Below are 57,671 nucleotides of genomic sequence, written 5' to 3'. Positions count from 1 at the left end.
TATCACGGTCGGTATCTTTCAGCATGGCCACTACCGACTCGGTCGGGCTGTGGCCATAGGTCATGGACATCGAAGAAATCGCGGTATCAACGTTATCAATGCCCGCTTCCACCGCCTTGAGAATTGTTGAGGTGGAAAGCCCCGTCGTCGCGTGACACTGCATATGAATCGGAATCGACAATTCCTGCTTAAGACGCGTTACCAGGTCAAACGCTGTATACGGCGTCAACAGCCCCGCCATATCCTTGATAGCCAGAGAGTCTGCACCCATATCTGCAATGGTCTTGGCCAGATCCACCCAGCTATCCAGGGTATGTACCGGGCTTACCGTATATGAAATGGTGCCCTGAGCGTGCCCTTCGACATTACGCACAGCCTTGATCGCATGCTCAAGGTTGCGTGGGTCGTTCATCGCATCAAATACGCGGAACACATCGACACCGTTAATCTTGGCGCGCTCGACAAAGCGATCCACAACGTCGTCTGCATAATGGCGATAACCCAGGATATTCTGCCCCCGCAACAGCATTTGCTGTGGCGTGTTGGGCATTGCTTCTTTCAAGGCCCGAATACGCTCCCAGGGGTCTTCGCCCAGATAACGGATACAGGCATCAAAAGTAGCGCCGCCCCAGGATTCCAGCGACCAGAAACCTACCTGATCAAGCTTTTCTGCAATCGGTAGCATGTCATCCAGGCGCATCCGCGTGGCAAAAAGCGACTGGTGGGCGTCGCGCAGCACTACATCAGTAATACCCAAAGGGCGCTTCGTCTCTTTCATGACGTTTTCTCGCATTGACAAGTGAATCGTTAGAAATGGATCGTAAAAAAGGCGCCAAACAAGCCGTTGCTGCATCCGCTCGCCCTGACACAGGAGCGCTTTTTCTGGCGCTACACCTTGTAGGTAATTTACGTAGCTTAGCAAACAAACAGTGCCTGGGTGTTTCTAGAGGCCCTTATGACGACGATAACGGTGAACAGCAGCGCTGATGACCGCCATTACCTCATCATCCTGGCCAACAGGGGCGGAACTGGCCTTTGGCGTATTCTGTGTGGGTGAGTTGACGGCTACAGGCTGGAAGCGCCTGATAACGATCGACATCAGCGTTACAGTAATTACCAGAATGGTAAGAAAAACAAATACAAACCCCATACCCAGCCCCATAAGGACAAGGCCTTCCGTCAATAAGTCACTATCTTGCATCAGAGTCACTCCTCGTCTCAAGCCTCGCAGACCAGCAAAAAGAGGTGAAGCCATGAATGGCGCAATAAAAATGGTACACTAAACTGCCACACTCAGAATTGAATGCAATGGCGCCATAGTGGAAGTCAACGTTGTTAATTTACTACATAAAGGCAAGATAGGCCTAGCGCCAATGGAAGGGGTCATTGATGCTCTGACCCGCGACCTCCTGACCCGTGAAGCTGGCTTTGACTGGACGGTCACCGAGTTTGTCCGCGTTATCGATGCTCGCCTGCCTCCTCGCGTGTTCTATAAGCACTGCCCTGAGCTTCTGCATTCATTAAAGCAGTTGCCAGTAGCAACGCCTAGTGGCGTCCCAGTGCATTTGCAGCTGCTCGGTTCAGACCCGGCCACCCTGGCTGCCAATGCGCGCCGGGCGCTTGAACTGGGTGCGTTAAGCATTGACCTTAACTTCGGCTGCCCTGCCAAGCTTGTCAACCGCCATGATGGTGGTGCGGCGCTACTACGTAACCCTGAACGGGTTTTCAATGCTGTTCACGCGGTTGCCACAGCACTGGATGGCGAAATCCCCGTGACGGCCAAGATACGCCTGGGGTTTTCCAACCGTCTTCAAGCCGTTGCCTGCGCCCAGGCCGTGCAGGCCGGAGGTGCTTCCCAGCTTGTGGTTCATGGCCGCACACGGGATGAAGGCTATCGCCCGCCTGCCCACTGGGAATGGATTGGCCGAATACGCCACCATATCGACATTCCGGTCGTAGCCAACGGCGATATATGGACGCTGGAAGACTACTGGAAAGCCCGCACTCTATCAGGCTGCTGTGATGTCATGCTTGGCCGTGCCGCCCTTGCCGACCCCTGGCTGGCACCACGCATCCGGCATTGGCAAGCCACCGGCCAGCGCCTACCTGAAACCACCTGGCGCATGCGCGCCGAGGTGCTGAAAACCTATGCTCACCTGCAGTGCCAGAAACTGCCTGAACGGGTGGTGACCTCACTGGTTAAGCAATGGCTGGCCCAGATGCGCCAGGGCAACGCTGAGGCAAACGTCGAGTTTCAGCGCCTCAAACGCATCACCCGACTCGATGATCTATTACACAACCTTGTTGTCACTGAAACGCCTGAAACAAGCTATGCATAAAACACTCAAACCTGAAAACCACGCATAAAAAAAGCGCCCTACCGCCAATAGACGGGAGGGCGCTACACGATCGCAGGATCGGTCGCGAGCGACAGCCGATCCAGCTAAAGGAAAACGTTGACCCAGCGATACGCACCAAAATGGCATCGCGAACGGGCAGGAAACACTTCGGCAGTACATTTAACAGGTAAGCTGACCAAAAAAACCCGCTCTCAATTGAGAACGGGTTTGGTATCTGGCGCGCCCGGGAGGATTCGAACCTCCGACCCTCTGATTCGTAGTCAGATACTCTATCCAGCTGAGCTACGGGCGCTTAACAAAATGTGCTGATACTTAACGACTACAACAGTCCAGAATTACTAGCGTAAATGGCGCGCCCGGGAGGATTCGAACCTCCGACCCTCTGATTCGTAGTCAGATACTCTATCCAGCTGAGCTACGGGCGCACATCTGTCTAACCTGAACTGTGCCATGTGGCGGAGAGAGAGGGATTCGAACCCTCGATAGGGCTATAAACCCTATACTCCCTTAGCAGGGGAGCGCCTTCAGCCACTCGGCCACCTCTCCTCAACGGCACGGCGCGAATATTACCGATTTTCCTGCGCCTTGTCCAGACTTATGACAATTTTTTCAGTTTTCATACGAGAGTGGACGCTAACTTCGTCACTGGCAGGGACACTTGTGCCTTAACCCAGGAAGGCACTTGACGTGTATTCCATACGAACCGCCCACTCCTTTTTTAAAACACTGCTGAATAACAGCGTTTCACAACCGCATGTCACAACCACTTCCAACCCTGCGAACAAATCATCATCGATTTATTCATCGCTCACGTCAGCTGAACGTTCACGCTGGATGCGCTGGTATATTTCTTCACGATGGACAGAAACATCCTTCGGTGCATTCACACCGATTCGCACCTGATTACCTTTGACACCCAGTACAGTGACTGTAATGTCATCACCAATCATAAGGGTTTCGCCGACTCGGCGAGTCAAAATGAGCATGGCTGATCTCCTTCTCAGACGTTTTTGTATGCAACGGGATATCCACCAGCGAAATACGAAACCCTCTACGGGCATGACACGTTATTTCACTTTTGGTACAACAAATATAACACATCAAACCCGCAATGAAAGAAAGCTCATTACCTTGCAGCAACGAGCTTCCTGTCAGCTGGCAAATCAGACGGCTCGAATTACTCGGATTCGATATCAGATTTGCTCAAACCAAAGGCGTCGTGAAGCGCCTGAACCGCCAGCTCCATATGCTTTTCGTCGATCACAACAGAGATCTTGATTTCTGACGTTGAGACCATGCGAATGTTGACGTTTTCATCGGCCAACACGCGGAACATCTTGGAAGCAACCCCAGCATGTGAACGCATGCCTACCCCGACCAGTGACACCTTGGCAATATTGTCATCGCCACGCAGCTCACCGCCGCCCAGATCAGGCATTACCGTCTCTTCCAGGATACGCTTGGTCGCCTTGTAGTCGCCCTTGGCAACGGTAAAGGTGAAGTCAGTGTAATCGCCTGCAGGCGCTACGTTCTGGACGATCATATCAACTTCAATATTCGCGTCAGCAATCGGCCCCAGAATGCGTGAGGCAACACCCGGCACATCCGGCGTATTCAAAAGCGTCAGCTTGGCTTCATTCTTGGTAAAAGCGATACCGGAGATCAGCGGTTCTTCCATGGAGTCCTCGTCTTGGTCAGAGTCTGCAACAATAAGCGTACCGGGGCCGTCTTCAAAGCTCGACAGCACCCGTAGTGGAACATTGTATTTACCGGCGAATTCCACCGCCCGGATCTGCAATACCTTGGAACCCAGGCTTGCCAGTTCGAGCATTTCTTCCACCGTGATCTTTTCCAGGCGCTGAGCCTTGGAACACACGCGCGGGTCGGTGGTATAAACGCCGTCAACATCGGTATAGATCTGGCATTCATCGGCATTCAACGCAGCTGCCAACGCCACCCCAGTGGTATCGGAACCACCGCGGCCAAGCGTGGTGATGTTGCCTTCCTCATCGACCCCCTGGAAACCGGCCACCACTACCACCTTGCCATCATCCAGATCTTCGCGTAGATCATCGGTCTCAATGCGCTGGATGCGCGCCTTGGTATAGGCTTTATCGGTATGGATACCCACCTGCGCCCCGGTGTGCGAAGTAGCCGGCACCCCCAGGCTCTGCAAGGCCATGGCGAGCAGAGAAATGGTGACCTGCTCGCCGGTCGAGAGCAGCATATCCATTTCGCGCGGTGAAGGGTCATTGTTAAGTGCCGTTGCCATATCGGTCAGACGGTTAGTCTCACCGCTCATGGCTGATACCACCACCACCACCTGATGCCCTTGGTCACGAAACCCTTTTACCTTTTCCGCCACGGCCTTGATGCGCTCGACAGAGCCCACCGAGGTACCGCCAAACTTCTGAACGTAAAGTGCCATATAGGAGTTTTCCTGTTGCGTTCGGAAATGAAATATGAAGTGTTAAAAAGCTTTTATAGCCATAACTATAAAGGCCGGTAACATGAATGTCACCGGCCTCTTATTAATCCAGCTTATTTGCAAGCCAACTGGAAACACTCTTCAAGGCCTCAGGCAAGGCATCCGGCTGGCTACCACCCGCCTGCGCCATATCAGCACGACCGCCGCCTTTACCCCCTACCTGGGAGGCAACGTGATTGACCAGATCACCCGCCTTGATATTGCCCGTCAGATCCTGGGTTACGCCGACAATCAGGCTGACTTTTGAGGCCTGCCTGTCAGCCACACCGAGTACGATAACGCCTGAACCCAGCTTGTTTTTAAGCTGATCCATCACGTTGCGCAATTCCTTGCCAGCCACGTTTTCCAGCTGGGTCGCTATCAATTTAACGCCCTTGATATCCTGCGCCTGTGCCAGCATATCGCTGCCTGCCGCACTGGCCAGTTTGGCGTTTAGCTGCTCAAGCTGTTTTTCCAGCTGACGGTTGCGCTCAAGCAGGGCGTCAACCCGCGCTTCCACCTGCTCCGGTTTGACCTTGAGACGCTCCCCTACATGCTGAACGCGCGCCTCCTGCTGATAGAAATATTCCAGTGCATTTTCGCCGGTGATCGCTTCGATACGCCGCACACCCGAGGCAATACCGGCTTCTGATACCACATGGCAACAACCAATATCGCCGCTGCGCGCCACATGGGTGCCGCCACACAGTTCAATTGAGAAATCATCGGCGCCAATGGTGAGCACGCGTACGTTATCCGCATATTTGGCTTCAAACAGCGCGGCGGCGCCTTTGGCCTTGGCTTCGTCCAAGGTCATCTGTTCGGTTTTGGTCGGTGCGTTGGCCAATATCTGCTCATTCACCAGCCGCTCGACTTCCTTGAGCTGCTCCGTCGTCATTGGCTCAAAGTGGCTGAAGTCAAAGCGTAGGCGCTCGGCGGTCACCAGCGAGCCTTTCTGCTGAACGTGGTCACCCAGCACCATGCGCAATGCCTTGTGCAACAGGTGAGTGGCCGAGTGATTACGCACCGTCGCAGCCCGCAGCGAAGCATCCACCTGAGGATGAACCCGACTGCCTACATTAAGCGTGCCTTCCAGCATGACGCCGTGATGCAGGTGATGGCCGCTCTGCTTCTGGGTATCCGTCACCTGAAAACGCCCATCGGCAAAGTGCAGATAGCCGGTATCGCCCACCTGACCGCCCGACTCGCCATAGAAAGGTGTGCGCTCAAGCACGACAATCCCTTTTTGCCCTGCTTCAAGAGCCGCCAGCTCGTTACCCTGATGGTCAACAAGCGCCGTCACCTGGGTGTCGTCTTCCAGCTGATCATAGCCACTGAAGGTGGTTTCACCCTCCAGCTCCAGCGTGGCGCTATAATCGGCACCAAACTGGCTGGCGGCACGGGCGCGCTCACGCTGGGCGTTGAGCTCGCGTTGGAAACCATCTTCATCCAGGGTGACATCCCGCTCACGGCAGACATCAGCGGTCAGGTCGTAGGGGAAACCATAGGTGTCATACAGTTTGAATACGGTCGCGCCGGGCAGCACCTTGCCATCAAGCTCATCAAGAGCGGTTTCCAATAGCCCCATGCCATGATCCAGCGTGCGTGCAAACTGCTCCTCTTCCTTGAGCAGAATACGCGCAATCTGCGCCTTGGCCTCGCGCAGCTCTGGGTAGGCATCGCCCATTTCTGCGTCCAGAGCTTCCACCAGAGTATGGAAAAACGGCTCGTTTGCCCCCAGCTTGTGGCCATGACGCACCGCGCGACGAATAATCCGCCGCAACACATAGCCCCGACCTTCGTTAGAAGGCAAGACGCCATCGGTAATCAGAAACGCACAGGAGCGAATGTGATCGGCAATCACGCGCAGCGATGGTGTCGAGATATCCGCATGACCCGTTGCCTGTGCCGCTGCCTTGAGCAGGTTCTGGAAGAGATCAATCTCGTAGTTGGAGTGAACGCCTTGCAATACCGCCGCCACACGCTCGAGCCCCATTCCGGTGTCTATCGACGGCTTGGGAAGCGGGTTCATATTGCCTCCCGCATCGCGGTCGAACTGCATGAATACCAGATTCCAGATCTCGATATAGCGATCGCCGTCTTCTTCCGGGCTTCCCGGTGGGCCACCCCAGACCTCAGGCCCATGATCATAGAAAATCTCTGAGCTTGGCCCGCAAGGGCCGGTATCGCCCATTTGCCAGAAGTTATCTTCATCCAGCTTGGAAAAGCGTTCAGGATCAATGCCTATCTCGTCCTTCCAGATTTTTTCTGCTTCGTCATCACTGATATGGACGGTTACCCAGAGCTTTTCCTTCGGCAGCCCTAATGTCTGGGTCAGAAAGTTCCAGGCAAAGCTGATGGCGTCACGCTTGAAGTAGTCGCCAAAGCTGAAGTTACCGAGCATCTCGAAAAACGTATGATGGCGCGCAGTATAGCCGACGTTATCCAGATCGTTATGCTTACCGCCAGCCCGCACACAGCGCTGCGCCGAGACGGCGCGCACATAGGGGCGCGGGTCACGCCCCAGGAAGACATCCTTGAACGGCACCATGCCAGCGTTAGTAAACAGCAAGGTCGGGTCGTTGTCCGGCACCAGTGAACTGGAGGCTACTGGGGTGTGTCCGTGGTGTTCAAAATAATCAAGAAAGGCCTGTCTGATTGCTGCGCTTTTCATAGGGTATCCGTTAACGAGATGGCGTGATGCCCCAGGGCGCTTTAACCGCTACCCAACGGGGTCGCAAAAACGTCATTATAGCGTAGTTGTCAAATGACTAAAGCAGCAGCGAGTAGGAAGGCATTGAAAAACCCCTTAAACAGGGTTTGCGAAGGAGTTTTCAAAAAGATAAGCGGAAGATATTACAAACGTATCACAGGCAGGATAGCGCATAGCGGATCTGTTCAAAGTCAAAGCCACGCCCCAACAGAAAACGCTCGCGCTTGGCACGCTCCTTGGGCGTTTGACCGGGCGAGTCAAAACGCCTTACCAGCACGTCACGGGCCAGCTCAAACCAGTCAATGGCTTCCTGCTCAACCACATCATCCAACGCTGCACGGATAATCTCGCCATCAACCCCGCGCTGGCGAAGATCATTTTCAATGCGCCGCCAGCCTTGGCCGCGCAGTACGCGTGTGCGTATGAAGCTGGCCGCAAAACGCGCGTCTGACTGCCAGCCTTTTTCGGCCAGCTCGTCCAGGCAAACGTCGATTTCGTCTGCAGGCACCTGCTTGGCCTGCAGACGTGTTGCCAGCTCGGCGCGCGAGTACTCGCGCCGAGCCAACAGAGCGATGGCCATTTCACGCGGTGAAGGCGGTTCTTTGCCCCATGCCATAAATTACAGCAAATCGCCGCTATCGGGCTCAAAAGCCGTGTCATCAGTGGCAGCCGCTGCCTTTGCACCTTTTTTACTGCTGACTTTTTCTTTCTCGGGCTTTTCTTCCTTGTCCTTAGGCTCAGGCGGTGCCAGCAACTGGCCACGGATCTGGCTTTCAATTTCTTCCATGATATCCGGGTGGTCTTCCAGATACTGGGCGGAATTAGCCTTGCCCTGGCCAATTTTCTTGCCTTTGTAGCTGTACCAGGCACCGGCTTTATCGACCAGGTTGCACTGCACGCCCAGATCAATCACCTCACCAGCATGATAAATACCCTTGCCATAGAGAATCTGGAACTCAGCCTGCTTGAACGGCGGCGCCACCTTGTTCTTCACCACTTTGACGCGAGTTTCATTACCGGTCACTTCATCGCCTGACTTGACCGAGCCGGTACGCCGAATATCCAGACGGACGCTGGCATAGAACTTCAGCGCATTACCGCCGGTAGTTGTTTCGGGTGAACCAAACATGACGCCGATTTTCATACGAATCTGGTTAATAAACACCACCAGGCAATTGGCGTTCTTGATGTTGCCGGTAATCTTGCGCAGCGCCTGGGACATCAAACGGGCCTGCAAACCGACGTGGGAATCCCCCATCTCGCCTTCAATTTCAGCCCGTGGTGTCAGAGCCGCTACCGAGTCGATGACAATCACATCGACGCCGCCGGAACGAACCAGCATATCGGTAATTTCCAGCGCCTGTTCACCGGTATCCGGCTGAGACACCAGAAGATCATCAAGATTGACGCCCAGTTTTTCTGCATAGCTAGGGTCTAGAGCGTGCTCGGCATCCACAAAGGCGCATACCTTGCCCTGCTTTTGCGCCTGGGCAATAACCGACAGCGTCAGCGTGGTTTTACCGGATGATTCCGGGCCGAATATTTCGCAGACACGGCCAAACGGCAGACCGCCGATGCCCAGTGCGATATCCAGCCCCAAGGAGCCTGTGGACACGGACGGCATCACCACGCGGGGCGTATCACCCAGACGCATAACAGTGCCTTTACCGAATTGGCGGTCAATCTGGCTGAGCGCTGCGTTAAGCGCCTTGGTGCGGTTTTCGTCCTGAGCCATTTAAAAACTCCTCATAAAGATGCTGTATAACTAGCCAGTAGTATGCCAAAGTTTACACCATAAACAAATGCTCTGGCGCGTATTATTCACTGCTCACCGCTCACTGATCGACATGATCAAGGTGGCCATGGCTTGGCGAACCGTCTGTTCACGTACCGCGTGGCGGTCGCCGGGGAAATGCAGACATTCTGCCTGCTGGGCCTGCTGGTTACCCCATGCCAGCCAAACGGTGCCCACGGGCTTTTCCGGGCTACCGCCGTCCGGGCCTGCCACGCCGCTCACGGCCACGGCAAGGTCAGCACCGCTTTCCTTACAGGCCCCGGCCACCATGGACCTGACCACGGCCTCGCTGACCGCGCCTTCATTGGCAAGTACCGAGCTCTCTACCCCCAAAAGACGGGTTTTCGCCGCATTGGAATAGGTCACATAGCCAGTGGCAAAATAGGCGGAACTGCCCGGCACTGCAGTAATGGCACTGGCAATACCGCCACCGGTACAGGATTCTGCCGTGGCAATCTCAAGCTGATGCTGCTGGCAGAGTTTACCCAACCGCTGCGCCAACAGGGTCAGATCGAGATTTTTCAGGCTTTCAACGCTTGGCTCCATGCTCACTCCTTCATGTCGGTGATGACTTCAGCGTAGAATAGCGGCTTTTGCGTGGCTAAAGAATGGTTGCCTGCCCAAGCGCTGCCCATTCAAGCGTAGAACCTAATTCACGGAACCACGCGCAAGCCATTATACAGCTTGCGCCCTGCTTATTTCAGGACGCTCATGGCCAATACCAGCCCGGCAAACACGCCGATGATTGCTCAATACCTGAATATTAAACGCGAACACCCCGAGGTCCTGCTGTTTTACCGCATGGGGGATTTCTATGAGCTGTTTTTTGATGACGCCAAACGCGCTGCGGCTCTTCTCGACATCACCCTTACCCAGCGCGGCCAGTCCGGCGGGCAACCCATCCCCATGGCAGGCGTTCCCTTTCACAGTGCGGAAGGCTACCTGGCTCGTCTGGTCAGCGCGGGGGAATCCGTCGCCATCTGCGAACAGATTGGCGACCCGGCCACCAGCAAGGGCCCAGTAGAGCGCAAGGTAGTACGTATTGTCACGCCTGGCACCCTGCACGATGAAGCCTTACTGGATGCCCGCCGCGATAACGTGCTGGCCGCCATTGCGCCTCACCAGGCCAAATGGGGGATTGCCTGGCTGGAGCTGTCCAGCGGCCGTTTCAGCCTTTTAGAGCTTGAAAGCGACGAAGAAATGCTAGCCGAGCTGACGCGGCTCTCTCCGGCTGAACTGCTGGTGCCGGAAAACCTCACACTGCCCGAGCCGCTTTCCGCCCAGCGCGGCCTGCGCCGCCAGGGTGAGTGGCTGTATGATCTGGAGAGTGCCACCCGAAGCCTGTGCGATCAGTTTGAGGTACAGGATCTGCGCGGCTTTGGCTGTGCCCACCTGACCACCGCCCTGATTGCCGCTGGCGTCCTGGTTGATTATGCCCGCGACACCCAGCGCTCTCGCCTGCCGCACGTCACCTCGATCAGCGTTGAAAACCGTGACGATGCGGTAGTGATTGATGCCGCCAGCCGGCGCAATCTGGAGATCGACACCAATCTAGGCGGCGGCAGCGACAACACCCTGGCCAGCGTGCTCGACACCTGCGCCACCGCCATGGGTTCACGCCTGCTCAAACGCTGGCTTAATCGTCCCCTGCGCCAGCGTGACATCATCCATGACCGCCAGGCCGGGGTTGCCCTGCTGCAGCTTGATGTCACCTATGAAGCCTTGCGTGAAACGCTGAACGCCGTCGGCGATGTGGAACGCATTCTTTCCCGGGTGGCGCTCTACAGCGCCCGCCCGAGAGACCTAGCCAGGCTGCGCGATGCACTGGCCACCCTTCCACAGCTGCAGACGCTGTTAAGCCAGGTGGACAACGGTAGCGTCATTGACCATCTGCGCCCCCATATTCAGCCTTATCCGGCGCTGAGCGACACCCTGCAGCGGGCTATTGTTGAAAATCCACCCGTGGTGATCCGCGAGGGTGGCGTGATTGCCAAAGGCTTTGATGACGAACTGGATGAGCAGCGCGGGCTGGCCGAAAACGCCGGCGACTACCTGGTCGCCCTGGAAACACGCGAGCGCGAGCGCACCGGGCTTAGCCACCTCAAGGTTGGCTACAACCGGGTACACGGCTACTTTATCGAACTCCCCGCGCCCAAGCCCAGCAGGCACCGGCCGAGTATATTCGCCGCCAGACACTTAAAAATGCCGAACGCTTTATCATTCCTGAACTCAAGGAGTTTGAAGACAAGGCGCTATCCGCCAAATCCCGCGCCTTGAGCCGTGAAAAATGGCTGTATGAGCGCCTGCTGGATGAACTCAACACCCATCTGCATGCCCTACAGGCAAGCTCTCGTGCGCTGGCGGAACTGGATGTTCTGTGCGCCTTTGCCGAGCGCGCCGATGCGCTGGACTGGGTACGCCCAGTGCTGAAGGAAGACACCGGCATCACTATCCGCGCCGGGCGCCATCCGGTGGTTGAGCAGGTCAGTGAGACGCCCTTTGTGCCCAACGATGTCAGCCTCAACCCGGAACAGGCGATGCTGATCATTACCGGCCCCAATATGGGCGGTAAATCCACCTACATGCGCCAGGCAGCACTGATCACCCTGCTGGCCCACTGTGGCAGCTTTGTACCTGCTGATGCAGCAGAAATCGGCCCGGTTGACCGTATCTTCACGCGGATTGGCTCCTCCGATGATCTGGCGGGTGGGCGTTCAACCTTTATGGTGGAAATGACGGAAACCGCCAACATCCTGCATAACGCCACTTCGCAAAGCCTGGTATTAATGGATGAAATTGGCCGGGGCACCAGCACTTTCGATGGCCTTTCACTGGCCTGGGCCAGCGCCGAACATCTCGCCAAGCTGCGCGCCTTGACCCTGTTTGCCACCCATTACTTTGAAATGACTGCCTTGCCAGAGCATGCCGAAAGTGTCGCCAATATCCACCTGACAGCAACGGAGCACGGTGACCGCATCATCTTCATGCACCGCATTGAGCCTGGCCCCGCCAGCCAGAGTTACGGCCTACAGGTTGCCCAACTGGCGGGCGTACCTACTAGCGTTATTCAGCGCGCCAGGGAAACCCTGCACAGCCTTGAAAAACGTGACAGTGAAACCTTGCCCAACCCAGCAGGTACACAGACAGCGCCGCTGCAGGATGACCTTTTTGCCCAGGCTCCCCACCCGGTAGTAGAAGCCCTGGAAAACCTGGCCATTGATGAACTCACGCCCCGTCAGGCACTTGAACTGCTGTATCAGTGGCGGGAGCGGGTGTAATAGAATAATGACCTATCAAGGGGACAGGTACTTGCCGCAAGTAGCTGTCACCCTCTAAAATACAACACTTTATTTATATGAAAACTGAATTTTATATCCAAATGTTATTAAACCAGTCTGGGTATGCCACCTGACGACATAACCAGCACTTGAAGAGGGAATTAACGATGACGTTTGTCGTGACCGAAAATTGCATTCAATGCAAATATACCGACTGCGTGGAAGTCTGCCCGGTCGACTGTTTTTACGAAGGCCCCAACTTTCTCGTCATTCACCCTGATGAGTGCATCGACTGCGCCCTGTGCGAGCCGGAATGTCCTGCGGAGGCAATTTTTTCCGAGGATGAATTACCCGACGGCCAGGAGCAGTTTATCGAACTCAATGCCGAGCTGGCGGAGGTGTGGCCCAATATTGCCGAGAAAAAAGACCCGCTACCTGATGCAGAAGAATGGGATGGCAAGACCGGCAAACTGGAAAAGCTCGAACGCTAGCTTGGCTCAGCAAAATTAGTGGTGCGACACCTTGCCTCAACACCAGCAGGCAACAGGATTGCAGTCAGGGTGTCGCCGACTGAAAGAAACGTCACTCAAAAGTTTATTACACGCACAAAAAAGCGGCCCGTAGGCCGCCCGCTCCCAGCATGTCCACAGGCATTCCCTATGCCTAACATCCAAAGGTACATTCCCTGCCGGGGCCAACACCCCCTATATCACCCGGCGTACCTGACTATCCCGTTGCATCCTGCTCGAGAGCGTCCTTGCCTCCCCTTGTCCATAAATTCATTGTGGCAGATTTATCTGGCGACTCAAGGGCGTCCAAAATACACAAGGCGGGCTGCTTGGCCCGCCTTGTGTAACATTCAATGCCAAAACAATCAGTTGCCAGCTACACTGTTACATTATGGCTGATAAACAGTTGTTTTTGCGCTAATTTCTACGCCTTTTGTAAGAGATCTCTTACAAGAATTGAAGAGATCTCTTACACTACCCGAGGGTTAATTGCCGTTATTGACCCTTGATAGCCTGACGACCAGGATAGCTGACGTCACCCAACTCGGCTTCGATCGCCAGCAGGCGGTTATATTTGGCAACCCGGTCAGAACGGCACAGCGAGCCTGTCTTGATCTGCCCTGCCTGGGTACCCACGGCCAGATCCGCGATGGTGGTATCTTCTGTTTCACCACTGCGGTGAGAGATAACCGCCGTGAAACCCGCATCCTGAGCCATCTTGATAGCGTCCAGAGTTTCTGACAGCGAGCCAATCTGGTTGAACTTGATCAGGATAGAGTTACCGATCTGTTCATCGATACCCCGCTTGAGGATTTGAGTATTGGTGACAAACAGGTCATCACCCACCAGCTGCACCTTGTCCCCCAGCTTATCGGTCAGAGCTTTCCAGCCATCCCAGTCAGATTCGTCCATACCATCTTCGATAGAGACAATCGGGTAGTCTGCGCACAGCCCGGCCAGATAATCGGCAAAGCCTTCGGCATCGTAGCTTTTGCCTTCGCCAGACAGGTTGTACTGGCCATCCTTGTAGAACTCGGAAGAAGCGCAGTCCAGCGCAAGGGTGACGTCTTCATCCAGACGATAGCCCGCATCGGCAACGGCCTGCTTGATTACCGCCAGCGCCTCGGCGTTGGAGGCCAGGTTAGGTGCAAAGCCGCCTTCATCACCTACCGAGGTCGACAGCCCCCGTGCAGACAGAACTTTTTCAGGGCATGAAAGATTTCTGCCCCCATACGCAGGCCTTCACGGAAGTTGGCTGCCCCCACCGGCTGCACCATAAACTCCTGAATATCCACGTTGTTGTCAGCATGTTCGCCGCCATTAAGGATATTCATCATGGGAACCGGCATGCTGTACTGGCCCGGCTGGCCATAAAGCTCGGCGATATGCGCGTACAAGGGTACGCCCTTGGCATTGGCCGCTGCCTTGGCAGCCGCGAGCGATACCGCCAGTATAGCGTTGGCGCCCAGGTTGGCCTTGTTTTCGGTGTTATCCAGCGTCAGCATGGCGTTATCCAGGCCGCGCTGGTCACGGGCATCCAGACCCAGAAGGCCATCACGAATCGGGCCGTTAACCGCTTCAACCGCTTTCAGAACACCTTTGCCCAGATAACGTGACTTGTCACCATCACGCAGCTCCAACGCCTCGCGCGAACCGGTAGAGGCACCGCTTGGAGCACAGGCTTCGCCAACCGCGCCACTTTCCAGGCGAACCGTGGCAGAGACGGTAGGGTTACCGCGTGAATCAAGTACTTCCAGCGCACGAATATCGACAATTTTAGTCATCAAGCCGTCCTTTTTGTTGGTGTTAACATCATGGGTACTAAAAACTTTGTTCAATACTGGTTGTTTGAATCATTCTCTCAGCGGGTATTTCAACGGATAACCAAGGGATCAAACCCTTTTACCAGCGTATCCAGTTGCACCAGCTGACTGAGAAAAGGCGCCAGCTGCTTCAGCGGCAGGGCACAAGGGCCATCACACTTGGCGTTATCCGGATCAGGATGAGCCTCCAGGAAAACACCTGCCAGGCCCACCGCAACCCCAGCGCGGGCCAATTCAGCCACTTGGGCACGGCGGCCGTCGGCACTGTCAGCCCGACCACCGGGGCGCTGTAACGCATGGGTCACATCAAAGAAGACCGGAAAGCCTGTCTGTTTCATATCACCAAAGCCGAGCATATCAACAATCAGATTGTTATAGCCGAAGCTTGAACCACGCTCACACAGCAGCAGCTGATCATTACCAGCTTCCTGGCACTTGCTCAGGATATGGCGCATTTCGTGAGGCGCCAGAAACTGCGGTTTCTTGATATTGATCACGGCACCTGTTCTGGCCATGGCGACCACCAGGTCGGTCTGGCGGGCCAGAAAGGCAGGTAGCTGAATGATATCCGCTACTTCAGCTACCGGCGCTGCCTGCCAGGGCTCGTGCACATCGGTGATGATCGGTACGCCAAAGCGTTCCTTGATTTCCGCCAGAATGGCCAGGCCCTTTTCGAGCCCTGGGCCACGGTAGGCGTTGATCGAGCTGCGATTGGCCTTGTCAAAACTGGCCTTGAACACATAGGGAATACCGAGCTTGGCAGTAGCCTCGACGTAGGCAGACGCCACTTCAATGGCAAGGTCCCGGCTTTCCAGCACGTTCATGCCGCCCAACAGCATCAAAGGCAAAGAATTGCCGGCGGTAAGGCCGGCAATGTTGATATGACGCTCTGCAGGTTGCGGGTAAGTCATGGGTCGCTTACTCCTCGTTATGCCCTGCGGTTGACGGTGTCTGGCTCGCAGATTGCTGGCGAATGCGCGACGTCTTGTGCTCCAGCGCAGCGTTGACAAAGCCACTGAACAGGGGATGCCCATCGCGGGGCGTGGAGGTAAATTCCGGATGGAACTGACAAGCCACATACCAGGGGTGGTCGGCCAGTTCGATCACTTCCACCAGGGATTGATCAACACTCTTGCCAGAAATCACCAGACCGACTTTTTCCAGTTCATCTACAAACTGGTTGTTGACCTCAAAGCGGTGACGATGGCGCTCAACAATTTCGTCAGCGCCGTAGGCGGCTCTCGCTCGGGTACCCGCTTCCAGATGGCACACCTGGCCACCCAGACGCATGGTGCCACCCAGGTCAGATGCCGCATCACGCAGCTCAATCTTGCCTTCGGCATTGAGCCACTCGGTGATCAGGCCCACCACCGGGTGCTTAGTGTCGTGGGTAAACTCGGTGGAGTTGGCATCTTCCCAACCGGCGACATTGCGCGCATATTCGATCACCGCCACCTGCATACCCAAGCAGATACCCAGGTAGGGAACCTTGTTTTCACGGGCAAACTGCGCCGCCATGATCTTGCCTTCCACCCCGCGCTCACCAAAGCCACCGGGCACCAGGATGGCATCCTTGCCTGCCAGCCGCTCGGTACCGTGGTGCTCGATATCTTCCGCATCAATATAGTCAACGTTGACCTTGATACGATCCTGGATACCGGCATGAATCAGCGCTTCGTTAAGCGACTTGTAAGCATCAAGCAGCTCCATGTACTTGCCTACCATGGCAATGCTGACCGACTTCAGAGGGTTGAGCTTGGCATCCAGCACCCGCACCCAGTCAGACAGATCGGCCTCGCCCGCTTCAAGATTGAACTTGTTGCAGACGATCTCATCCAGGCCATGCTCGTGCAGCATCAGCGGAATACGATAGATGGTATCAGCATCCTGAAGCGGCACCACGGCGCGTTCTTCAACATTGGTGAATAGCGCGATCTTGCGGCGTTCGGCTTCTTCAAGCTCCACTTCGCTACGACAGATCAGGATATCCGGCTGGATACCGATGGAACGCAGTTCCTTGACGCTGTGCTGGGTCGGCTTGGTCTTGGTCTCGCCCGCCGTGGCAATATAGGGCACCAGGGTCAGATGCATGAAGAGTGCGCGCTGGGCACCCAGCTGGCTGCGAATCTGGCGGATCGACTCAAGAAACGGCAGTGATTCAATATCACCCACGGTACCACCGATTTCCACCAGCGCCACGTCAAAGCCTTCACCGCCCGCATAGACACGACGTTTGATTTCATCGGTGATATGCGGAATTACCTGCACGGTACCGCCCAGGTAGTCGCCGCGCCGCTCCTTGCGCAGCACGTGCTCGTAAACACGCCCGGTCGTAAAATTATTACTCTGGGTCATCTTGGTGCGGATAAACCGCTCATAGTGGCCCAGATCCAGATCTGTCTCGGCGCCATCTTCCGTGACGAAAACTTCGCCATGCTGGAAGGGGCTCATGGTGCCCGGGTCGACGTTGATGTAAGGGTCGAGCTTGAGCATGGTGACTTTTAGGCCGCGCGCCTCAAGAATCGCCGCCAGTGAGGCAGATGCGATTCCCTTGCCAAGCGAGGACACAACGCCACCGGTCACGAAGATATATCGTGTCATGGAAAACCTGTCGAAACGTGATCAATAGGCACAGCAGAAAGCCACACCAGGATGGGAGGACAGGATAGCAGAGTACGCCTAAAGGCTCAATTGAACGACGACCTTTAGGGCATGCCATGGCATCAGCTATCACCATGACATGCCCAACCGCCTGAATTGCTCAGACCCCCAGGTAGTCCAGAATACCTTCTGCCGCCTGACGACCTTCATAAATGGCCGTCACCACCAGATCCGAGCCGCGCACCATGTCGCCACCCGCAAAGATTTTCTCGTTGCTGGTCTGGAAGGCGTACTGGCCATGTTCCGGCGCCTTGACGCGGTCGCGTTCATCGACTGCGATGTTCGATGTGCTGAACCAGGGTGCGGGGCTGGCCTGGAAACCAAAGGCAATCACCACGGCATCAGCGGCAATGATTTCTTCTGAACCTGGCACAACCTCAGGGCGCTGGCGACCATTTTCGTCCGGCTCACCCAAGCGGGTTCGCACGACTTTGACACCCTCAACCTTTTCTTCCCCCACCACCGCTACCGGCTGGCGGTTAAACAGGAACTCGACGCCCTCTTCCCGGGCATTGGCCACCTCACGGCGTGAGCCTGGCATGTTTTCCTCATCGCGACGGTAAGCACAGCTGACGCTGGCAGCGCCCTGGCGGATCGAGGTGCGGTTGCAGTCCATAGCGGTATCACCCCCGCCCAGCACCACCACACGCTTGCCTTCCATAGAGATGTAGTCTGACGGGTCTTTTTCAAAACCCAGGCAGCGATTAACGTTGGCGATCAGGAAATCCAGCGCCTTGTAGACGCCTGGCAGGTCTTCGCCGGGGAAGCCCCCTTCCATGTACTTATAGGTGCCCATGCCCAGAAAGACAGCGTCGTAGTCCTGCAGCAGGGTTTCGAACTCGACATCGGTGCCGATTTCGGTGTTCAGACGAAACTCCACGCCCATTTCCTCAAACACCGCCCGACGGCGCTCCATGACGTTCTTTTCCAGCTTGAACTCAGGAATACCAAAAGTCAGCAGGCCGCCAATCTCCGGGTACTTGTCAAACACCACCGGCTTGACGCCGCTGCGCGCCAGAATATCGGCACAACCAAGCCCGGCCGGGCCTGCACCAATAATCGCCACCTTCTTGTCCGTCCACATCACCTTGGACATATCCGGGCGCCAGCCCATGGCAAAGGCCGTATCGGTGATGTACTTTTCAATCGACCCTATGGTCACCGCACCAAAGCCGTCATTCAGGGTGCAGTCGCCTTCACACAGACGATCCTGCGGGCAGACACGCCCACACACCTCAGGCAGTGAGTTGGTCTTGTGGGAAAGCTCTGCAGCTTCAAGAATATTGCCTTCCACCACCAACTGCAGCCAGTTGGGAATGTAGTTATGTACCGGGCACTTCCACTCACAGTAAGGGTTGCCACAGTGCAGGCAGCGATGCGCCTGGCTAGCAGCATCCGTGGGCTTGTAGGGTTCGTAGATTTCAGCGAACTCTTTTGCCCGTGAGCGAGCGTCTTTCTTTTGTGGATCCTGACGACCTACATCAACAAACTGGAAGTCATTATTTAATCGGTTAGCCATGATCATTTTCCTCTCGGCGATTCGGCATCAGCTATTCAGGCAAAGCAGCTTATTCAGCGTGCCGCCGCGACTGGTCCAGCAGGCTGCTCAAGCTTGCCGCCTTGGGCTTCACCAGCCAGAAATGGCGCACGTAATCACCAAAGTCTTCAAGAATATCTGCGCCTCGCTGGGAACCTGTTGCCGCTACGTACTCTTCAAGCAGTTCACGCAGATGGCGGCGGTAGGCTTCCATCGTCTCGGTGTTTACCCGGTGAATCTCGACCAGCTCGTGGTTGTACTTGTCGACAAAGGTACGGTCTTCGTCGAGCACGTAGGCAAAGCCACCGGTCATACCGGCACCAAAGTTGACCCCGGTTTCACCCAGCACGCAGACAAGGCCCCCGGTCATATACTCACAGCAGTGATCGCCAGCACCTTCGATGACGGCACGGGCGCCTGAGTTACGTACCCCAAAGCGCTCGCCGGCAATACCCGCGGCGAACAGCTGGCCACCGGTCGCCCCGTACAGACAGGTATTACCGACAATGGCAGTCTTGTGGCTCTCAAACTGACTTTCCCGCGGCGGAATGATCACAATCCGGCCACCGTTCATGCCTTTACCAACGTAATCGTTAGCATCACCTTCCAGATGCAGGTTCAGGCCGCGAGCATTCCACACCCCGAAGCTCTGCCCTGCCACGCCGGTAAAGCGCACATCCAGCGGCGCCTCTTCCAGCCCTGCTTCACCGTAGTGCTTGGCAATCACACCGGACGTCAGGGCACCCACGCTGCGGTCACAGTTGGTAATCCGGAAGGTGAAGGTACCGCCCGACTTGGCCTCAATGGCGCTTTTCACCGCATCGAGCACTTCCAGGTTCTTGGCACCCGGGTCATGGGGCACGTTACGGTTCACCTGGCAGAACTGCGGCGCATCCGCAGGCACATAGTCGTTACCCAACAGCGGCGTCAGATCCAGCTTGCGCTGGGAAGCCGTCTGGCCCTCCAGCACTTCCAGCAGATCCGTGCGGCCAATCAGGTCGGTCAGCTGGCGCACGCCGAGCATGGCCATCAGCTCGCGCACTTCTTCAGCGATGTAGCGGAAGTAGTTCTTGACCATATCGACGGTGCCGCGGAAGTGCTCGCCACGCAGATAGTCATCCTGGGTCGCCACACCGGTGGCACAGTTGTTCAGGTGGCAGATACGCAGGTATTTACAGCCCAGCGCCACCATCGGTGCGGTGCCAAAACCAAAGCTCTCGGCGCCCAGAATGGCGGCCTTGACCACATCAAGACCAGTCTTCAGGCCGCCGTCGGTCTGCAGGCGGATCTTGTCGCGCAGACCATTGATACGCAGCGCCTGATGCACTTCCGGCAAGCCCAGCTCCCAGGGCGAGCCTGCATGCTTGATGGAAGTCAGCGGGCTGGCCGCCGTACCGCCATCATAGCCGGAGACCGTAATCAGGTCGGCATAGGCCTTGGCAACGCCCGTGGCGATGGTACCGATACCCGGCTCTGACACCAGCTTCACCGACACCTGGGCATCCGGGTTGACCTGCTTGAGATCAAAGATCAGCTGGGCCAGATCTTCAATTGAATAGATATCGTGGTGCGGCGGCGGTGAAATCAGCGTTACCCCAGGCACTGAATAGCGCAGCCGGGCAATCAGAGCGTTCACCTTGCCACCCGGCAGCTGGCCGCCTTCACCGGGCTTGGCGCCCTGGGCCACCTTGATCTGCAGCACGTCAGCGTTGACCAGATAGTGCGGCGTTACGCCAAAACGCCCCGAGGCGATCTGCTTGATCTTGGAGTTACGGATGGTACCGTAACGCGCCGGGTCTTCGCCGCCCTCACCAGAGTTGGAGCGGCCGCCGGTCTCGTTCATGGCCTGGGCCATGGCTTCATGGGCTTCTGGTGAGACGGCGCCCAATGACATACCCGCTGTATCGAAACGCGGTATCAGGTCATCAATGCTCTCGACTTCATCAAGCGGCAGCGGTGTTGCCGCCGGCTTGAGGGATAACAGGTCACGAATGGTCGCCACGGGCCGCTCATTGACCAGCTGGGCAAATTTCTTCCATTTCTCATAGCTGCCGTCCTGTACCGCCTGTTGCAGGTACATGATGACGTCCGGGTTGTAGGCATGGTACTCGTGGCCATGCACATACTTCATCAGGCCACCCTGGGAAATCCCCTTACGGGCAATCCAGGCAGTTCGGGCCAGGGCTTCCTGCTGCAGCTGAAGCTCTGCAAAACCGGTACCCTGAATGCGCGATGCCATACCTTCAAAGCACATTGCCATGATATCGCTATCCAGCCCAACGGCCTCGAAAAGCATCGAGCCGCGATAGGAGGCCAGGGTCGAAATCCCCATCTTGGAAAGAATCTTGAACAGACCCTTCTGCATGCCTTTACGGTAATTCTCTCGCGCATCCGCGGGGTTGCCGGTCAGCTCACCGACCCGCTGCATATCCGTCATGACCTGATACGCAAGCCAGGGGTAAACGGCTGTAGCGCCTACGCCAAATAGCACCGCCATCTGGTGAGAGTCACGTGCATAGCCGGTTTCCACCACGATATTGGCATCCGGGCGCAGCGCAAGGCGCCCCAGGTAGGTATGCACCGCACCGACTGCCAACACAGACTGAATGGGAATCTGGCCTTTAGGAAGGTCAGCATCACTGAGCACCAGGATGACCTTGCCTGCCAGCACCTGCTTTTCCGCTTCTTCACACAGCTCGCCAAGCGCCTGCTTTAAGCTCTTCTCTTCAGGGTTATACCCCAGCGAGAGGCGGTAACTGGCAAAGGCCGGATCTTTCTCATTAACCAGCGCAGTGAACTTGCGCGGCGACAGTACGGGTGTCGTCAGAATGATACGATGCGCGTGCTCCGGCGTTGCCTTGAAGACATTGCGCTCAGCACCGATACAGGTTTCCAGCGACATCACAATCGCTTCGCGCAGCGGGTCAATGGCCGGGTTGGTAACCTGGGCAAACTTCTGGCGGAAGTAATCGGTCAGCAGGCGCTGACGCGATGACAATACCGCCATCGGCGTATCATCGCCCATTGACCCCACTGCTTCCTGGCCGCTTTCCGCCAGCGGGCGCAATACCTGGTCACGCTCTTCAAAGCTGACCTGGAACATTTTCTGCTGGGTGTTCAGGGCGTCGGTATCCATGACCTGAAAACGTGCCAGTTCAGTCAGCGCTGACTCCAGATAGTTAGCTTGCTGCTTCAACCAGCGCTTGTAAGGATGCGCGGACTTGAGACGACCGTCGATATCATCGGTATGCAGCACTTCACCGGTCTGGGTATCCACCGCCAGCATCTGGCCAGGGCCTACTCGGCCTTTGGCCACCACATCTTCCGGCTTGTAATCATAGGTGCCAATTTCCGATGCCAGGGTGATGAAGCCATTTTTGGTCATTACCCAGCGCGCCGGGCGCAGACCGTTGCGGTCGAGCATACACACTGCCTGACGACCATCGGTCATCACCACGCCTGCCGGACCATCCCAGGGCTCCATGTGCATGGAATTGTATTCATAGAAGGCGCGCAGCTCGGCATCCATGGTTTCCACGTTCTGCCAGGCAGGCGGCACCATCATGCGTACGGCGCGATGCAGATCCATGCCACCGGTCAGCAGCACTTCCAGCATGTTGTCCATACTGGAAGAGTCCGACCCCGTGGTATTGACGATTTCCTTCAGCTCAGCGACATCCGGCAGACGGTCGCTGATAAAGTTTTTCTTACGCGAGTTGGCCCAGCCTCGGTTGGCTTCAATGGTGTTGATTTCACCATTATGCGCCAGCAAGCGGAAAGGCTGAGCCAGCGGCCAGCGCGGTGCCGTATTGGTTGAGAAGCGCTGGTGGAACACGCAGATAGCGGTTTCAAGGCGCGGATCGTTGAGATCCTGGTAAAACGCGGGCAAGTCTGCGGGCATGACCAGGCCCTTGTAGGACACCACCTCGGAAGACAGCGACGCCACGTAGAAATCCGCTTCGTCCTGCAGCTGTTCTTCAGCACGGCGACGCGCCATGAACAGATCAACATCAAAGTGCTCACCGGCTCCGGGCATCACGAATATCTGGCGAATACGCGGCAGGCAATCCAGCGCCATCGGACCACAGACGGATGAATCTGTCGGCACTGTGCGCCAGCCTGCGACCTCGAGTCCACGCTGCTCAAGCATCTGCTCCAGAACAGACTCAGCGTGTTCGGCGCGCGCATCGTCGTCAGGTAAAAGATAACGCCGACAGCAAAAGTATCGCCCAGGGAGGTCCCTAAGGCATCTTTTGCCACATCGCGCATGAAATGCTCGGGCATCTTGAGCAGCAAACCACAGCCGTCACCTGTCTTGCCGTCGGCAGCAATACCACCCCTGTGGGTCATACAGGTAAGCGATTCAATAGCGGTTTTCAACAATTCATGGCTGGCTTGCCCCTGCATATGGGCGATCAAACCAAAGCCACAGTTATCGCGAAACTCGCCGGGCTGATGAAGACCTCTGTTCATGGGCGTGCCTCAAAAAACGTGTTTTATTTACAACGGCACCGTGGTAAAAGAAAGGTTTTTAATCTTTTTTGCTTACCTTCCCTGATACACCCAGGCTCTAGAAACATCGCCGTTGACGTGAAAATGGTCGGTCAGCATAGCGACTGCTGACCTGATAGTGCAATCGAATCGGCTTCACAAGAAAGCTAAAAACCTTGCCAAATCCACAGCTTGCACAACACTCAATATGAAAAAGTGATACGCTTCAATAACTTGCAGTGCAGCACAACGGTAATTTAACGCTGTTTCACAAAGATTAAACTTTAGTCTAAAAATACCTTAAAAAGCCATGCCGATAGCGCATAAGGCATTCTGATTATCAATTTTTGGCCGACCAGACACCTATTCCTATCCGCCTTCTGCTTTTCAGGCTTGGTATTTTATAGCTCGCCAAAAAAAACCCGCCGGATATCGACGGGTTTTTTTGGCAGTGAACCTGTAGCGATCTGGAACATCAGCGCTCAAGCACGTGGGTAATGATCCAGCAAATCATTCAGCAGACTGATGGGCGTTTCATCACTGATGCAGGCATCGCCCAGCTCGCGCAGCAGCACCAGACGCAATCGGCTATCAATGTTTTTCTTGTCGCGGCGCATAGGCCCCAGAAAATCATCGCGCTGCATACCCAGTGGCGCCTTCAATGGCAGGCCAGCACTTTCAATCACCTGCATACTGCGCGCCAATGCAGCCTCGTCAATCCATTCCAGGCGCCGGGAAAGGGTCGCCGCCATGGCCATACCGGCACCAATAGCCTCGCCGTGTAGCCAGTTACCATAGCCTTGATGCGCTTCGATGGCATGGCCAAAGGTATGCCCCAGGTTCAGCAGGGCTCGTACATCCTGTTCGGTTTCATCTTCAGCCACGATATCGGCTTTTATCTGGCAGCTTCTGGCAATCGCTTCTGCCAATGCCTTGGCATCATGGGCACGCAAGGCGGCCATATTGGCTTCAAGCCAGCTCAGAAATGCCTCATCGCGAATCAGACCATACTTGATCACTTCGGCAAGCCCTGCTGACATCTCACGGTCTGGCAAGGTAGCCAGGCTATCAAGGTCGACCAGCACGGCCTTGGGCTGCCAGAAGGCGCCGACCATATTCTTGCCTAACCGGTGGTTAACGCCTGTCTTGCCCCCTACCGAGGAATCGACCTGGGCCAGCAGCGTGGTCGGCACCTGAATAAACGCCACACCGCGCTGATAACTAGCGGCCGCATAGCCAGCCATATCGCCGATGACACCACCCCCAGGGCAATCAGCGTGCAGCGGCGATTGAAACCGGCCTCCAGCAAGGCTCCCCAGATGCGGTTAACCTGTTCGATGGTTTTATACTGCTCACCATCTGGCAGGATGCAGGTCTGCACATCCAGCGATTCTGGCAGCTGCTGCGTCAGTTTTTCCAGATATAACGGGGCGATGGTTTCATTGGTCACGATCATCACCTGCTGACCGGCCAGATAAGGCAGGATGGCGTCCGGATTGGACAGCAGCCCGGTGCCGATATGAATCGGGTAGCTACGATCACCCAGATCAACATTAAGCGTGCGCAAGGCGTCCGGTAACGGCGTCATCAAGATACCTTTTAAATTAGATGTTTTAATTAACTGTTTTAATTAACTGTATTTTTAGCTTTCTCTTCAGCTACTGCGCCATCCATCTGTAAGGGATCATTCAGGCGCTGAACCCGGCGCAGAATCTCGTTGACCACCGCCCGCGGGCTGCGTCGGTCAGTGCGTACGCTGACATCCGCCGTTGAACGATAAAGCGGATCACGCTTGGCATACATGTCGTAAAGCACCTGCTCGCGGTTTTCACACTGCAGTAACGGGCGGTTGCGATCCTTGGCGGTGCGCTTGAGCTGCTGCTCAACGGTCGTCATCAGGTAGATCACCGTGCCACGCTCGCGCAGTACGCGACGATTTTCTTCACGCAGCACAGCACCGCCACCGGTAGCCAGCACAATGGGGCTGCGGCGAGTCAGTTCGTCAATCATCTGCACTTCACGCTGACGAAAACCAACCTCGCCTTCCACATCAAAGATCCAGGGAATATCGGCGCCACAGCGGTTCTGGATGGCGTGGTCACTATCCACGAAGTCACGGGCCAGCTCAGCTGCCAGCAGGCGACCTATGGTGCTTTTACCAGCCCCCATGGGGCCGATCAGAAAGAGGTTGGGTAAATCCTGCATCAACGAACCGCCAAACCATCATCAAGTAAACGTGGAGTTATAAAGACCAGCAGCTCTACTTTTTCACTACTCTCTTCAGTGTAACGGAACAGCCTGCCAATCAAGGGGATGTCTCCCAGCAACGGCGTCTTGGCCATCTGACGCAGCTCTTCCGTTGTCAAGATACCACCCAGAACGACAGTTTGCCCATCATCAACCAGCACTTGGGTCTCAATGGTATTGGTATCAATTGGCGGCTCACCACCAAATTCCGACTCGCGGAAGCTGTCATTACGGATAACCAGATCCATGATAATCCGGTTATCCGGAGTGATCTGCGGGGTTACTTCCAATGACAGCAAGGCCTCCTTGAACTCAGTATCCGGATTGTCATTGCCGTCAACACTCTGAAAAGCCCGCTCTTCGCCTTGACTGATAACCGCCGTGCGCTGGTTGGCCGTGATGATCCGTGGCTGGGAAATCGTCTGGCTCTTGCCTTCGCTTTCCAGCGCTCTCAACTCCAGATCCAGCAGGATATCGCTGGATAGATAGCCAAAACCAAAGGTGGTCTGCGCCGCGGTATTACCGCCCAAGTCAACCGCCAGGCCGCCGGTACCCGGTGAGCCATTGGAAGCCCCATTGAACGTCAGCGCGTCTGGGTTACTTGATCCGCTAAAAATATTATTTACTGAGCCATTGCCGGAAATGCCCCAGTTCACGCCAAGCTCCCGGGAAGCGGTATCCCGGGCAATCACAATACGCGCCTCAATCTGCACCTGGCGTACCGCCACATCCAGACGGTCCAAGGTGGTCAGAATCTGATTGACCTGCTCCTGGGTATCCTGAATCAACAAGGTGTTGGTACGCTGATCGATACTGACACGGCCACGTTCAGTCAACAGGCCAAAGCCATCTCCTCCGCGCAACAGCTGCGCCAGATCTTCCGCCCTGGCGTACTTGACCTCTATAAACTCGGTGATTAACGGTGCCAGAACATCGCGCTGGTTACGGGCTTCAAGCTCTTGGCGTTCTAACTGGGCAAGCTCCTGGGCAGGCGCGACGACAATAACATTGCCTTTTTCGCGGCTTGAAAGCCCCTGGCTTTGCAGGATCAGATCAATGCCTGATCCCAGGGCACATCGTTAAGGTTCAGCGTCACTCGGCCGGTCACACTGTCACTGGCGACAATATTCAGGCCGGTAAACTCGGCCAGGGTCGCCAGTACCGCGCGCACTTCAATATCCTGGAAGTTGAGGCTTAAGCGTTCGCCTTCATAGACCTGGTCCTCGCTTTGCGCCTGCTGGGGTGCCTGGCTCGCTGGCTCCACTTCCACCGTCAGCGTCTGGCCGCTTTGCGACGACATCATGGCATAGGGGCCTTCGGTTTCGAGAATCAGCTGGGTACCCCGCTGGGTGGCTCTGGGCACCACACGCTTTATCGGGGTGGCGAAATCGGTGACATCGTAGACCTGATTGAGCGCATCAGAAATCGCCACATCACGCAGATCCACCACGACCCGATTGCGACCGTCTTCCTCTACCCGAACGCGGACATTGTCACGGTTGAACACCACATCCAGCTGCCCGGCTCCCCCACTGCCACGACGAAAATCAATCCGCTCGATCTGCGGCCCCTGACTGGTTTCCAGGTCGGGTGCTTCATCCATGCGAGCCATGTCATTAATACCGCCAGCTGGCCAAACAGGTTGATCAGAGTTCGCGGCCACTGAAATCCGCAGGAACTCTCCATCGCGCTGAGTGGTGTATTCATAGGCCTCAGCCAGATTAATGATCAGCCGTGTGCGCCCATTGCCTTCAACCGCCATTACTTGCTCCACGCCAGGGTGGTTGGTATCAAAGCGTCGCCGGTCGAGGGCGCTTTTGGTATCGGCCAGATCCAGCATCAGCCGATGGGGCGAATCCAACCGATAATCCTTGACGGTCGGCGCTTCACCAAAGAACTGTAGATTGATATCTACGCGGTCTGCGTTGGCATGCTCAACATTCAAATCGGTCAGCACCGCCGCACTGGAGGCGCCTGGCAACCATGCAGCCAGTAACACTATGCCGATAAGAATGCCGCGCACCTGCGTCTTACCTAACGTCTCGCTCAACATTCAGCGCCCCCTAATATTTAATCTTGCCTATTTAATCTTGCCGATAGCGGTATTTATTTTCATTCCTCACCGTCCAGCACAAGCGCCACCTCGCGCACCTGCCAGCCTTCAGTCTGGGTAAAAATACGCTCATCTATTTCAATACGTTTTGCGCCAATGCGTACAATCCGCCCGTAGTCCGGGCCTATGTAATTACCTTCACTGACGCTGACCACATCACCCTCAGGGGTTCGGATCAAGGCGCGCTGGCGGTTGTTCATCTCTAGCATGCCTACCAGCGCCAGCTCCTGTAGCGAGAAGCGCTCCAAAGGTTGCGGCTCGCGGGAAGTATCCGGTGCCAGATTGGCATTCGCCACCAAAACAGGCGCTGACTGGCTTGCTACCGCTTCTGGCGCCAGAAAGGGGCTACGCTCACCCCCATGGGTATAGGCGAGCGGCTGATATTCCGGTATGTGCGGCACCACCAGGGGCGGCTGCGTACCCGGCGCCTGACGTATCTGCTCCAGCTCCTCGGCCAGCTCACCCAGCCTGGCATCCGCACAGCCACCCAGCAGCCCCATCAGTATGAGCATCAGCCCCCACCCTGGCCAACGGTTCATTGCCTACCTCCCTGAGTGCTGTCATTCTCGGCGCCTTCGCTCTGGGGTCGGTCACTGTAAGTCCGAGCAAGTATGGCCAGCCGCAGCGTCTGCTCGTCATCCTCCACTGGCTCCAAGACAAAATCATGCTGGGTGACAATGCGAGGCAAGGCAGCTATATCAGCCACAAACTGTGCGATATCGTGATAGCCGCCCTGCACTTCGATATCAAAAGGATGTTCAATATAGTGTGTCTTGAGAGTGGTTTCCTGCAAACGAATAGTTTCCACGCTCAAACGGTTATCCAGCGCCGCATCGCTGATACTGTCCAGTAAGGAAGGAATTTCAGCGTTCGTCGGCAGCATGGCCCGCAGCTGCTGCATCTGCGTGTCCATCTCTGCCAACTGCTGCTCGATTTCTGGCAGATAGGTCGTTTCCATGGCTTTTTGTCTGAACTCCGTCAGCAGACTGGATTCCTCACGCTCGGCCGCTGATAGCCGCTCGGTACGCTCCTTGATCACAAACCAGTAAATCAGTGCCAGCGCCAGACTAAATACCAGCAGCAGGGTGATCACTTTAAGCAATAACGGCCAGGTACCGGCTTCCTTGACATCAAGCGCTTGCAGATCGGTATCGCGCAGGCGCTGCCATTCCTCGCTCAAGCGGTTAGTCTTCATCCTTGACCTCCTCGTTGCTACTCTCCACCTCGGTCTGGCGCACTTCAAAGCGGAACAGCCGCCGGGTGGAATCTGTTTCGCGCTCTACCTCTGACAGCGAGGGCGTACCCAGCCTCTGCGCGTCGGCAATCCGACGTAATTGCTCGGAGACCTGACGATCCGTTCCCGCTTCTGCTGTGACGCTCAACAACTGGGCGCTGCGCGACAACCGCTGATAGACGACCCCATCCACCATGCTGGCAGAGATATCATTAAACACCGCCACCGTGGCGCCACGCGCATTCTGTAGATTCTGAAACGAGGCTAACCGCTTGCTTAACTCATCGGCGTCGGCCTTGAACTCACTGACGCGACGAATATCCGCATCAAGCTGGATGACCTGCTGACGAATGAAGTCGTTACGCTGCTGCTGCGCTTCAAGCTCCGCGTAATAATAAAAAGCGATGGCGCCACCCAGCGCAGCACCCAGAAGCAGAGCCAGCACCAAGAGGGTATAGAAACGTCGGGTCAGCTTTTCACGCCGGACCTCTCGCCAGGGCAGCAGATTAATCATTATGCTCATAGCCCAGTTCTCCTATTGCCCGGCTCGCATGGCCAAGCCACACGCCGTCAACATGGCAGGCGCATCATTGCTCAAAGCGTCTTTTTTGAGGCGCTTGCTGACCAGCATGTGTTGAAACGGATTGGCAATGGTAACGGTCATACCACTGTCTTCGGCAATTCGCTCGGCTAAGCCGGGAATGACGCTTGAACCACCGGCCAGTACGATTTCCTTCACCTCGTGGTGGCGCCCCGCGGTATAATAAAGCTGCAGTGAACGCCCCACCTGCTGGACGACGGTTTCCAGAAAAGGCGTTAACACCTCGGCGTGATAATCTTCCGGCAGACCGCCGCGTTTTTTGGCAAACCCGGCTTCTTCCATCGAAAGGTCATAGCGTTCACGAATGGCATCCGTTAATTGACGTCCGCCGAACACGGTATCGCGACTGTAAACAATATGCCCTTCGCGCATCACATGAAAGGCGTTCATATGAGCACCAATATCCACCAGCGCCACGCAGGCCGAAGCTTCACCCTTGGTGGTTAACTGGCGACGTAGTGAATCGAAAGCGCGCTCAACGGCAAAGGTTTCCACGTCAACAGCTTCTGGCTCAAGCCCTGCTTTTTCCAGCGTTTCCGTCAGTTGCCGGACATCCTGCTGGCGACAGGCAACCAATAGTACCTGCTGTTCATCCTCATTGAACGGCGAAGGTCCCAGCAGCTGAAAATCAAACGCTACCTCATTAAAAGGGAACGGGATATGACGTTCAGGGTCTTCAATAATGCGTTCTTCAATATCTTCTTCGCTCAGCTCCAGCGGAAAAGATAAGGTCTTGGTGATGGTTGCACTGGCAGGGACGGCCACGGCGGCTTTACGGGTAGATGGCCTGGCATGTTCAACGGCTCGGCTAAGTACACTGGCCACATCATCGATATCCTGAATGCGGCGCTCAACAACCGCTCCATCGCGTAATGGCCGCACAGCATAGCTGGCTACCTCATAGTTTCCAGCGGTTGGCTTGAGCTCAAGCAGCTTGACAGTAGCCGACGTGATATCCACGCCAATCAGCCCTTTGCTAGGCTTTAGTAAGCGCATTATTGAATTTGACTCCCGCAAATAAGATCGCTTTGTAAAGGTTACATCAGTTTAACGATGTGCACACCCAGCAGCTTTTATCACATCAACACTGGTGAGAGCAGGCTGAGCTTCCTATAATGCCCGCTTATCATGTATGTCTACTTTTAGATTGCTGTGTATCATCAAACGTGACAACACACCTTATCGCCCACAGGGGCTTTTGTTCATGAAGTTGATCCGTAATATCATTTTATCTCTGTTTTTCATGCTGGTATCGCTCACCGGTGGTGTTGCGCTGGCTGTTATTGGTGCGGCACTCTATTTTGCCCCTGGCCTTCCGGACGTGCGTCAGCTGCAGGATTTCGAGCTGCATACGCCGCTTCGCATCTACACCCGTGATGCCAAGCTGATTGGTGAATTCGGTGAAGAACGGCGTATTCCCGTCGACTTTGCCGATATTCCCCAGCCTATGATTGATGCCCTGATTGCGGCAGAAGACCAGAGCTACTTCGAACACTCCGGGGTAGACCCGCGTGGCCTGGCCCGCGCGGCGGTTGAGCTGGCGCAAAGTGGCGGAGCAATTCAGTCCGGTGGTTCAACGATTACCATGCAGGTAGCCAGAAATTACCTGCTGACCCTTGAGCAGACCTTTACCCGCAAGATTCGTGAAATCCTGCTGGCGCTGCAAATGGAGCAGGTGCTCGACAAGGAAGACATCTTTGAGCTTTATGTTAACAAGATCTTTCTTGGCAACCGCGCCTACGGCATCGCCTCTGCTTCAGAAACCTACTATAACCAACCCCTTAGCGAGCTAAGCCTCGCCCAGACGGCGATGATCGCTGGCTTGCCCAAGGCACCTTCAGCGTTTAACCCACTGGCTAACTCAGAGCGCTCGCTAATTCGCCGCAACTGGATTCTGTTTCGCATGCGCGAACTTGGCTTTATCGACCAGGACGCCTATCAGCAAGCGGTGCAGGAACCCATTACCGCTCAGCGACATCGCACGCAAACTGAAGTGGATGCTGCCTATGTCTCCGAAATGGCACGTCAATACGCCATGGATGAGTTCGGCAACGATGCCTATACCGGCGGCTACCGGATTTACACGACGCTGGACAGCGAACTTCAGCCTTATGCCCAGCAGGCACTTGCTGACGGCCTGCTTGCCTACGACAGGCGCCACGGCTGGCGAGGGCCGGAAGAGCGTGACATCCCGGCCAGCCTGGTTGAAGCTCAGGAAAACACCGCTACCCGAGGCCTGGAAGAAGAGCTGGGCGAATCCCCCGAAATTCGCGAGACCGCCCGTCAGGCCGCTGAGCGAAGCCAGACCGTGGTCGATGGCTTCGATGGCGATGTCAGCAACTGGATTCAAGTGCTACAGAACACCCCCAGTTACGGCGTTCTGGAGCCAGCGATCGTCGTTGAAACCCTCGGTCGAGAAATGCAGGTACTCACCCAGGATAACGAAATTCGCACGATTCCCTGGGAAGGCATGGCCTGGGCACAGCCTTACCTGAGCCCACGCAGCCGGGGTGCCGCCCCCACATCAGCCGGCCAGATTGCCAAAAGTGGCGACCTGATAAGAGTTATTGAAGACGAGAACGCCAACCTGCGCCTGTCACAGCGCCCCCAGGTGGAAGGCTCTCTGGTCGTGCAGAACCCCGATGATGGTGCCATTGTTGCCCTTCAGGGTGGCTTTGACTTCAATGCCAGCAAGTTCAACCGCGCAGTACAGGCAGAAAGGCAGTCAGGGTCAATCTTCAAGCCCTTTGTGTATGTGACGGCTCTGCATAGCGGCGAGATGACCGCTGCCACCATCATCAATGATTCACCGCTGGTGCAGGCGGATGGTAGCAACTCTTTATGGCGCCCGATGAATTCAAGCCGCGACTTTCTGGGGCCGATGCGCCTGCGCCCGGCATTGGCCCGTTCACGCAATCTGGTGACGATCCGTATCCTGCGTGAAATGGGGCTCAACTACACGATCAACTACCTGGAAGGGTTTGGCTTTGAACCTGGACGCTTGCCTAGAGGTCTGTCACTGGCACTCGGCAGCGCCAGCCTGACGCCGTTGGAAATGACCAATGCCTACGCGATTCTTGCCAATGGCGGCTTCAAAGTTCACCCCTGGTACATTCACCGCGTTACCAAAGGCGAGGAAAACGGCGAAGTAATTTACGAGGCCACGCCTCGGGTTGTGTGTGAAAGCTGCCCGCCAGACCAGCAAAGTGTTGAAATTGATGGCCGGGAGTTTCCCGTCGCCCCTCGGGTGGTCGACCCGGAAGCCGCCTATATTATTCGCGATATGCTGCGCGAAGTGGTTGAACGAGGCACCGCCAGAGCCGCTTTAAGCCTTGAACGCAGTGACATTGTCGGCAAGACAGGCACTACCAATGATCAGCGCGACGCCTGGTTTGCAGGCTTTAACAGTGATTTGGTGGCCACGGTCTGGGTGGGCAAGGATAACAACGAAAGTATCGCTGAATACGGTTCCAATGCGGCACTGCCGATCTGGATTAGCTTTATGCGCGATGCGCTGGAAGGTCAGCCGGAAGCCTGGCCCGAACAACCCGAGACGGTTGTCAGCGTACGTATTGATCCTGACACAGGACGCCGCCTGCGTGACGGTCAATCGGGCGGTATTTCAGAGCTGTTTGATGTTGATCACCTGCCCGGCTATCAATCTCGCTCGGTCAGCCAGGAAGTGGAAGAGATCAGTGGCTCTCAAGGGACAGGTTCACCTGAATCCATTTTTTGAGCTGCCTAATCTTGCTTATTAAGTGAAACAAGTTTGTGACGTAAAAAAGCCCGGCGTTAAAGCGCCGGGCTTTTTTGCTGACCAATGGCTTTTATTCAAGCCGATTGCGGTGAAGACTCCCGACGGCTCGCCAACCAGTTGGCGACAATGGCGACGGCCATCACCACCGCACCCGCGGCTTCAATCATGAAATCAGGGTAGAAAACCGCCACAATCGCCCCCCGATAGCCAGACGTGAAAGCAGCCCCATGTGAGTAAACAGGTAGCCTTCCAAGGCCGCCGCAAAGGCCCCAAGGGCCAGCAGGGCAATAAAGCCCGTCCAAATCACCACCGCAACCGGCCCGCCCATGATGATTTCCGGGTTGAACACCATAAATAGCGGAATCAGGTAAAGCCCCTTGGCAAATTTCCAGGCCTGGAAGCTCGTTTCCATGGGCTTACTGCCCGCAATGGCAGCCCCGGCAAACCCAGCCAGGGCAACCGGCGGGGTCACATTGGAATCCTGGGAGTACCAGAACACCACCAGGTGGGCGATCAATAGCGGAATACCAAACTCCTGGGTCAGCGCTGGCCCAACCAGCACAATCAGGACGATATAGCTGGCGGTTACTGGCAAGCCCATGCCCAGAATCAGGCTGGCCAACAACACCATCACCAGCGCCAGAATCAGGTTACCCCGGAAAACGCCATCATCATCGAGGAAAACTTCAACCCCAGGCCCGTCAGGCCTACCACGCCAACGATAATACCGGCTACCGCACAGGCCATGGACACCGCCACCGCGTTGCGCGCCCCCAGCTCCAGCCCTTCAATCAGCTTGCGTAAACCGCTGGCCAGCGCCATTTTCATCCGGCTGGCCGTCACCGGCTGACCTTGCCCCGGGGCCACAAAGAAAAACCACACGACATAACGCAGCACGGCAACTGCCACCATGGTGATCACTGCATAGTAGCCAACCCGCATCGGCGACATACTCATTGCCAGCAGCCATACCAGCACCAGCAGCGGCAACAGGAAATGCCAGCCATCGCGCATGACATCACGCATCTGAGGTAACTCGCTGCGTGACATCCCTTGCATACCCTGTTTCAGGGCGATGATATGCACAAATAGGTAAACAGTGGCAAAGTACAGCACTGCGGGGAAGATGCTGACCTTGACGATATCCAGGTAAGGCGTATTGGTATACTCGGCAACCAGGAAAGCCCCTGCCCCCATCAAAGGCGGCATAATCTGCCCCCGGTAGACGCCGCAGCCTCAATGCCACCGGCCTGCTTGGGCTTGTAACCCAGTTTTTTCATCAGTGGAATGGTAAAGGCACCGGTAGTGACCACATTGGCGATCGCACTGCCGGAAATCGACCCCATGCCAGCCGAGGCAATTACCGATGCCTTGGCGGGGCCACCGCGCTGGCGCCCCGTGGCTGCGTAGGCCATATCAATGAAAAACTTACCTGCCCCGGTACTTTCCAGAAAGGCGCCGAACAGCACAAAAATAAAGATGTAAGTCGCGGCAACCCCCAGCGGCAAGCCAAAGATACCTTCCTGGCCCAGATACAGCTGCCCGGCAATACGATCAAGACTATAGCCACGATGAGCCAGAATCCCCGGCAGCCACTCCCCCAGCCAGGCCAAATCCCCCGCGGCCCCGCCATGGCATAAAGAATGGCAATGGTGCCAATGATCGTCATGCTGATACCCACGGCGCGCCGACTGGCTTCAAGCACCGTAAAGGTGGCGATACAGGCCACCAGAATATCGGTGTCACTCCAGAAACCGGCACGATTAATGATGTCATCCAGGAACAACACCAGATAGCCACCGGTAATCATGGCGCCAATAAAGAACAGCGTATCAATCGCGCCTGCCAGCAGGCCGCGCTTGCGATGCGGCCCAAAGGCAGGAAACATCAGAAAGGCCAGCATCATGATCAGCGCCAGGTGGATACTACGCTGATAGAAAAGCCCCAGCGGCTGGATACCCGCTGAATAAAGCTGAAACAGCGACAAGCCGACGGCCACTGCCGTAATGCACCATAAAATCGGGCGTGAATGCGGTATTTTGCCGCCTGGCATCACCACCGCAGGTTGTTTGGGTTCATTCATGAAATTCTCACCTGGCCCTATAGGATTTGCTTGTTAGTAGTTATTGATAGCCCGCTTCCTGAAGCTGAATAATCACCCGTTCCCCCGCCGCCTGTTCACTGATACTGACGCTTTTAGTGGGCGCTTGCGCTGGCCAGACAAGGCGATGGTTTACCCGCATGGCGCCGACACGCAAGGCGTAGCGGTTGCCGGGCACCGGTTCGTCAATCCCCTTGATCCAGTAGCCACCCTCGCCATCTGATACCTGTACGCCCCGCCCCAGAACGTGGCCAAGACCGGCTGCAAAATCCGGTTGATGGCTGCGCTCCAGTACCATTCGGCCTGCTACGTTCCGGTAGCAGTCAAGCACCACAAACTGAGCAACGGAGTGATTCCACTTCACACACCACCGCGCCCCTTGGGGCATAGGGATGGTGATCAGCCGCTGCTTACTTGGGGAACCTGGCTGAACATTGCGCTCAACCACCAGCTCATAGCCAACAGCCGGAGCAGAGGCTGACTCTGCTCCGGCTGCAGGAGAGGTGACGAAGACAGCCAACAGAACCAACCTCTGCCAGCGCCTTGCCCAGGGAAGCAGGCAAAGCATGATGTTGATCATGGCAACCTGACACCTGTTAATAAATCAGCAGACCCCGCTCAGGGGCGAAGACGATCCGGCACGTCGACACCGGCATCTTCCAGATAACGGATAGCCCCCGGATGCAGCGGCACTGGCGTTGATTCCAGAGTGAAGTCAATAGTGGTGTCGTTAGCCGCCGGGTGAACGGCAATCAGCTCATCGGTCTGTTCGAATAACAGCTCGGTGAGTTGATAGGCCAGCTCTTCATCCATGGCCGCATTGACCACCAGTACATTGGGAACACCAATGGTCGGCACCGCTTCGTCCATGCTTTCGTAGAGATTTTCACCCAGCTCATAGCGGGCGAAGACCGCTACTTCTTCCTGAGCATTGGCAATCTCTTCGTCCGACAGGCCCACCAAGCGAATATCACGAGTGGTTGCCAGGTTCAGAATCGAGCTGGTGGGTGGGCCAACGCTCCAGAAACCTGCATCGATATCGCCATCGCGAATGGCATCAGCGGTTTCATTGAAGTTCAGGCGCTGAGGGTCGAAGTCGTCATAGCTGATGCCATTGGCTTCCAGAAGCGCCCGGGCATTCAGCTCGGTGCCGCTACCCGGCGCCCCGACAGAAACCCGTTTGCCCGCCAGGTCGCTGATGGAATGCACATCCGATTCAGCCAACGTCACCAACTGGACAGCATTAGGATACAGCGAGGCCAGAGCACGGGTGTCCTCAATCTGGCGGCCCTCAAAATGGCCAGTACCGGTATACGCTTGATAGACGGTATCCGCCAGAGCCAGCGCCATATCCGCATCACCACGCATGATCAAGCCCATATTTTCAACCGAGGCACCGGTCACCTCAGCGGTCGCCTGAGCGCCTTCAATATGATTATTGATCATCTCGGCAAAGCCGCCGCCCATCGGGTAATAGGTGCCGCCCGTGCCACCAGTGGCAATTGAGAGCTGCTGAGCTGAGGCGGGTAGCGCTACGGCCAACATGGACGCAGCGGCCAGGGTGGTAACGGTTGTGAAAGCTTTATGAGATTGCATACGCACTCCTTCGCCCTCTCGGGCATTATTATTGATATGACACACGCATCTATCAAATGCATCAACTGAACGACGGGATCAGGGTTGGCTGACAGGCGTTCAGATTGTGTAACAAAAACTAGCATGTCTTAAAAGCGCTTGGCCACTGTCGATTAACGCTGGCGTAAACGCAAAGCTTATCCAGATAGGGTTCACGCCTCAACCATACGGTTTACCTGGCTGACAATATGGGCGCCAATCGGCAGTGCAGAGGTCGCTGCGGGGGAAGGCGCGTTGCCCACGTTCAAGGTGCGTCGGGTATTCACAAACAGGAAATCATCCACCAGTTTGCCATCATGGGACACCGCCTGGGCACGCACGCCTGCCGGGTAAGGTTGAAGATCATCCAGGGTAATACTCGGGCAGTACTTTTGCACCAAGGCCAGGTAACCACGCTTATAGAGTGAGTTTTTCAACTCCATCAGCCCAGGGCGAGCATTCTTGGCCAGCACCTTGAGAATACCGCCATGGGTGAGCATCTGGCCCATATCCGCAAGCGATATATCGCGCTTGCGATAGCCTTCGCGTTTGAAGGCCAGCACCGCATTGGGGCCAACGGTAACGCTGCCATCAATCATCCGGGTAAGATGCACGCCCAGAAACGGCATGCTGGGATCTGGAATCGGGTAGATCAGATGGTTGACGACCCGCTGATGGTGTTCAGGCAGCACATAATATTCACCGCGAAACGGGCAGATCGTGAAGCCAGGGTCTTTACCCAGCAGGCGGACAACCCTGTCGGCCATCAGGCCTGAGCAGCTGACCAGATAGCGGCTGGTCACAACATGCTCGCTGCTATCTTGTTGACTGGTAACCACTACTTCTGCCGGGCGCTCTTCCAGCCCGACCACCTCGTGGCCATAGCTGATTTCGCCACCCAGGCGCTGAAATTCATCCGCCATGGCGCGGGCAACCTGAGCATAATCGACAATACCACTGGAGGGCACATGAATCCCCGCCACTCCAGTGACGTTGGGCTCACGTTCTGCCAGCGCCTGCGCTTCCAGCCACTCTCGCTCCAAGCCGTTTGCCTGGGTGCGCTCCCACAGTGCCTGCATGCGCTGCTTTTCCAGATCATTGGTGGCGACCAGAAGCTTGCCGCAGATATCATAGGGCACCTGGTGTTCATCGCAGAAATCACGGGTAGCGCGATTGCCTTCCAGGCAGAACCTGGCTTTCAGGCTGCCCGGTGTGTAATAGACGCCTGCATGAATCACCCCGCTGTTATGCCCTGTCTGATGCTGTGCTGGCCCGTTTTCCTTTTCAAGCACCAGCATTTGTTTGTCCGGATAGGCTTTTTTCAGCTGCATGGCGGTCGACATTCCCAGAATACCACCGCCAACGACGACAAAATCCCACATGCTATCTACCTCCAGAATCCCTTATGATGGGAGGATAAAATTTCGCTGTTTCGCCAGTTTATGGATTCTTCCCCATGTCTTCTCGTATTTTTCTCCGGCGCCAACGTCGCCGTTAGTCACACCGACGACCAAAGACACCACAATGCCCAAGGACGGTGTGCGCGAAAACCTGGGCATTCGCGCCTACCAGCTGCTCAAGAACGACATTATCAAAGGCACCTTTGCACCCGGTGAAAAGCTACGCATGCATGCCCTCAAGGCCTATTATGACCTGGGCATCAGCCCGCTGCGTGAAGCGCTCTCGCAGCTGGTGGCCGAGCATCTGGTGGTGGCCATCAGCCAGCGTGGCTACCGGGTGGCGCCTATGTCATTAGCAGAGCTGCACGATATCTACGATGCCCGCGCCCAGCTTGAGGCCATGCTGCTGGGGCTGGCGATCGAGCGCGGCGATGACGCCTGGGAAGCCGATGTCGTCGCCAAGGCCCACCACCTGAATATCGTCAGCGCCAGCAATACCCCCGAAGGGCTGCTCGCTATCTGGGATGAGCGACACAGCACCTTTCATACCACGCTTGTCAGTGGCTGTAATTCATCCCACCTGCTGCAGGTGCGTGCTGGACTGTTTGATAAGGTACAACGCTACCGCCACCTATGGCTGAAAGAGACAGTCTTCTCCGAGCAGGCACTGGAGCAGAAGCGCCAGGAGCACTCAGCGCTGGTTGACGTCACGCTGGAGCGCCGCCATGAAGACGCCATGGCCATGATGCACGACCACCTGATGACACCCGTTCCCATCATCACCGAGGCCATGCATCAACAGGGGCTTGCCTGAGGGCCTCAATAAAAAATTTCAAAAAATGTAGAAATTTTTAAATAACAACGATAAATTAGCTGGGTCAGGAGCTTCACGCTTCAACCGCACAAGTTATAACGACGAGGACACGCCATGAGCCGCTTTAACTGGGATGACCCGCTTCTTCTCGAACAGCAGTTAACCGACGAAGAACGTCAGATTCGCGACGCCGCTTACGATTACTGCCAGGAAAACCTTCAGCCCCGCGTACTGTCTGCTTTTCGCGAAGAGCGTTTTGATCGCGAGATCATGACCGAAATGGGTGAGTTGGGCCTGTTGGGCGCGACGGTCTCCCCGAGTACGGCGGTGCAGGCGTCAACCACGTTGCTTATGGCTTGATTGCCCGGGAAGTAGAGCGCGTTGATTCCGGCTACCGTTCGGCAATGAGCGTGCAGTCATCGCTGGTGATGTATCCCATCGAAGCCTACGGTAGCGAAGAACAGAAACAGAAGTTTCTGCCGCGCCTGGCCACCGGCGAACTGGTCGGCTGCTTTGGCCTGACCGAACCGGATCATGGCTCCGACCCGGGTTCCATGGTCACCCGTGCCGAAAAAGTGGATGGCGGCTACCGCCTGACCGGCGCCAAAATCTGGATCACCAATAGCCCGATTGCCGACCTGGCCGTGGTCTGGGCCAAATCGCCCGCCCATGACAATCAGATCAAGGGCTTTATCGTCGAGCGTGGCACCGAAGGGTTCACCACGCCGAAAATTGAAGGCAAGGTCTCTCTGCGCGCTTCCATCACCGGTGAGATCGTGCTGGATAACGCCTTTGTACCGGAAGAAAACCTGCTGCCTAACGTTAGCGGCCTAAAAGGGCCTTTCGGCTGCCTCAACAAGGCGCGTTACGGCATCGCCTGGGGCGTTATCGGCAGCGCTGAATTCTGCTGGCATGCCGCCCGCCAGTACACCCTGGATCGCAAGCAGTTTGGTCGCCCGCTGGCACAAACCCAGCTGATTCAGAAAAAACTCGCCGATATGCAAACCGAGATTACCCTGGGGCTGCAGTCTGCCCTGCAGGTGGGCCGTTTGATGGACAGCGGCAACTGGGCACCGGAGATGATCTCGCTGATCAAGCGCAATAACTGCGGCAAATCATTGGACATCGCCCGCATGGCCCGCGACATGCACGGCGGCAACGGTGTTTCCGATGAATACGGGGTGATTCGCCATATGGTCAACCTGGAATCGGTCAACACCTATGAAGGCACCCACGATATTCATGCGCTGATTCTGGGTCGCGCCCAGACGGGTCTTCAGGCGTTCTTCTAAACCGCTTGGCATTTTGAGCGCTTCGCTGCGGCGAAGCGTTTTCGATAACGGTTTATGAGGAGCATCACAATGCAACAGTCTCCCCCAGCGCCGCTGGCTGGCGTCAAGGTGCTTGATCTGTCACGGGTGTTGGCTGGCCCCTGGTGCGGCCAGATGCTTGCCGATATGGGTGCCGAGGTCATCAAGGTAGAACGCCCGGACAAGGGTGACGACACCCGCCAATGGGGCCCACCCTGGCTGGCAAGTCAGCAGCCCGAACAGCGCGGCGAATCGGCCTATTATCTGTCTGCCAACCGCGGCAAGCGCTCGGTCACCGTGGATATCTCCCGGCCCGAAGGCCAGAAACTGGTGCGGGAACTGGCGGCGACATCTGACGTGGTGATCGAAAACTTCAAGGTCGGTGGACTCAAGAAATACGGTCTGGATTACGCGAGCCTGAAAGCAGTCAATCCAGCACTGATCTACTGCTCCATTACCGGTTTCGGCCAGCAAAGCCCCTATGCCCACCGGGCAGGCTATGATTTCATGATCCAGGCCATGGGCGGCATCATGAGCCTGACCGGCCAGCCGGATGACACGCCCGGCGGTGGCCCGGTCAAGATAGGCGTCGCCTTTACCGATATCTTTACCGGCCTTTATGCAGCCAACGGCATTCTTGCTGCTCTCTATGCCCGAGATAAGCAGGACGCCGCCAGCCGCGAAGGCACCCATATTGACATGGCGCTGATGGACGTACAGGTTGGCGTATTGGCCAATCAGGCGCTTAACTACCTGACCTCTGGCAAGGTGCCCCAGCGCCTGGGTAATGCTCACCCTAATATCGTTCCCTATCAGGCGTTTACCACAGCTGATGGCCATATGATTGTGGCGGTAGGCAACGATGGCCAATTTCAGCGTCTCTGTCAGGTGCTCGAACGCAGCGAACTGGCCCACGATGAGCGCTTTGCCACCAACGGCGCCCGAGTCAGCCATCGCGAACAGCTGATTCCAGAACTTCAGGCAGTGCTTGCCACCCGTACCACTGACGAATGGCTTGCCGCCCTTGAAGCTGTGGGCGTACCGGCCGGCCCCATCAATACGCTGGATCGCGTTTTCGATGACCCTCACGTCAAGGCGCGGGAACTCAAGCAACAGCTGAAACATCCACAATCTGCAAGTGGTAAAGTGGATCTGGTCAATAATCCTATCCGCTTCAACGGGATCCAGATGAGTGCCCAGAGTGCCCCACCGACACTGGGCGAGCATACTGACGCCGTACTCAAGGAACAGTTGGGGCTGGACAACGCCCAGATTGACGGACTTAAAGCACTGGGCATCTTATAAGCAATTCAAAATACCGCTTTAAGCTTTAAAAAACAGCTACTTATATCTAAAGTGTATAAATGGTGCTGAAAGCGTTACAATATGAACCACAATTAAAGGCCATTCACGCTAACGCAAGGTGCGTGACATTACCTTAGACGCCAAGCTGAATATTACTTTTCTATTGAGTCGTCACTCACAAGAGGAGACACCATGAGTAACGCAGAACTGAACGAACTGAAACTCAAATATGTTGCTGCCGGTGCTGCCAGCCCCGCCACGGCCTTTGCTGACCGTGCTGAAAACGCTGAAATCTGGGATGCCGACGGCAACCGCTTCATCGACTTCGCGGGCGGTATCGGTGTACTCAACGTCGGTCATCGCCATCCTAAAGTCGTTGCCGCCGTCAAAGCGCAGTTGGATAAGGTGATGCACACCTGCCAGACCGTCATGCCTTATGAAGGCTACGTGAAGGTAGCTGAAAAGCTCAGCCAGATCGTCCCTGTTCGCGGCCATGCCAAGGTCATGCTGGCTAACTCCGGCGCTGAAGCACTGGAAAACGCCATCAAGATTGCGCGTGCCGCTACCGGCCGTTCCAACATCATCTGTTTTGATGGCGGCTACCACGGGCGTACCTTCTACACCATGGCCATGAACGGCAAGGTCGCTCCTTACCAGACCGATTTCGGCCCCATGCCGGGCACTGTTTTCCGTGCGCCCTACCCGGTTGATTACCATGGCGTAAGCGAAGACGAAGCGCTGCGCGGCCTGCACATGGCGCTGAAAACCGATGCCGGTGTCAACAACACTGCGGCTATCGTACTGGAGCCTGTGCTGGGTGAAGGCGGTTTCTACCCGGCGCCGAAGAGCTTCCTTGAGAAGGTGCGTGCGATCTGTGACGAGCACGGCATCCTGATGATCATTGACGAAGTCCAGTCTGGCTTTGGGCGTACTGGCAAGATGTTCGCCATTGAACACAGCGGCGTTGAGCCGGACCTGATGACCATGGCCAAGAGCATGGCAGACGGCATGCCGATCTCAGCGGTTGTGGGCACCGACAAGCATATGGATGCTTCCGGCCCTAACTCACTGGGCGGCACCTACACCGGTAGCCCGACCTCCTGTGCGGCTGCACTGGCCGTGATGGAAGTTTTCGAGGAAGAAAACATCCTCGAGAAAAGCCAGGCACTGGGTAATAAACTGGCCGAGCGTTTCGGCGGCTGGGAAAACAAGTTTGATTGTGTCGATAACGCTCGCAACATGGGCGCCATGGCGGCATTCGAACTGGTCAAAGACAAGGCCAACCACACACCTGATCCGGAACTGACAGCCAAGGTCTGCGCCAAGGCGCGTGAGCACGGCCTGATTCTGCTGTCCTGTGGTCTGCACGGTAATACCATCCGCTTCTTGATGCCTGTCACTATCGAAGACAGCGTTCTCAATGAAGGCTTGGATATTGTTGAGGCCTGCCTTGAGGCACTGACCTGAGCAATCTCTCACGTCAGATGTTAAAAAACCGCCCGAAAGGGCGGTTTTTTTGTGGCTGGCAATCACAGGCCCCGGCGCCTCATGCACCCTCAGGGCGGCGATCCCCTTCCAGGAAGTTGGCGACAAAGGCAGCTTTGCCATAGGTTTCAAATGACCACTTCATCACATCAGACAACGCTGCCATGACGGCATCAAACTCACCAAACACCTGGGTGCTCATACGGTTGGGGTACACCTCCAGGCCGCTTTCCTGCAGGCGTTTCACCACTTCACGCACGGGCGGTTTGAAATCATCGGTTAGTGGATAAAAACTAAGCTGGACAGAAAGATACATGGTGTCTCCTTAAGTCATGCACGTTAAGTCATACACGGCAATGAAGAAATCTATATGAGCCATCGGACACTGAAAGCGTTAACCGACCTCACTATCTGCCATCACTCTACCATGCAGCTTGGCACCACTTAAGCAATCAAATCGAACGGTGGTGACATTCCCCAGCACATCGGCTTTCTGCAATAGCGCCAGACGCTGTGTTGCATGAATATCGCCCTCGACCTTACCGTCAATGGTGACCTGCCCACCCTTGATAGAAGCGGTCACATGAGCACCGGATGCCAGGTGTACGCGCTGATTTTCAGCCAGTACGGCTCCGAGAATACACCCTTTGATAATTACACTCTCACGCGCAATCAGATGGCCGTGCACCGTTGTGGCCGGCCCGATATGACAACCTGCCGATAGGCTTTTACCACGCTCCTCGCGGTGCACAGCCGGTTCAGGCATCAATTCCACTTCAGCATCAATTGGTTGTTGCTCTGGGTGATCCGACGTCAACACCTTCTGGGATAAGGCCGGGGCAGCCGCCGCCTCCTCAGCTAATTCATTTTTGTGGCTCTTACGACGACGGCGCAAACCATCAGCCACAATCAGCACCATGCAAAGCGCACCCGCCAGAATCAATACACCTTGATCAATCATGCCAAGAGCCTTGGGTAATATGCGATATCAGTCATCTGGACCTAGCGCATTAAGTTTGATTTATCCGTGAGAATAATAATGTAAAACACACATGACACACTTACTGACTAGAATCTTCATGCTAGAGTAGCTGAATTCATAAAAATCAACAAATGAATACACATTCACACAAACCAACAAGGGAAATAGCGATGTTCAACAAATCCAACTCAACGTCAGTGTCTCCTAAAAAAGGCGCTGAGCCCGAGAACAAGCAGCAAAGCAGTCTCGCCAGCATTGCTCCAGACAGCGCTCCAAAAGCGTCACTGCCAAGCCAATCCGGCTCCTCAATAGGCCGCTATACCGACGTACAAGGTGATATCTTCAGTGACGAAAACCTGACGATTGATGGCAACGTAGAGGGCACCGTGACCTGCAAGGCAAAAACAGTCACGCTGGGGCAGGAAGGCTCGCTGGATGGCAATATCTATGCCCACACGCTGCATGTTTCCGGGCGGGTAGAAGGTAATCTGGTTGCGCTGGAAAAAGTCACTATCCACGATGGCGCCAATGTCTCAGGCACCATTATTACCCCTAACCTGATTATCGAGGATGGCAGTAAATTCCGTGGCAATATCGATATGGATCCGGCCAACGAAATTTTCGAACGTATCTTTGACACTGGAACCCACAAAGCGCCCTCTTCGTCGGGCACAGCAGCCGTCAGCAAAGCCACGCTGTCTCCCAAGGCTAAAACCACCGACACCGATAGTGCCAGTAAAAATAACCAGCAGGCGGGCGACGAACAATCAGCCAAAAAAGCCAATTAAGCTGGCTGCAGCCAGGCTAGGCTAGCCGCCGCCAGGCGGCAAAATAGCGCTACGCGTCTCTTCAGGGTGCTCCATGGGAAACATATGGGAACCGGGCACTTTATCTACCTGCAAGCCGTGGCGCTCCAGGCGTTTGATACGCCCCGCCGTCAGCAGATCCGAGGCTTCTCCAGCTACTATGCTGACCGGCACCTTGAGCCGCCTGGGCAGGCGCGTCAGGTGGTCTGGCAGATGGCGAAAAATGGCGACTTCAATCGTGGGGTCAAAGGTCAGTTCAGCGCGGCCATCGTCAAGGAGCCGCGTTCCCGCTTCAATATAGTCATTGAGCGCCTCTGGCGTGAACTGACGGAAGAGCCCACGGCGACGCAGGTATATCCCCATGGCTTCACGGCCCGGCCACACGGTGCGCCGCCCCAGGGTCTTTCCAGCGGGGGTGATACGGTCAATAAATCCGAAGCGTTTGGCCGCTTTCATCACCCATGCATCCGTGCCCAGCATCAAGGGCGGGTCAAGCATCACGACCCCGTGAAAGCGCTCTGGCGCCTTGGCCGCGGCCATAGCCATCAGGGTGCCACCCAGCGAATGCCCAACCCCGAATACCGGCGCGCCCATTGCAGGCAACTGCGCCAGCAACTCATCCACCAGGTTCGCCCAGTTATGGTTCACCGGGTACTCCGGGTGATGCCCCAGTCGGTCCAGCGGGTGCAGATCAAACTGCTCCGACAGCGGCGCCAGCAGGCTGCGATAACTCATCCCCGGAAAGCCATTGGCATGGGCAAACACTAAACGGGGGCGTTGGGTATTATCAGCAGTCATATCAGGCTCGCAAAGTCGTCAATCAGTCACTGGACAACGGTTATTCATTGTTAAACCAATCTATCATACATCTGTTTTAACGCTCCCCTTCAGAGGCGTCAAGCCTTTAATAAGCTGATCAAAACAGCGCCAACTGCTGGGCACCGGCTTCTTCCGCCAGCCGATACCCCACGCCGAGCAGGCGTACCGGGCGGTTGCCGCGCTGCCAGCCAATGTTTAACAGGCCTTCAAACTGGGCGGCATCCGGGGCGGGGTCGGCGTGTTCCACGGTGGTTTGGGTGAAGTCGTTGAACTTGACCTTGACCATGGCGCCGCGCACGCCGGGCGGTGGGTCGAGCTTGGCATAGCGTTGTTCGAGATCGGCGATCAGGGCGGGCAGCGCCTCACGGCAGCTTTCCAGGGTGGGCAAGTCTTGCGGGTAGGTTTGTTCGGTACTCACTGATTTGCGTTCGCGCTGGGTTTTTACCGGGCGCTCGTCGCGGCCATAGGCCAGGGCGTGAAGGCGTTCGCCAAAGCGGCCGAACCGCTCCACCAACTCCACCAGTGCCCACTCGCGCAGGTCGGCACAGGTATGGATCCCCAGGCCATGCAGTTTTTCAGCGGTGCGCGGGCCGACGCCGTGAATCTTGGTGACTGGCAGCTCGCGCACAAAATCGTCTATAGCCTCAGGGGGATCACGCACAGGCCATCTGGCTTGTGCCAGTCGCTGGCAATCTTGGCCAGAAATTTGTTGGGCGCCACGCCGGCGGAAACCACAATGCCGACTTCATCACGCACCCGGGCGCGAATCGCTTCGGCCATACGAGTGGCGCTGCCCTGATAAGCGGTGATGGCGGAAACATCCAGATAGGCTTCATCCAGGGAAAGTGGCTCAATCAACGGCGTTATCTCGCGGTAGATGGCAAAGACTTCCCGGGCAACGGCCTTGTATTTGGCCATATCGCCGCGTACTACCGTCAGATGCGGGCAGCGCTTCAGCGCCTGAGCCATGGGCATGGCAGAATGAATGCCAAAGGCACGCGCCGGATAGTTGCAGGTGGCCACCACTCCCCGGCGCTCCACGCTACCCCCGATGGCAATGGGGATATCACGTAGGGCCGGATTGTCACGCATTTCTACGGCTGCATAGAAACAGTCGCAGTCGCAATGAATGATTTTGCGCACCTACCGCCCTCTCACCCTGTAAGAATGAACAGTTTACCACAGGCGACGCGGCGCGTAGCAAGGCTGCCACACCCAGCGGGTATCAGGTGCCACAGAAAGTGCGCAGTACCTGCTGCTGCTCGTTCGCTGGCTTGCTGAGTTCGCGGGTGTCAGCGGTATCTGTATAGGGGGTTGTCACCGCTGCCAGCAGGCGGTGGAAGGGCGCAAGATCGCCATCATTAGCCGCCTGAATAGCCTCTTCCACGCGGTGATTACGCGGAATAATCAGCGGATTCGCCTGGCGCATGGCCTGCCAGCGCTGTTCATCCTGGCTGGCCACCTGGTGTGCTTGCCATTCATCTACCCAGGGCGCCAGCGCCTCAGGGATGGCCGATAGGGCCAGCAGAGCCTGACGCGAGGTATCGCCCGGCGCTCGGGCCAGCTGGGTCAGCGCATCAAAGGTGGCAGTCATGTCCATGCGCCCCTGTTGCATCTGGGCTTCAAGGGCAGCCATCAGCTGGCTGGCCTGATCATTATCGGCGTCAAGCCCCAGCTTGTCGGCGTGAATACGCTGCTGCTCGGCGGCAAACACACCATCAAAGCCACGCAGAATGTCGGTCAGCTGGGATACGCGGGTCTCCTGCTCACCTTCCAGTAACGGCAGCAGACATTCGGCAAAACGCGCCAGATTCCACTGGGCAATCAACGGCTGGTTGGAAAACGCGTAGCGTTTGCCCTGATCAATCGAGCTGTAGACCTTTTGTGGGTCGAACTGCTCCATAAAGGCGCAGGGGCCGTAATCAATGGTCTCCCCAGCAATGCTCATGTTATCGGTGTTCATTACCCCATGAATAAAGCCAACGCCCATCCATTTGGCCACCAGCGCCGCCTGACGCTGCAGGACGGCTTCGAGCAGCGCCAGGTAGGGCTGCTCCGCCTGTTGCGCCTCTGGGTAATGGCGCTCGATGACGAAATCCGCCAGCGCCTTGAGGGCCGTGTGATCCTGACGCGCCGCCACAAACTGGAAGGTGCCAACCCGCACGTGGCTGGCGGCCACCCGGGTCAACACCGCCCCCGGCTCGACCATCTGGCGCATCACCCGCTCGCCGCTGGCCACCGCCGCCAGGGCACGGGTCGTGGGAACGCCCATCGCCGCCATGGCTTCACTGACCAGATATTCGCGCAGCACCGGGCCAAGGGGCGAGCGGCCATCGCCACCGCGTGAAAACGGCGTGCGCCCGCTGCCTTTGAGCTGGATATCGCGGCGAACACCGTTCTGATCAACCACTTCCCCCAGCAGCAGCGCACGGCCATCTCCCAACTGGGGCACAAAGTTACCGAACTGATGGCCCGCATAGCCTAACGCCTTGGGTTCGGCACCGGGCGGCAGGGCGTTACCGCTGAACCACTCAGCCAGGCTGGCATCATCCGGCACCTCCCCCAAGCCTAAGGCATCGGCCAGTGGCTGATTGAAGGCAATCAGGCGTGGGGCCTCAACGGGCGTGGGTTGGCAGGCAACCCATAACGGCTCGGGCAGGGTTGCAAATTGGTGTTCAAATGCCAGCATGGGGGTCTCCACTGTTGATCTGTTGAGCGTTATAATACCCTATCATTTTACTCAAGTAATAGGCGACAAGATGACGCCATCTGGCCTTTCAAGCGCTTCGTCCACATCCACATCGGCACCTGCGTCGGCGCTTTTGCCTCACTCCCCCTTGCCGCTGCCCAGAGATTTCTATGACCGCGATACCTTGCAGGTGGCGCGCGATCTTCTGGGCTGCCAACTGGTACGCCTTCATCAGGGCAAATTGATGATCGCCCAAATTGTGGAAACCGAAGCCTATCGAGGCTCGGAAGACTCCGCCTGCCATGCCCATCGGCGTAAAACGCCCAGAACCGAGGCCATGTTCGGGCCACCGGGCCACGCCTATGTGTATTTGGTGTATGGCATGCATTGGCTGTTGAATGTGGTCACCCAGCCTGAAGGCAACCCCTGCGCCGTGCTGATCCGCGCCGTGGAACCCGTGGAGGGTGAAGACGCCATGCGCGCCCTGCGCAACGCCAAGGGCCGCCAACTGTGTAATGGCCCCGGCAAGCTGACCCGCGCACTCAGGGTGGATAAAGCCCTGTATGGCCATGACATGACTCGCTCAGAGCAACTCTGGATCACTCAGGCAGCAGCTCCTGCCGTGATTGCCAGCGGCCCGCGGGTCGGTATCGACTACGCCCAGCCCGCTGACCGCGATGCGCCCTGGCGGCTATGGCACGAGGGCAACCCCTGGGTCTCCAGGGCGCGTTGAACGGGCGTTGCCCTGCAGGCAGTGCAGCGCGTGTTCCAGCACGGGGGTAATCGGCGCCTGCCAACGCTGGGCCATCAGTCCATCAGCACGGGTGACCCCGAGGGATAACGACGCCAACGGCAAACCTTGGGCATGGGCCTGGCGGCAAAAGCGGTAGCCGGAAAACACCATCAGCGACGTCCCCACCGTGAGTACTGCCTGGGAACGCTGCAAACCTTCTTCAGCCGCCTGACGGCGCTTGGCGGGCACCACATCGCCGTAGTAGACCACCTCGGGTTTCAGGATGCCGCTGCAACGCGGGCAGTCCAGCACCTTGAAGGTGCTGAAATCCATCTCCAGATCCGCATCGCCATCAGGCGCGTGGCCTGCCTGCAGATGGGCAAAGGCGGGGTTCATCCGCGCCATCTCAGCGTGCATGGCGTGGCGCATCATGCGGTAGCGGCAGGACATGCACGACACCAGATCAGCACGGCCATGCAGATCAATCACCCGCTGCGAGCCTGCGCGCTGATGCAAGCGATCCACGTTCTGGGTGACCAACTGTTCGATATAGCCCATGCGCTCCAGCGCCGCCAGGGCACGATGCGCACCGCTGACCGGGGCATCACTCAGCGCCCGAAACCCGACCAGGGCCCGCGCCCAGTAACGCTTGCGAACACTCAGCGAAGCCATGAAATCAGCATGCTGAACCGGCGGGGGCGCTTCCACTGGCCATCAACGCCGCGGTAGTCAGGAATGCCACTGTCGGTGCTCACCCCCGCCCCGCTGATCACCCACAGCTTGCGGTAGCGGTCGATATAATCGGCCAGAGCCTCACCTGCCTGCTCGACATTTGTGTGCATTTTCTTTACCTGTATCAAGATTTGGTCACAGAATAATGTTAACCCCTAGGCAAGGCTTGTACATCTCAACGATACTGTGATGATCAGTTTAACAACTTCAGGCCAGACAGTGGGCCTGGGTCACGTTTTTGGGTAGGAGAATCTGCATGCAACGCGATCATGAAGTGGTCATCATTGGCGGTGGAATGGTGGGTGCGGCGCTGGCGGCGCGGCTAGGCTACGCCGGTATGAATGTCGGCCTGGTAGAGCAAGGCGCACCGCCCACGCCCCCTGAAGGCGATTTTGACCTGCGCATTTCCTCGCTCAATGCCCGCTCGCTGGCGTTTATCGAAGCCAGCGATACCGCCTTACCTGAAGAACGTTGCTGTACCTTCCGACATATCGAAGTGTGGAACCAGGATGGCAAGGGCCATAGCCACTTTTCCGCCGAAGACAGCGGGATGGATCGGTTTGGCGTATTTATCGAGAACCGTACTCTGCAGTACGCGCTTTGGGAGCGCCTTGAACGCATGCCCGGCGTTACTCTCTATACTCACTGCGCCCCTGTCTCCACCATGGCCGCCAGCGATGCCCGCGTCATCGAGCTGGATAACGGCAAGATTCTCAACGCTGGCTTGATCGTCGGCGCTGACGGTGCCCGCTCGACCCTGCGTGAGCTGGCTGGGATCGAGATCACCACCTATGACTACCACCAGCGGGCGCTGATCACCAATGTGGAAACCGAGCTGCCCGAGCAGGATGTCAGCTGGCAATGCTTCACCCCCACCGGGCCTATCGCCATGCTGCCGCTGCCCGGCCACCATGCCTCCCTAGTGTGGTACGACAGCGATACCGCCACCCGCGAGCGGGAAATGCTCAGCGATGAGAGCCTGAAAGACGCCATTGAGGCCGCCTTTCCCAAGCGCCTGGGCAGCCTGATCCGCGTCACCGGACGCGCCAGCTTTCCAATCCGACGCCAACACGCCAGGCGCTATATCGCCAAGCGCCTGGTGCTGATTGGTGATGCCGCTCACGTCGTCCACCCGCTGGCCGGTCAGGGGCTGAATATCGGCCTACACGATGCCGACGCCCTGGCGGAAACCCTACTCGCCCAGCGCGACGTAGGCGACAGTACCGCCCTGCACCGCTATGAAATCCAGCGGCGTATTGCCAACCAGGCGATGATTGCCGCCACCGAAAGCTTCCACCATCTGTTTACCGGCGCCGCCCCGCTACGCCGCCTGGGTGATGCCAGCCTGCAACTGGCGGAGCGCTTCCCGTTGGCCAAACGCATGATGATGCAGCAGGCCAATGGTCTAAATCCGTTTAAAATGCGCTAACAGCGGCTAGGCTGAAGGTGGCAAGTTTAACCACCTTCAGTTTACTTCCAACATCAACGCTGATTGCGACAGCCTTATATATACAATGTTCTGAACAGGCCAACACTCCATGCAGGAACCGCTTTATGGATGCCATAAGCTACACAGCCGCTAGAAATCATCTGGCCAAAACAATGGAGCAAGTCTGTGAAGACCATTCTCCTGTGATTATCACCCGCAACAAATCACAGTCTGTTGTCATGATCTCTTTAGAAGATTATGAGGCGCTGCAAGAGACCGCCTACCTGCTGCGCGCTCCCAAAAACGCTCAACGTTTGCTTGAGTCGATTGCTGAGCTGGAGCAAGGTGGCGGTCAAGAAAAGAAACTGATTGAATGAATACCAAAGCGCAAAAATAGCGGCTGATTGCGCTTTACGGGCTGAAGATCAGCAGCAGATAGGCCAGGAACAGAACGATGTGAACAGCACCCTGCAGCACATTTGTTCGGGTGCCTCCAAAGGTCATCAGGCACACGACCAGTGTCAGCAGCAGCAACACCATGGGGGCCATATCAAGCCCTAGCTGCAGGTTGGCGCCTGTTATAAGGCTGACGGCAACCACCGCGGGTAGGGTCAGGCCAATGGTTGACAGCGCCGAACCCAGCAGCAGATTCACCGAGCGCTGAAGCTGGTTGGCACGGGCGGCGGCCAGGGCCGCCATGCTTTCCGGGGTAAGCACCACCAGGGCGATGATCACCCCGCCCAACGCCACCGGCGCGCCCGCCTGGACAATGCCAAAATCGACAATCATGGCGATAAGTTCCGCCAGCAGCACTATGGTCACCAGCGTCAGGAGCAACAGGACAGCGTGGTAGCTTGTCGCGTGCTGTGGGCCATGATCATGCGAGTGCCCGGGCGCTGCTTCATGGTCTGCCGCCCTTTCCTGCATGGGTTGCTCAAAATAGCTCTTATGGCGGAGGGTCTGAATGGCCAGAAAGATGCCGTAAAGCACCAGCGTGATAATCGCAAAGAACCCTGCCTGAACGGGAGTGAACGTCGGGCTATCCGTGGAAGCGGTGAAATCGGGCAAAACAAGTGCGAAGACAGCGAGGGGCACCAGAACGCCAAGATAGGCCCGCGCGCCTGGCAGGTTGTAGTCCTGCTCTCCGTGGAAGAAACCACCAATCAGCAGGGAGGCGCCGGTCAGGCCACCCAACACAATCATAAGCACCGCCGTCATGGTATCCCGCGCCATTGTTGGCGCCTCGGCGCCGGTCAGCATCACCGCTGAGATCAGCGACACCTCGATACCCACCACCGCCAGAGTAAGAATCAGCGTACCCAGCGGCTCACCCAGCTTGATGGCCAGAACATCAGCATGTCGAACCACATTAAAGGCAGCCCAAAGCACCACGGCAAACAGCCATACGGCAAACAGAGCTCCCACCAGGGGTTGAGCGGTTTCAGGGGTAATGGCCTTGTTCAGGGTGTCATGCAGCCCGAAATGCAAAATCACAAAGGTGAGCAACGCCACCAGAAACGCAGCTTCTTCGCGTAAAAACCGACCGACTAGAGAGCGTCCGTTAGAGGATGCGGTTGCAGTCATGACCCTGAACTCCTTTTCCAGTTGACCCTATAGTGAAGGTGAAATAACCACTGCATGTTAATCACCCGCCTACTCACTGATATTGATATCAACACCCTTGCGTTTAAGATGACTTAGAAAGTCATACAGAGACTGGTTATCAAAGGCGTTGGCGGCGTAATCCAGCTTGAAGTAATGGCCATCATCGAGCACAAACATCATCCGGGCAGCGGCTTTACTGTTGGCTCCTCGCTGGCCGGAGGAAGGTTTTTCCAATGTGTGGGTGCGGGTGCCGATATGAACCTTTGTAAGCTCCCCCAATGGCAGTTCATTGTCAATTGAACCGCGCCCGGAAATCCCCTGACCCGCAACAGCTGGCCGTTAAGGGATAATTCATAGGCGGCCAGAGAGCCAATCAGCCATTGGACATACAGGTAAAAGCCGCCGGTGAGCAGCACCGCGCCAATAATCAGCCCCAGCTGCTGGGCCAGTGCTGGTGCCATCCCCAATGGCTGCATCAATAGCCACACGGTAAACCCCACAAAGACAACACCGTAAAGCAGCAAGGCCACCAACAGCATGGGCAGCCAGGCGGAAAACGACTTGATGATCTGTGCGGGGGAATTCACTCTGACATCCATAAGGGCCCTTCCGGCATTGGCAGTTTTTCGCCAGCTTAGCAGCTGCCCTGTGTCCAGACTATTCCAAGCGTCGGCTTTGTGGGCCATCGTTTCGGTGTAGGCCGTTTCTCGCGCGCCTTGAGCTGCCAAGTACCCGCATCACCCAGATTAAGATTATAATCACGAACGCCGCCGCACCCATTCGACTCTTAAAACTCCAAGCCACGGGCCTATGACTGCTAGCAACCGCCATCGAAGTACAAAAAGCCAGACCAAGCCTGCCCACAAAGGCCTGCACCCGAGGAATCTGCACAACCAGGGTTATGACTTCCCAACGCTGGTAAAAAGCCACCCGGCACTGGCCCGCCATGTAAAACCCAATGCGTATGGCAACCTTTCCATCGATTTCGCAGACCCACTGGCCGTCAAGCGCCTCAACGCCGCGTTATTAAGCTGGCACTACAATATTGTCGGTTGGGATATTCCGGAGGGCGCGCTTTGTCCTCCCATTCCAGGCAGGGCTGACTATATCCACTACGTGGCGGACCTGCCTGGAATTGGCGCCGAGCGTGAACAGCCCGGCGTCAAACTGCTTGATATAGGGACGGGAGCCAATGGCATATACCCGCTACTGGCCTGCCAGATTTACGGCTGGCAGTGCGTGGGCAGTGACATCAACCCTCAGTCGCTTGACAACGTCGCCACCATTATCGCCCACAACCCCCAGCTCAAAGAGCGCTTTACGCTGCGCATGCAGCACGACAAACATCAGATTTTTGCAGGGATCATTCAAGCCGGTGAGTTCTTTGACGTCAGCGTGTGCAACCCACCCTTCCACGCCTCGCTCGATGAAGCACTTAAAGGCAACCAGCTTAAGCTCAATAACCTGGCCCGTCATCGCGGTGAGCAAAACACCGATACAAGATCCCCCTCGCTGAATTTCGGCGGGCTGGGAGCAGAGCTATGGTGCAAAGGGGGCGAACAGCTCTTTCTGAAAAAGCTGATAAAGGAAAGCCAGGTGTATGCCACTCAATGCCGCTGGTTTACCAGCCTGGTTTCAAAAGCCGAAAACGTTAAGCCCGCCAAAAAGCTGATTGCCAAGCTTGGCGCCATTGATTGCAGGGAAATAGAGATGAAGCAGGGAAACAAGATCACCAGGATATTGGCCTGGACTTTTATGTGAGCAGCCTCACGCTTATCAAATGGTTACCCCCTGAGCCCCAAGGTCTTCACGAATCACCTCAAGATGGCGGAAGGTAATCACGATAAGCGCTTTTGCAGACCCGGAGGGTTGACGTCGACCTTGCTCTCATTATAGCAAGGTCCGCGGAGAAATATGCGGCACCTCTGGGTCAGCGCATCTTGCCACGCGCTTCTGCAACCTCGTTAGGCGCAACACGACTGCTTAATGCCGCTTTTACGGGTTGCCCTGAAACCAATTGTTAAGTTTAACGCGCAACATGGCTTTGCGAACAATCTGAGTTGCGCTTAAGATGTTAAAAATGAGCCGCTGCATGGCCACCTGACCGGTGAGGACGGACGTGCTGATTGCACTCCGTACACCGAAAATCGAGGGCAGCGCTTGACCCGCTGTCTTTAATCTCAATAGCCTCATCAATGCCAATAGTGCGACCATTGAAAATGCAGTTTGTCATGGTTGCCATACTTAAATGCCTCCTGATTAGATATACCTAACGCCTGCCATAAACGGCCGAGTGAAACGAGGTCCGGCGACCGTAGGGAGCGAATTTCATGGCTTGGTTATGCAATTGTTCTCTGCCACTCCGCCAAAGCAAAAGTAATAGACTCATCAAGCCAATCATTAAATCTCTTTTTGATGCTTTCTTTTTCCTCTAGATAGTTAAACTGAAAAAGATCTTGGTTGCATGGTTTGGCATCAGTAGACTCTGAACCATCTTCTGAGGGTATTTTCTCAAACGTAAAGCCCGAGACGACCATCACGCCGTTATTGCTGTGGCCATATCCATGGATACTAAACACTATTTCGAATATCTTTTCTGCATATACAACCACCCTTGTCCAAGACTTATAATTATCACAGTTCGCGTAGTAGTCATGGAGCTTTGCCATTTCGATGATTTGTCTTCTAAAGTAATAGCTCTCCGCATCACCATCCATTGCTGATCTTATACTCGCGTTATAAGTTTCTGTGCCAACTGAGTCTATGCTTCATAGCTGTGGATCCAAAATCTTTTGAATTTCACCGAGCTTTCTTTCCACAATTAATTGTAACTCTTCAGCCACTTGATATACGGCTTGTATCTGATCTTTTTCTGCTCTGGACTTCTTGCTTAGCAAGGCTATCGCATTTTTTATGATTTGCTGAGAATGTTTCGCTTGCTCTACCTGCTGCTGCATTCCTAGTGCTGAAAGTATTGAATCTCTCTGTCAGAATCTCTTATAACTAAGGGAAAAAGCCCTGACTTAAGAAAAACAAGGGACGCTATTGCTCTAGCAATCCTTCCATTCCCGTCTTGAAAAGGATGAATTTGTGTAAATCGATGATGCAGCCAAGCTGATAGAATTTCCGGGGCTATATGAGCCTCTTCGTATCGGGAGTAAAGAGCTACAAAACGCTCCATTTCGTCAATTATCAATTCCGGAGGGCAATATTCATGAATGCTGCCATCTTGCCTCTTAGGATTGTTTGGTTGATTTTTATACTGCCCCTTAAGCAAGGCAACTTTAATAATCTTTCCTTCTGTCGTCAGAGCTTCTGTGAAGTCTTGATGGGCCGTTAACTGCTCATGCATTGAACGTATAAAATGCTCGGAAAACGGCTGCTCTCCTTTTACAAAGGAAAAAAAAGTCCTTCAACAATGCTCTGTTGGTCCTGAATCATTCTAGCTATATTCTCTGCCTCATCTCTATTAATACCACCTACATGGCTAATAAGTGACGAGTCAACACCTTGGTCAATTAGCGTTTCCGTTACACCTCTATCCCAAGAGTAAAGTCTTTCTATAATACCAGTTTCAATTGCCCATTCTCTCTGCATTCGTTTTATAAAATTTCGATATTCCCCTGAATTTTCAAGCTCACCTTTCTTTTCTTTCCAAAGCTTCCCTAACGCATCCAATTCCGAAGAACTTAATTCTTTTAGAGCTTCTTTCTCAGGTAGGTCTTCGATTGCTGCATATTCCATGTCGTTATCTCATTCTGAGTTCAGATTCGCCTTGCATAACAGCGTATTAGACAGCGAGCTCTATGATTGGATGAACATGCTGGCACGTTTATCGGGCAAATGCAGCCTGCCTTTTCCGATATAACTGCATGACTCTCAACAAAATTAATACTTCTTAGGCTGCATTTGCAGAAATCGCTTGCGTGCAGCATTTGCTGTTTCAATAACACTGTATAAAAAGTAAATCTATATTTAACTATTCTCGTTATCTCTCACTACTCAACTAGTCTAAGACTAGCAGTTAATTTATTTTAATCCCAGCCTTTGGCTAACATCTTTTGGTAGATGTTGGCTGATATAACAGGCTGCTTACAGGGCTCGCCTGCGGCGAGTTGGTGGCTTGCTACGCGAAGCCACCCTACGTTTGTGCCTCTTTTGGCAAAGTCAAAATGGATTCCCGATTACCCCATTCGGGAATGACGGTATGGGGTTTCTTTCGGGAATGACGGTGTTGAAGTGCTTTCAGAATGACGGTGTT

The 57,671-nt window shown here is 55.8% G+C and carries 41 protein-coding genes, 3 tRNA genes and 10 pseudogenes (1 of these 54 only partly in view); 13 read left to right on the top strand and 41 right to left on the bottom strand.

All coding sequences use genetic code 11. The annotated features are described in order from the left end of the window. Both oadA and HLB35_RS06715 read right to left on the bottom strand, forming a co-directional pair. Positions 1-778, bottom strand: a pseudogene (oadA, locus tag HLB35_RS06720) (sodium-extruding oxaloacetate decarboxylase subunit alpha); it reaches 1,039 nt to the left of the window's first position. A gap of 165 nt (positions 779-943) precedes the next feature. Further along, positions 944-1,201, bottom strand: coding sequence for an OadG family protein (locus HLB35_RS06715; protein ID WP_171701986.1), 258 nt, complete (start codon positions 1,199-1,201; stop codon positions 944-946). Positions 1,202-1,373: 172 nt separating this feature from the next. Here HLB35_RS06715 and HLB35_RS06710 point away from each other — a divergent pair, with 172 nt between their 5' ends. Then, positions 1,374-2,339: a tRNA dihydrouridine synthase gene (locus tag HLB35_RS06710; RefSeq protein WP_171702175.1), complete on the top strand. Its 966-nt coding sequence runs from the start codon at positions 1,374-1,376 to the stop codon at positions 2,337-2,339. 236 nt (positions 2,340-2,575) lie between these two features. Here the strand turns inward: HLB35_RS06710 and HLB35_RS06705 are convergent. The 9 genes from HLB35_RS06705 to HLB35_RS06665 form a co-directional block, all read right to left on the bottom strand. Then, positions 2,576-2,652, bottom strand: a tRNA-Arg gene (locus tag HLB35_RS06705). A 56-nt stretch (positions 2,653-2,708) separates the two neighbouring features. Further along, positions 2,709-2,785, bottom strand: a tRNA-Arg gene (locus HLB35_RS06700). A 28-nt stretch (positions 2,786-2,813) separates the two neighbouring features. Beyond that, positions 2,814-2,906: transfer RNA gene (locus HLB35_RS06695), tRNA-Ser, on the bottom strand. A 251-nt stretch (positions 2,907-3,157) separates the two neighbouring features. Further along, positions 3,158-3,346 (bottom strand): carbon storage regulator CsrA, encoded by a 189-nt coding sequence (csrA, locus tag HLB35_RS06690; RefSeq protein WP_100821120.1) that lies wholly within the window; start codon positions 3,344-3,346, stop codon positions 3,158-3,160. A 191-nt stretch (positions 3,347-3,537) separates the two neighbouring features. Further along, positions 3,538-4,788: an aspartate kinase gene (locus HLB35_RS06685; protein ID WP_171701985.1), complete on the bottom strand. Its 1,251-nt coding sequence runs from the start codon at positions 4,786-4,788 to the stop codon at positions 3,538-3,540. Between the two features lie 103 nt (positions 4,789-4,891). Beyond that, the gene (alaS, locus tag HLB35_RS06680) at positions 4,892-7,501 is read right to left on the bottom strand and encodes an alanine--tRNA ligase (RefSeq protein ID WP_171701984.1); all 2,610 of its coding nucleotides are present in this window, start codon (positions 7,499-7,501) and stop codon (positions 4,892-4,894) included. A gap of 193 nt (positions 7,502-7,694) precedes the next feature. After that, on the bottom strand, positions 7,695-8,156 hold the full coding sequence (locus HLB35_RS06675; protein ID WP_171701983.1) for a regulatory protein RecX: 462 nt from the start codon (positions 8,154-8,156) through the stop codon (positions 7,695-7,697). 3 nt (positions 8,157-8,159) lie between these two features. Then, on the bottom strand, positions 8,160-9,275 hold the full coding sequence (gene recA, locus HLB35_RS06670) for a recombinase RecA (RefSeq protein ID WP_171701982.1): 1,116 nt from the start codon (positions 9,273-9,275) through the stop codon (positions 8,160-8,162). 93 nt (positions 9,276-9,368) lie between these two features. After that, the gene (locus tag HLB35_RS06665) at positions 9,369-9,881 is read right to left on the bottom strand and encodes a CinA family protein (protein ID WP_171701981.1); all 513 of its coding nucleotides are present in this window, start codon (positions 9,879-9,881) and stop codon (positions 9,369-9,371) included. A 165-nt stretch (positions 9,882-10,046) separates the two neighbouring features. On the opposite strand from HLB35_RS06665, the pseudogene mutS reads away from it, so the two are divergent. Next, positions 10,047-12,613: pseudogene (gene mutS / locus HLB35_RS06660) on the top strand (DNA mismatch repair protein MutS). A gap of 167 nt (positions 12,614-12,780) precedes the next feature. Further along, positions 12,781-13,104, top strand: a complete 324-nt coding sequence (fdxA, locus tag HLB35_RS06655; RefSeq protein ID WP_171701980.1) for a ferredoxin FdxA — start codon at positions 12,781-12,783, stop codon at positions 13,102-13,104. Positions 13,105-13,617: 513 nt separating this feature from the next. On the opposite strand, the pseudogene eno reads toward fdxA, so the two are convergent. From eno to pilM, 12 genes and pseudogenes are all read right to left on the bottom strand, one after another. After that, a pseudogene (gene eno, locus HLB35_RS06650) lies at positions 13,618-14,906 on the bottom strand (phosphopyruvate hydratase). Between the two features lie 89 nt (positions 14,907-14,995). Beyond that, the gene (gene kdsA, locus HLB35_RS06645) at positions 14,996-15,856 is read right to left on the bottom strand and encodes a 3-deoxy-8-phosphooctulonate synthase (protein ID WP_171701979.1); all 861 of its coding nucleotides are present in this window, start codon (positions 15,854-15,856) and stop codon (positions 14,996-14,998) included. A gap of 7 nt (positions 15,857-15,863) precedes the next feature. Further along, positions 15,864-17,546: a CTP synthase gene (locus HLB35_RS06640; protein ID WP_171701978.1), complete on the bottom strand. Its 1,683-nt coding sequence runs from the start codon at positions 17,544-17,546 to the stop codon at positions 15,864-15,866. A 160-nt stretch (positions 17,547-17,706) separates the two neighbouring features. Continuing rightward, positions 17,707-19,125, bottom strand: a complete 1,419-nt coding sequence (locus HLB35_RS06635) for an FAD-dependent oxidoreductase (protein WP_171701977.1) — start codon at positions 19,123-19,125, stop codon at positions 17,707-17,709. 49 nt (positions 19,126-19,174) lie between these two features. Further along, positions 19,175-23,616: pseudogene (gltB, locus tag HLB35_RS06630) on the bottom strand (glutamate synthase large subunit). Positions 23,617-24,116: 500 nt separating this feature from the next. Beyond that, positions 24,117-25,222, bottom strand: a pseudogene (gene aroB / locus HLB35_RS06625) (3-dehydroquinate synthase). Positions 25,223-25,260: 38 nt separating this feature from the next. Then, positions 25,261-25,839: a shikimate kinase AroK gene (gene aroK / locus HLB35_RS06620; RefSeq protein WP_171701976.1), complete on the bottom strand. Its 579-nt coding sequence runs from the start codon at positions 25,837-25,839 to the stop codon at positions 25,261-25,263. Continuing rightward, positions 25,839-27,934 (bottom strand): annotated as a pseudogene (locus HLB35_RS06615) (type IV pilus secretin PilQ). The gene aroK and the pseudogene HLB35_RS06615 overlap by 1 nt, the downstream one beginning before the upstream one ends. Before the next feature lie 59 nt (positions 27,935-27,993). After that, positions 27,994-28,533: a pilus assembly protein PilP gene (locus HLB35_RS06610; RefSeq protein WP_171701975.1), complete on the bottom strand. Its 540-nt coding sequence runs from the start codon at positions 28,531-28,533 to the stop codon at positions 27,994-27,996. After that, positions 28,530-29,189 carry a type IV pilus inner membrane component PilO gene (locus HLB35_RS06605; protein WP_171701974.1) on the bottom strand — a complete coding sequence of 220 codons (660 nt, stop codon included), beginning with the start codon at positions 29,187-29,189 and terminating at the stop codon, positions 28,530-28,532. Before HLB35_RS06605 ends, HLB35_RS06610 begins: the two co-directional genes overlap by 4 nt. Then, entirely contained in the window at positions 29,179-29,751 is a 573-nt protein-coding gene (locus tag HLB35_RS06600; protein WP_171701973.1) for a PilN domain-containing protein, read from the bottom strand. The genes HLB35_RS06605 and HLB35_RS06600 overlap by 11 nt, the downstream gene beginning before the upstream one ends. Positions 29,752-29,763: 12 nt before the next feature. Further along, positions 29,764-30,825 carry a type IV pilus assembly protein PilM gene (gene pilM / locus HLB35_RS06595; protein WP_171701972.1) on the bottom strand — a complete coding sequence of 354 codons (1,062 nt, stop codon included), beginning with the start codon at positions 30,823-30,825 and terminating at the stop codon, positions 29,764-29,766. A gap of 208 nt (positions 30,826-31,033) precedes the next feature. Between pilM and HLB35_RS06590 the strand changes: the two genes are divergently transcribed. Further along, complete coding sequence (locus tag HLB35_RS06590; protein ID WP_171701971.1) at positions 31,034-33,565, top strand: penicillin-binding protein 1A; 2,532 nt, start codon at positions 31,034-31,036, stop codon at positions 33,563-33,565. Between the two features lie 95 nt (positions 33,566-33,660). Here the strand turns inward: HLB35_RS06590 and HLB35_RS06585 are convergent. The 4 genes and pseudogenes from HLB35_RS06585 to lhgO form a co-directional block, all read right to left on the bottom strand. Beyond that, positions 33,661-35,669: pseudogene (locus tag HLB35_RS06585) on the bottom strand (TRAP transporter permease). A gap of 40 nt (positions 35,670-35,709) precedes the next feature. After that, on the bottom strand, positions 35,710-36,267 hold the full coding sequence (locus HLB35_RS06580) for a DUF1850 domain-containing protein (protein WP_235937016.1): 558 nt from the start codon (positions 36,265-36,267) through the stop codon (positions 35,710-35,712). 38 nt (positions 36,268-36,305) lie between these two features. Then, positions 36,306-37,283: a TAXI family TRAP transporter solute-binding subunit gene (locus HLB35_RS06575; protein WP_171701970.1), complete on the bottom strand. Its 978-nt coding sequence runs from the start codon at positions 37,281-37,283 to the stop codon at positions 36,306-36,308. A gap of 191 nt (positions 37,284-37,474) precedes the next feature. Then, entirely contained in the window at positions 37,475-38,683 is a 1,209-nt protein-coding gene (gene lhgO / locus HLB35_RS06570; protein WP_171701969.1) for an L-2-hydroxyglutarate oxidase, read from the bottom strand. A 142-nt stretch (positions 38,684-38,825) separates the two neighbouring features. Here lhgO and csiR point away from each other — a divergent pair, with 142 nt between their 5' ends. From csiR to gabT, 4 genes and pseudogenes are all read left to right on the top strand, one after another. Then, positions 38,826-39,515 carry a DNA-binding transcriptional regulator CsiR gene (csiR, locus tag HLB35_RS06565; RefSeq protein WP_171701968.1) on the top strand — a complete coding sequence of 230 codons (690 nt, stop codon included), beginning with the start codon at positions 38,826-38,828 and terminating at the stop codon, positions 39,513-39,515. Positions 39,516-39,629: 114 nt separating this feature from the next. Then, positions 39,630-40,807: pseudogene (locus HLB35_RS06560) on the top strand (acyl-CoA dehydrogenase). 69 nt (positions 40,808-40,876) lie between these two features. Further along, positions 40,877-42,130, top strand: a complete 1,254-nt coding sequence (locus HLB35_RS06555) for a CaiB/BaiF CoA transferase family protein (RefSeq protein WP_171701967.1) — start codon at positions 40,877-40,879, stop codon at positions 42,128-42,130. Positions 42,131-42,322: 192 nt separating this feature from the next. Beyond that, entirely contained in the window at positions 42,323-43,597 is a 1,275-nt protein-coding gene (gabT, locus tag HLB35_RS06550; RefSeq protein ID WP_171701966.1) for a 4-aminobutyrate--2-oxoglutarate transaminase, read from the top strand. Positions 43,598-43,676: 79 nt separating this feature from the next. Here gabT and HLB35_RS06545 read toward each other — a convergent pair whose 3' ends face one another. Both HLB35_RS06545 and HLB35_RS06540 read right to left on the bottom strand, forming a co-directional pair. Further along, positions 43,677-43,931: a thiamine-binding protein gene (locus HLB35_RS06545; RefSeq protein ID WP_171701965.1), complete on the bottom strand. Its 255-nt coding sequence runs from the start codon at positions 43,929-43,931 to the stop codon at positions 43,677-43,679. A 78-nt stretch (positions 43,932-44,009) separates the two neighbouring features. Beyond that, positions 44,010-44,576 carry a bactofilin family protein gene (locus HLB35_RS06540; protein ID WP_171701964.1) on the bottom strand — a complete coding sequence of 189 codons (567 nt, stop codon included), beginning with the start codon at positions 44,574-44,576 and terminating at the stop codon, positions 44,010-44,012. Between the two features lie 191 nt (positions 44,577-44,767). Here HLB35_RS06540 and HLB35_RS06535 point away from each other — a divergent pair, with 191 nt between their 5' ends. Then, the gene (locus tag HLB35_RS06535; protein WP_171701963.1) at positions 44,768-45,385 is read left to right on the top strand and encodes a bactofilin family protein; all 618 of its coding nucleotides are present in this window, start codon (positions 44,768-44,770) and stop codon (positions 45,383-45,385) included. Between the two features lie 21 nt (positions 45,386-45,406). Here HLB35_RS06535 and HLB35_RS06530 read toward each other — a convergent pair whose 3' ends face one another. The 3 genes and pseudogenes from HLB35_RS06530 to HLB35_RS06520 all read right to left on the bottom strand — a co-directional run bounded on the left by HLB35_RS06530 (position 45,407) and on the right by HLB35_RS06520 (position 48,911). Beyond that, the gene (locus tag HLB35_RS06530; RefSeq protein ID WP_171701962.1) at positions 45,407-46,201 is read right to left on the bottom strand and encodes an alpha/beta fold hydrolase; all 795 of its coding nucleotides are present in this window, start codon (positions 46,199-46,201) and stop codon (positions 45,407-45,409) included. Between the two features lie 118 nt (positions 46,202-46,319). After that, a pseudogene (gene dinB, locus HLB35_RS06525) lies at positions 46,320-47,365 on the bottom strand (DNA polymerase IV). A gap of 82 nt (positions 47,366-47,447) precedes the next feature. Then, on the bottom strand, positions 47,448-48,911 hold the full coding sequence (locus tag HLB35_RS06520; protein ID WP_171701961.1) for a protein adenylyltransferase SelO: 1,464 nt from the start codon (positions 48,909-48,911) through the stop codon (positions 47,448-47,450). Positions 48,912-48,981: 70 nt separating this feature from the next. Here HLB35_RS06520 and HLB35_RS06515 point away from each other — a divergent pair, with 70 nt between their 5' ends. Continuing rightward, positions 48,982-49,644, top strand: coding sequence for a DNA-3-methyladenine glycosylase (locus tag HLB35_RS06515; RefSeq protein WP_171701960.1), 663 nt, complete (start codon positions 48,982-48,984; stop codon positions 49,642-49,644). Here HLB35_RS06515 and HLB35_RS06510 read toward each other — a convergent pair. Both HLB35_RS06510 and HLB35_RS18270 read right to left on the bottom strand, forming a co-directional pair. Next, entirely contained in the window at positions 49,603-50,316 is a 714-nt protein-coding gene (locus HLB35_RS06510; RefSeq protein WP_328731229.1) for a Sir2 family NAD-dependent protein deacetylase, read from the bottom strand. The genes HLB35_RS06515 and HLB35_RS06510 overlap by 42 nt on opposite strands. Then, positions 50,304-50,486: a Sir2 family NAD-dependent protein deacetylase gene (locus tag HLB35_RS18270; protein WP_328731227.1), complete on the bottom strand. Its 183-nt coding sequence runs from the start codon at positions 50,484-50,486 to the stop codon at positions 50,304-50,306. Before HLB35_RS18270 ends, HLB35_RS06510 begins: the two co-directional genes overlap by 13 nt. A gap of 146 nt (positions 50,487-50,632) precedes the next feature. On the opposite strand from HLB35_RS18270, the gene HLB35_RS06505 reads away from it, so the two are divergent. Together HLB35_RS06505 and HLB35_RS06500 are read left to right on the top strand one after the other, a co-directional pair. Beyond that, positions 50,633-51,805 carry a UbiH/UbiF/VisC/COQ6 family ubiquinone biosynthesis hydroxylase gene (locus HLB35_RS06505; protein WP_171701959.1) on the top strand — a complete coding sequence of 391 codons (1,173 nt, stop codon included), beginning with the start codon at positions 50,633-50,635 and terminating at the stop codon, positions 51,803-51,805. Positions 51,806-51,930: 125 nt separating this feature from the next. Then, positions 51,931-52,182: a type II toxin-antitoxin system Phd/YefM family antitoxin gene (locus HLB35_RS06500; protein ID WP_171701958.1), complete on the top strand. Its 252-nt coding sequence runs from the start codon at positions 51,931-51,933 to the stop codon at positions 52,180-52,182. Positions 52,183-52,216: 34 nt separating this feature from the next. Here HLB35_RS06500 and HLB35_RS06495 read toward each other — a convergent pair whose 3' ends face one another. The 3 genes from HLB35_RS06495 to HLB35_RS06490 form a co-directional block, all read right to left on the bottom strand. After that, entirely contained in the window at positions 52,217-53,389 is a 1,173-nt protein-coding gene (locus HLB35_RS06495) for a calcium:cation antiporter (RefSeq protein WP_171701957.1), read from the bottom strand. A gap of 69 nt (positions 53,390-53,458) precedes the next feature. After that, positions 53,459-53,590: a hypothetical protein gene (locus tag HLB35_RS17835; protein ID WP_268895889.1), complete on the bottom strand. Its 132-nt coding sequence runs from the start codon at positions 53,588-53,590 to the stop codon at positions 53,459-53,461. Further along, the gene (locus tag HLB35_RS06490; protein ID WP_171701956.1) at positions 53,587-53,997 is read right to left on the bottom strand and encodes a hypothetical protein; all 411 of its coding nucleotides are present in this window, start codon (positions 53,995-53,997) and stop codon (positions 53,587-53,589) included. The genes HLB35_RS17835 and HLB35_RS06490 overlap by 4 nt, the downstream gene beginning before the upstream one ends. 223 nt (positions 53,998-54,220) lie before the next feature. Here HLB35_RS06490 and rlmF point away from each other — a divergent pair, with 223 nt between their 5' ends. Then, positions 54,221-55,171, top strand: a complete 951-nt coding sequence (rlmF, locus tag HLB35_RS06485) for a 23S rRNA (adenine(1618)-N(6))-methyltransferase RlmF (RefSeq protein WP_171701955.1) — start codon at positions 54,221-54,223, stop codon at positions 55,169-55,171. 578 nt (positions 55,172-55,749) lie between these two features. Here the strand turns inward: rlmF and HLB35_RS06480 are convergent. From HLB35_RS06480 to HLB35_RS06465, 4 genes and pseudogenes are all read right to left on the bottom strand, one after another. Continuing rightward, on the bottom strand, positions 55,750-56,127 hold the full coding sequence (locus HLB35_RS06480) for a hypothetical protein (protein ID WP_171701954.1): 378 nt from the start codon (positions 56,125-56,127) through the stop codon (positions 55,750-55,752). 51 nt (positions 56,128-56,178) lie between these two features. Then, the gene (locus HLB35_RS06475) at positions 56,179-56,367 is read right to left on the bottom strand and encodes a hypothetical protein (protein WP_171701953.1); all 189 of its coding nucleotides are present in this window, start codon (positions 56,365-56,367) and stop codon (positions 56,179-56,181) included. Positions 56,368-56,369: 2 nt separating this feature from the next. After that, positions 56,370-56,777, bottom strand: a pseudogene (locus HLB35_RS06470) (Fic family protein); the annotation flags it as partial. A 23-nt stretch (positions 56,778-56,800) separates the two neighbouring features. After that, on the bottom strand, positions 56,801-57,154 hold the full coding sequence (locus HLB35_RS06465) for a hypothetical protein (RefSeq protein WP_171701951.1): 354 nt from the start codon (positions 57,152-57,154) through the stop codon (positions 56,801-56,803). Between the last annotated feature and the right edge of the window lie 517 nt (positions 57,155-57,671).

It is taken from the genome of Vreelandella azerica, assembly GCF_013112225.1.
GTDB classification, from domain to species: domain Bacteria; phylum Pseudomonadota; class Gammaproteobacteria; order Pseudomonadales; family Halomonadaceae; genus Vreelandella; species Vreelandella azerica.
Note: the sequence above shows the minus strand (reverse complement) of the source record. Positions and strands in the feature narration are given on the sequence as shown.

Coding starts and splice junctions, on each gene's coding strand:
- HLB35_RS06715 (WP_171701986.1), bottom strand. CDS start 1,201: ATGCAAGATAGTGACTTATTGACGGAAGGCCTTGTCCTTATGGGGCTG.
- HLB35_RS06710 (WP_171702175.1), top strand. CDS start 1,374: ATGGAAGGGGTCATTGATGCTCTGACCCGCGACCTCCTGACCCGTGAA.
- csrA (WP_100821120.1), bottom strand. CDS start 3,346: ATGCTCATTTTGACTCGCCGAGTCGGCGAAACCCTTATGATTGGTGAT.
- HLB35_RS06685 (WP_171701985.1), bottom strand. CDS start 4,788: ATGGCACTTTACGTTCAGAAGTTTGGCGGTACCTCGGTGGGCTCTGTC.
- alaS (WP_171701984.1), bottom strand. CDS start 7,501: ATGAAAAGCGCAGCAATCAGACAGGCCTTTCTTGATTATTTTGAACAC.
- HLB35_RS06675 (WP_171701983.1), bottom strand. CDS start 8,156: ATGGCATGGGGCAAAGAACCGCCTTCACCGCGTGAAATGGCCATCGCT.
- recA (WP_171701982.1), bottom strand. CDS start 9,275: ATGGCTCAGGACGAAAACCGCACCAAGGCGCTTAACGCAGCGCTCAGC.
- HLB35_RS06665 (WP_171701981.1), bottom strand. CDS start 9,881: ATGGAGCCAAGCGTTGAAAGCCTGAAAAATCTCGATCTGACCCTGTTG.
- fdxA (WP_171701980.1), top strand. CDS start 12,781: ATGACGTTTGTCGTGACCGAAAATTGCATTCAATGCAAATATACCGAC.
- kdsA (WP_171701979.1), bottom strand. CDS start 15,856: ATGACTTACCCGCAACCTGCAGAGCGTCATATCAACATTGCCGGCCTT.
- HLB35_RS06640 (WP_171701978.1), bottom strand. CDS start 17,546: ATGACACGATATATCTTCGTGACCGGTGGCGTTGTGTCCTCGCTTGGC.
- HLB35_RS06635 (WP_171701977.1), bottom strand. CDS start 19,125: ATGGCTAACCGATTAAATAATGACTTCCAGTTTGTTGATGTAGGTCGT.
- aroK (WP_171701976.1), bottom strand. CDS start 25,839: ATGCAGGATTTACCCAACCTCTTTCTGATCGGCCCCATGGGGGCTGGT.
- HLB35_RS06610 (WP_171701975.1), bottom strand. CDS start 28,533: ATGAACCGTTGGCCAGGGTGGGGGCTGATGCTCATACTGATGGGGCTG.
- HLB35_RS06605 (WP_171701974.1), bottom strand. CDS start 29,189: ATGAAGACTAACCGCTTGAGCGAGGAATGGCAGCGCCTGCGCGATACC.
- HLB35_RS06600 (WP_171701973.1), bottom strand. CDS start 29,751: ATGAGCATAATGATTAATCTGCTGCCCTGGCGAGAGGTCCGGCGTGAA.
- pilM (WP_171701972.1), bottom strand. CDS start 30,825: ATGCGCTTACTAAAGCCTAGCAAAGGGCTGATTGGCGTGGATATCACG.
- HLB35_RS06590 (WP_171701971.1), top strand. CDS start 31,034: ATGAAGTTGATCCGTAATATCATTTTATCTCTGTTTTTCATGCTGGTA.
- HLB35_RS06580 (WP_235937016.1), bottom strand. CDS start 36,267: ATGATCAACATCATGCTTTGCCTGCTTCCCTGGGCAAGGCGCTGGCAG.
- HLB35_RS06575 (WP_171701970.1), bottom strand. CDS start 37,283: ATGCAATCTCATAAAGCTTTCACAACCGTTACCACCCTGGCCGCTGCG.
- lhgO (WP_171701969.1), bottom strand. CDS start 38,683: ATGTGGGATTTTGTCGTCGTTGGCGGTGGTATTCTGGGAATGTCGACC.
- csiR (WP_171701968.1), top strand. CDS start 38,826: ATGCCCAAGGACGGTGTGCGCGAAAACCTGGGCATTCGCGCCTACCAG.
- HLB35_RS06555 (WP_171701967.1), top strand. CDS start 40,877: ATGCAACAGTCTCCCCCAGCGCCGCTGGCTGGCGTCAAGGTGCTTGAT.
- gabT (WP_171701966.1), top strand. CDS start 42,323: ATGAGTAACGCAGAACTGAACGAACTGAAACTCAAATATGTTGCTGCC.
- HLB35_RS06545 (WP_171701965.1), bottom strand. CDS start 43,931: ATGTATCTTTCTGTCCAGCTTAGTTTTTATCCACTAACCGATGATTTC.
- HLB35_RS06540 (WP_171701964.1), bottom strand. CDS start 44,576: ATGATTGATCAAGGTGTATTGATTCTGGCGGGTGCGCTTTGCATGGTG.
- HLB35_RS06535 (WP_171701963.1), top strand. CDS start 44,768: ATGTTCAACAAATCCAACTCAACGTCAGTGTCTCCTAAAAAAGGCGCT.
- HLB35_RS06530 (WP_171701962.1), bottom strand. CDS start 46,201: ATGACTGCTGATAATACCCAACGCCCCCGTTTAGTGTTTGCCCATGCC.
- HLB35_RS06520 (WP_171701961.1), bottom strand. CDS start 48,911: ATGCTGGCATTTGAACACCAATTTGCAACCCTGCCCGAGCCGTTATGG.
- HLB35_RS06515 (WP_171701960.1), top strand. CDS start 48,982: ATGACGCCATCTGGCCTTTCAAGCGCTTCGTCCACATCCACATCGGCA.
- HLB35_RS06510 (WP_328731229.1), bottom strand. CDS start 50,316: ATGGCTTCGCTGAGTGTTCGCAAGCGTTACTGGGCGCGGGCCCTGGTC.
- HLB35_RS18270 (WP_328731227.1), bottom strand. CDS start 50,486: ATGCACACAAATGTCGAGCAGGCAGGTGAGGCTCTGGCCGATTATATC.
- HLB35_RS06505 (WP_171701959.1), top strand. CDS start 50,633: ATGCAACGCGATCATGAAGTGGTCATCATTGGCGGTGGAATGGTGGGT.
- HLB35_RS06500 (WP_171701958.1), top strand. CDS start 51,931: ATGGATGCCATAAGCTACACAGCCGCTAGAAATCATCTGGCCAAAACA.
- HLB35_RS06495 (WP_171701957.1), bottom strand. CDS start 53,389: ATGACTGCAACCGCATCCTCTAACGGACGCTCTCTAGTCGGTCGGTTT.
- HLB35_RS17835 (WP_268895889.1), bottom strand. CDS start 53,590: ATGATGTTTGTGCTCGATGATGGCCATTACTTCAAGCTGGATTACGCC.
- rlmF (WP_171701955.1), top strand. CDS start 54,221: ATGACTGCTAGCAACCGCCATCGAAGTACAAAAAGCCAGACCAAGCCT.
- HLB35_RS06480 (WP_171701954.1), bottom strand. CDS start 56,127: ATGGATGGTGATGCGGAGAGCTATTACTTTAGAAGACAAATCATCGAA.
- HLB35_RS06475 (WP_171701953.1), bottom strand. CDS start 56,367: ATGCAGCAGCAGGTAGAGCAAGCGAAACATTCTCAGCAAATCATAAAA.
- HLB35_RS06465 (WP_171701951.1), bottom strand. CDS start 57,154: ATGGAATATGCAGCAATCGAAGACCTACCTGAGAAAGAAGCTCTAAAA.